The organism is Streptomyces sp. NPDC052682, from assembly GCF_040678435.1.
Lineage (GTDB): Bacteria > Actinomycetota > Actinomycetes > Streptomycetales > Streptomycetaceae > Streptomyces.
The window spans coordinates 111,471-168,861 of the sequence record NZ_JBFATS010000003.1; the positions used below are offsets into that span (position 1 = coordinate 111,471).

47 protein-coding genes (2 of these 47 only partly in view) are annotated in these 57,391 nt (G+C 72.7%); 15 read left to right on the top strand and 32 right to left on the bottom strand.

What is annotated here, in order from left to right; translation table 11 throughout:
* Positions 1–1,276, bottom strand: the beginning of a protein-coding gene (locus AB0K80_RS05380) for a UPF0182 family protein (protein WP_365666049.1). It extends 1,685 nt beyond the left edge of the window; the window shows 1,276 of its 2,961 coding nt (coding positions 1–1,276); the start codon lies at positions 1,274–1,276; the stop codon falls past the left edge of the window.
* Between the two features lie 143 nt (positions 1,277–1,419).
* Between AB0K80_RS05380 and AB0K80_RS05385 the strand changes: the two genes are divergently transcribed.
* Positions 1,420–1,962, top strand: coding sequence for a PPA1309 family protein (locus AB0K80_RS05385; RefSeq protein WP_365666051.1), 543 nt, complete (start codon positions 1,420–1,422; stop codon positions 1,960–1,962).
* Between the two features lie 6 nt (positions 1,963–1,968).
* On the opposite strand, the gene AB0K80_RS05390 is transcribed toward AB0K80_RS05385, so the two are convergent.
* The 4 genes from AB0K80_RS05390 to AB0K80_RS05405 form a co-directional block, all read right to left on the bottom strand.
* Positions 1,969–3,060 carry a PDZ domain-containing protein gene (locus AB0K80_RS05390; protein ID WP_365666053.1) on the bottom strand — a complete coding sequence of 364 codons (1,092 nt, stop codon included), beginning with the start codon at positions 3,058–3,060 and terminating at the stop codon, positions 1,969–1,971.
* A gap of 102 nt (positions 3,061–3,162) precedes the next feature.
* Positions 3,163–3,327: a hypothetical protein gene (locus AB0K80_RS05395; protein ID WP_365666055.1), complete on the bottom strand. Its 165-nt coding sequence runs from the start codon at positions 3,325–3,327 to the stop codon at positions 3,163–3,165.
* A gap of 117 nt (positions 3,328–3,444) precedes the next feature.
* Positions 3,445–3,906: a molybdenum cofactor biosynthesis protein MoaE gene (locus tag AB0K80_RS05400; RefSeq protein ID WP_365666057.1), complete on the bottom strand. Its 462-nt coding sequence runs from the start codon at positions 3,904–3,906 to the stop codon at positions 3,445–3,447.
* Positions 3,907–4,040: 134 nt separating this feature from the next.
* Positions 4,041–5,162: an SDR family oxidoreductase gene (locus tag AB0K80_RS05405; protein ID WP_365666059.1), complete on the bottom strand. Its 1,122-nt coding sequence runs from the start codon at positions 5,160–5,162 to the stop codon at positions 4,041–4,043.
* Between the two features lie 192 nt (positions 5,163–5,354).
* Between AB0K80_RS05405 and AB0K80_RS05410 the strand changes: the two genes are divergently transcribed.
* Positions 5,355–6,815, top strand: coding sequence for a zinc-dependent metalloprotease (locus AB0K80_RS05410; RefSeq protein WP_365666060.1), 1,461 nt, complete (start codon positions 5,355–5,357; stop codon positions 6,813–6,815).
* Entirely contained in the window at positions 6,812–7,339 is a 528-nt protein-coding gene (locus tag AB0K80_RS05415; protein WP_365666062.1) for an NUDIX hydrolase, read from the top strand. The genes AB0K80_RS05410 and AB0K80_RS05415 overlap by 4 nt, the downstream gene beginning before the upstream one ends.
* A 58-nt stretch (positions 7,340–7,397) precedes the next feature.
* Here AB0K80_RS05415 and AB0K80_RS05420 read toward each other — a convergent pair whose 3' ends face one another.
* The 4 genes from AB0K80_RS05420 to AB0K80_RS05435 form a co-directional block, all read right to left on the bottom strand.
* Positions 7,398–8,153 (bottom strand): AIM24 family protein, encoded by a 756-nt coding sequence (locus tag AB0K80_RS05420; protein ID WP_365666064.1) that lies wholly within the window; start codon positions 8,151–8,153, stop codon positions 7,398–7,400.
* A gap of 15 nt (positions 8,154–8,168) precedes the next feature.
* A complete protein-coding gene (locus AB0K80_RS05425; RefSeq protein ID WP_365666066.1) occupies positions 8,169–8,849 on the bottom strand; it encodes an AIM24 family protein in 681 nt (226 codons plus the stop codon).
* Positions 8,850–8,860: 11 nt separating this feature from the next.
* Entirely contained in the window at positions 8,861–10,543 is a 1,683-nt protein-coding gene (locus AB0K80_RS05430) for a TerD family protein (RefSeq protein ID WP_365666068.1), read from the bottom strand.
* A 138-nt stretch (positions 10,544–10,681) separates the two neighbouring features.
* Positions 10,682–11,269, bottom strand: a complete 588-nt coding sequence (locus tag AB0K80_RS05435) for a M48 family metallopeptidase (protein WP_365666070.1) — start codon at positions 11,267–11,269, stop codon at positions 10,682–10,684.
* A 217-nt stretch (positions 11,270–11,486) separates the two neighbouring features.
* Between AB0K80_RS05435 and AB0K80_RS05440 the strand changes: the two genes are divergently transcribed.
* Complete coding sequence (locus AB0K80_RS05440) at positions 11,487–12,713, top strand: TOMM precursor leader peptide-binding protein (protein WP_365666072.1); 1,227 nt, start codon at positions 11,487–11,489, stop codon at positions 12,711–12,713.
* A complete protein-coding gene (locus AB0K80_RS05445) occupies positions 12,706–14,088 on the top strand; it encodes an AarF/UbiB family protein (RefSeq protein WP_365666073.1) in 1,383 nt (460 codons plus the stop codon). Before AB0K80_RS05440 ends, AB0K80_RS05445 begins: the two co-directional genes overlap by 8 nt.
* Positions 14,089–14,262: 174 nt before the next feature.
* On the opposite strand, the gene AB0K80_RS05450 is transcribed toward AB0K80_RS05445, so the two are convergent.
* From AB0K80_RS05450 to AB0K80_RS05465, 4 genes are all read right to left on the bottom strand, one after another.
* On the bottom strand, positions 14,263–14,586 hold the full coding sequence (locus tag AB0K80_RS05450) for a hypothetical protein (protein WP_365666075.1): 324 nt from the start codon (positions 14,584–14,586) through the stop codon (positions 14,263–14,265).
* Complete coding sequence (locus AB0K80_RS05455; protein WP_365666077.1) at positions 14,583–14,951, bottom strand: WhiB family transcriptional regulator; 369 nt, start codon at positions 14,949–14,951, stop codon at positions 14,583–14,585. Before AB0K80_RS05455 ends, AB0K80_RS05450 begins: the two co-directional genes overlap by 4 nt.
* Before the next feature lie 173 nt (positions 14,952–15,124).
* Entirely contained in the window at positions 15,125–15,448 is a 324-nt protein-coding gene (locus AB0K80_RS05460; RefSeq protein WP_365666079.1) for a hypothetical protein, read from the bottom strand.
* A gap of 165 nt (positions 15,449–15,613) precedes the next feature.
* The gene (locus tag AB0K80_RS05465; RefSeq protein ID WP_365666081.1) at positions 15,614–17,866 is read right to left on the bottom strand and encodes an ATP-dependent DNA helicase UvrD2; all 2,253 of its coding nucleotides are present in this window, start codon (positions 17,864–17,866) and stop codon (positions 15,614–15,616) included.
* A 159-nt stretch (positions 17,867–18,025) separates the two neighbouring features.
* Between AB0K80_RS05465 and AB0K80_RS05470 the strand changes: the two genes are divergently transcribed.
* Positions 18,026–18,268: a mycoredoxin gene (locus tag AB0K80_RS05470; protein ID WP_365666082.1), complete on the top strand. Its 243-nt coding sequence runs from the start codon at positions 18,026–18,028 to the stop codon at positions 18,266–18,268.
* A 41-nt stretch (positions 18,269–18,309) separates the two neighbouring features.
* On the opposite strand, the gene AB0K80_RS05475 is transcribed toward AB0K80_RS05470, so the two are convergent.
* The 6 genes from AB0K80_RS05475 to AB0K80_RS05500 all read right to left on the bottom strand — a co-directional run bounded on the left by AB0K80_RS05475 (position 18,310) and on the right by AB0K80_RS05500 (position 29,433).
* Positions 18,310–18,849 (bottom strand): class I SAM-dependent methyltransferase, encoded by a 540-nt coding sequence (locus tag AB0K80_RS05475; protein ID WP_365666084.1) that lies wholly within the window; start codon positions 18,847–18,849, stop codon positions 18,310–18,312.
* A gap of 101 nt (positions 18,850–18,950) precedes the next feature.
* Complete coding sequence (gene nudC, locus AB0K80_RS05480; protein ID WP_365666086.1) at positions 18,951–19,895, bottom strand: NAD(+) diphosphatase; 945 nt, start codon at positions 19,893–19,895, stop codon at positions 18,951–18,953.
* 156 nt (positions 19,896–20,051) lie between these two features.
* The gene (locus AB0K80_RS05485; RefSeq protein ID WP_365666088.1) at positions 20,052–21,470 is read right to left on the bottom strand and encodes a dipeptidase; all 1,419 of its coding nucleotides are present in this window, start codon (positions 21,468–21,470) and stop codon (positions 20,052–20,054) included.
* 4 nt (positions 21,471–21,474) lie between these two features.
* Positions 21,475–25,080 carry a UvrD-helicase domain-containing protein gene (locus AB0K80_RS05490; protein WP_365666090.1) on the bottom strand — a complete coding sequence of 1,202 codons (3,606 nt, stop codon included), beginning with the start codon at positions 25,078–25,080 and terminating at the stop codon, positions 21,475–21,477.
* Positions 25,081–25,180: 100 nt separating this feature from the next.
* A complete protein-coding gene (locus AB0K80_RS05495) occupies positions 25,181–28,789 on the bottom strand; it encodes an ATP-dependent DNA helicase (RefSeq protein WP_365666091.1) in 3,609 nt (1,202 codons plus the stop codon).
* Between the two features lie 257 nt (positions 28,790–29,046).
* Complete coding sequence (locus tag AB0K80_RS05500; protein WP_365666093.1) at positions 29,047–29,433, bottom strand: MGMT family protein; 387 nt, start codon at positions 29,431–29,433, stop codon at positions 29,047–29,049.
* Between the two features lie 185 nt (positions 29,434–29,618).
* Here AB0K80_RS05500 and AB0K80_RS05505 point away from each other — a divergent pair, with 185 nt between their 5' ends.
* The 3 genes from AB0K80_RS05505 (at position 29,619) to AB0K80_RS05515 (ending at position 35,987) form a co-directional block, all read left to right on the top strand.
* Complete coding sequence (locus tag AB0K80_RS05505; RefSeq protein ID WP_365666094.1) at positions 29,619–32,450, top strand: lysylphosphatidylglycerol synthase domain-containing protein; 2,832 nt, start codon at positions 29,619–29,621, stop codon at positions 32,448–32,450.
* Positions 32,451–32,810: 360 nt separating this feature from the next.
* Complete coding sequence (locus AB0K80_RS05510) at positions 32,811–34,355, top strand: alpha/beta hydrolase (protein WP_365666095.1); 1,545 nt, start codon at positions 32,811–32,813, stop codon at positions 34,353–34,355.
* A gap of 141 nt (positions 34,356–34,496) precedes the next feature.
* Positions 34,497–35,987, top strand: a complete 1,491-nt coding sequence (locus AB0K80_RS05515; RefSeq protein WP_365666097.1) for an alpha/beta hydrolase — start codon at positions 34,497–34,499, stop codon at positions 35,985–35,987.
* A gap of 65 nt (positions 35,988–36,052) precedes the next feature.
* On the opposite strand, the gene moeZ is transcribed toward AB0K80_RS05515, so the two are convergent.
* The 12 genes from moeZ to AB0K80_RS05575 form a co-directional block, all read right to left on the bottom strand.
* Positions 36,053–37,231 carry an adenylyltransferase/sulfurtransferase MoeZ gene (gene moeZ / locus AB0K80_RS05520; RefSeq protein WP_365666099.1) on the bottom strand — a complete coding sequence of 393 codons (1,179 nt, stop codon included), beginning with the start codon at positions 37,229–37,231 and terminating at the stop codon, positions 36,053–36,055.
* 63 nt (positions 37,232–37,294) lie between these two features.
* A complete protein-coding gene (locus AB0K80_RS05525; RefSeq protein ID WP_365666100.1) occupies positions 37,295–38,080 on the bottom strand; it encodes a spherulation-specific family 4 protein in 786 nt (261 codons plus the stop codon).
* Positions 38,068–39,027 (bottom strand): NAD-dependent epimerase/dehydratase family protein, encoded by a 960-nt coding sequence (locus tag AB0K80_RS05530; protein WP_365666101.1) that lies wholly within the window; start codon positions 39,025–39,027, stop codon positions 38,068–38,070. The genes AB0K80_RS05525 and AB0K80_RS05530 overlap by 13 nt, the downstream gene beginning before the upstream one ends.
* Positions 39,028–39,172: 145 nt before the next feature.
* The gene (locus AB0K80_RS05535; RefSeq protein ID WP_365666591.1) at positions 39,173–40,447 is read right to left on the bottom strand and encodes a hypothetical protein; all 1,275 of its coding nucleotides are present in this window, start codon (positions 40,445–40,447) and stop codon (positions 39,173–39,175) included.
* Between the two features lie 200 nt (positions 40,448–40,647).
* Positions 40,648–42,339 (bottom strand): DUF3492 domain-containing protein, encoded by a 1,692-nt coding sequence (locus tag AB0K80_RS05540; protein WP_365666103.1) that lies wholly within the window; start codon positions 42,337–42,339, stop codon positions 40,648–40,650.
* A 191-nt stretch (positions 42,340–42,530) separates the two neighbouring features.
* Positions 42,531–44,111 carry an ABC transporter ATP-binding protein gene (locus tag AB0K80_RS05545; protein WP_365666105.1) on the bottom strand — a complete coding sequence of 527 codons (1,581 nt, stop codon included), beginning with the start codon at positions 44,109–44,111 and terminating at the stop codon, positions 42,531–42,533.
* Positions 44,108–45,106 (bottom strand): ABC transporter permease, encoded by a 999-nt coding sequence (locus AB0K80_RS05550; protein WP_365666106.1) that lies wholly within the window; start codon positions 45,104–45,106, stop codon positions 44,108–44,110. Before AB0K80_RS05550 ends, AB0K80_RS05545 begins: the two co-directional genes overlap by 4 nt.
* The gene (locus AB0K80_RS05555; protein ID WP_365666107.1) at positions 45,103–46,176 is read right to left on the bottom strand and encodes an ABC transporter permease; all 1,074 of its coding nucleotides are present in this window, start codon (positions 46,174–46,176) and stop codon (positions 45,103–45,105) included. The genes AB0K80_RS05550 and AB0K80_RS05555 overlap by 4 nt, the downstream gene beginning before the upstream one ends.
* Before the next feature lie 22 nt (positions 46,177–46,198).
* Positions 46,199–47,917, bottom strand: a complete 1,719-nt coding sequence (locus tag AB0K80_RS05560; protein WP_365666108.1) for an ABC transporter substrate-binding protein — start codon at positions 47,915–47,917, stop codon at positions 46,199–46,201.
* A gap of 182 nt (positions 47,918–48,099) precedes the next feature.
* A complete protein-coding gene (locus tag AB0K80_RS05565; protein ID WP_365666109.1) occupies positions 48,100–48,192 on the bottom strand; it encodes an Ms4533A family Cys-rich leader peptide in 93 nt (30 codons plus the stop codon).
* Between the two features lie 69 nt (positions 48,193–48,261).
* Entirely contained in the window at positions 48,262–49,629 is a 1,368-nt protein-coding gene (locus tag AB0K80_RS05570) for a DUF3152 domain-containing protein (RefSeq protein WP_365666110.1), read from the bottom strand.
* Between the two features lie 8 nt (positions 49,630–49,637).
* Positions 49,638–50,693, bottom strand: a complete 1,056-nt coding sequence (locus tag AB0K80_RS05575; RefSeq protein WP_365666111.1) for an alpha/beta hydrolase — start codon at positions 50,691–50,693, stop codon at positions 49,638–49,640.
* A 323-nt stretch (positions 50,694–51,016) separates the two neighbouring features.
* Between AB0K80_RS05575 and AB0K80_RS05580 the strand changes: the two genes are divergently transcribed.
* The 4 genes from AB0K80_RS05580 (at position 51,017) to AB0K80_RS05595 (ending at position 52,947) form a co-directional block, all read left to right on the top strand.
* Complete coding sequence (locus AB0K80_RS05580; protein WP_365666112.1) at positions 51,017–51,241, top strand: hypothetical protein; 225 nt, start codon at positions 51,017–51,019, stop codon at positions 51,239–51,241.
* 207 nt (positions 51,242–51,448) lie between these two features.
* A complete protein-coding gene (locus AB0K80_RS05585; RefSeq protein WP_365666114.1) occupies positions 51,449–52,096 on the top strand; it encodes a TetR/AcrR family transcriptional regulator in 648 nt (215 codons plus the stop codon).
* 148 nt (positions 52,097–52,244) lie between these two features.
* A complete protein-coding gene (locus tag AB0K80_RS05590) occupies positions 52,245–52,472 on the top strand; it encodes a DUF3107 domain-containing protein (RefSeq protein ID WP_365666116.1) in 228 nt (75 codons plus the stop codon).
* 205 nt (positions 52,473–52,677) lie between these two features.
* A complete protein-coding gene (locus AB0K80_RS05595; RefSeq protein WP_365666117.1) occupies positions 52,678–52,947 on the top strand; it encodes a hypothetical protein in 270 nt (89 codons plus the stop codon).
* Between the two features lie 112 nt (positions 52,948–53,059).
* Here AB0K80_RS05595 and AB0K80_RS05600 read toward each other — a convergent pair whose 3' ends face one another.
* Complete coding sequence (locus AB0K80_RS05600) at positions 53,060–53,812, bottom strand: ferritin-like fold-containing protein (protein WP_365666119.1); 753 nt, start codon at positions 53,810–53,812, stop codon at positions 53,060–53,062.
* 498 nt (positions 53,813–54,310) lie between these two features.
* On the opposite strand from AB0K80_RS05600, the gene AB0K80_RS05605 reads away from it, so the two are divergent.
* Positions 54,311–56,911, top strand: a complete 2,601-nt coding sequence (locus AB0K80_RS05605; protein WP_365666121.1) for a DEAD/DEAH box helicase — start codon at positions 54,311–54,313, stop codon at positions 56,909–56,911.
* 181 nt (positions 56,912–57,092) lie between these two features.
* A protein-coding gene (locus AB0K80_RS05610) for an alpha/beta hydrolase (protein ID WP_365666123.1) crosses the window boundary here: on the top strand, positions 57,093–57,391 show its 5' portion. It continues 583 nt past the right edge of the window; only the first 299 of its 882 coding nucleotides appear in the window; its start codon is at positions 57,093–57,095; its stop codon lies off the right edge, out of view.

Below are 57,391 nucleotides of genomic sequence, written 5' to 3' on the forward strand. Positions count from 1 at the left end.
TGTCCTGCTCCTTGCCGCCCCTGGCGTAGCGGTCGACATCCAGGTTGTTCGGGAACGCGTAGTAGTTCCTGATCTGCTGGAGCTGCTGGAACGTCGGCGAGACGATGTTCGGGTCCATGATCCGGATGCTCGCCGTGGCGTCGACGTCGTCGCGCAGCTGCGACTTGTCCTCCGTCGTGCTGGTGCCCGAGTAGTCGGTGACCTTGGCGCCGTCGATGCCATAGGCCTCGCGCGTCGCCTTGAGGTTCTTCTCGACGTACGGCGCTTCCTTGGCCTGCTCGTTCGGCTGGACCTGGAACTTCTGGACGATCGCCGGATACAGCCCGCCGATGAGGATCGCGGAGAGCACCATCAGGCCGAAGCCGATCACGGGCAGCTGCCAGGTGCGCCGCCACAGGGTGGCGAAGAACAGCAGCGCGCAGATGACGGCGATGCAGAACAGGATCGTCTTGGCCGGCAGGTAGGCGTTGGCGTCGACGTACCTCAGGCCGGTCCAGTTGTCGGTCGCCTTGAAGTCGCTGGACTTGACCGCGAGCCCGTAGCGGTCGAGCCAGTACGCGACCGCCTTCAGGGCGACGAAGATCCCTATGAGCACCGACAGATGGCCGGTGGCCGCGGCCGTGGCGCGCGCGCCCGGGCTGGTGATGCGCAGCCCGCCGTACAGGTAGTGGGTGAGCGCGGCGGCGATCACGGACAGGATCGCGGCGGCGAAGCCGAAGCCGAGCAGGAACCGGTACCAGGGCAGGTCGAAGGCGTAGAAGGAGACATCCAGCTTGAACTGGGGGTCCTTCTCCCCGAAGGACACGCCGTTCACCCACATCAGCCAGGTCCGCCACTGGCCGGAGGCGGAGGCGCCGGCGATCAGGCCGACCAGGGAGGTGATCCCGAGCAGCAGCCACTTCTTGTAGGGCGCGATGCCCATCCGGTACCGGTCGAGGTTCTGCTGCTCCATGGACATGGCGCTCAGCGGCGGCCGCAGCCGGTGTGCCAGCCAGATGTTCAGGCCGACGGCGAGCGCCATCAGCAGCCCGAAGACGAAGAACAGCCCGATCTTCGTCCACAGGGTGGTGGTGAACACGGACGAGTAGTTCACCGACCGGTACCAGAGCCAGTCCGTCCAGAAGCCCGCGAACATGGTGAACGCCATGCCGAGGACGGCCAGGACGCCCAGTGTCATGAGCAGGGTCCGGACACGCCGGGACGGGCGGCCCACTCTGATCCGTGGCCCCGTCGGGCCTCCGCCGCGGTCCGGCATCTGGAAAGCCAAGGTGCGCACCTCGAAGTTCGCTGTCGATTCGTCAGGCCCGCTGGGTCACGGACCCTCCGTGGCCCCCGGTGATCGCGGGCCCCCACCTATGCAACTTACTCACCGTTTACCCGGTTCCCGATTCCGGTCAGGAACGAGGCAGGATTGTGACCATGTCCAACACTCCCATGGCGGCGAACCCGCTCACCCGGGCCGTGCTCGAGATCGACGAGTACGTCTCCGGCCTCGGCTGGGACCAGCCCGCCCGTCTCTTCGCCCTCGTCGACACCGCACGGCTGCGGGCCGAGCAGCCCTCGCTCGCGGACCGGCTCGGTCTGGATGACGACTCCGGCACCTCCGGTCTCACCCCGATCGAGCAGGACGAGATTCCAACGGGCAAGCCGCTGGATGAGTTCCTCGCCACGATCGCCTGGCCCGACGCGGTGGCCGGCTGTGCCCTGGCGGTCGAGCGGCTGATGCTGCCGCCGTCCGCCGAGGCGCAGGTTCCGCAGGGCCTGGACGAGGCCGCCCTGTCGAAGTGGGTGGCCGAGCACCCGGACCGCCAGGAGGTCCGTATGACGGTGGCGGTGCTGCGCGACGGCGGCCGCGAGTCGGCTCTGCGGCTGCGCGAGAAGGACTCCCCCACGGAGGTCCTCACCGGCTCCGACCTGGTGCCCGGCCTGGCGGAGGCGCTGGCGGCGACGTTCGAGGAGTAGCCCCGGCTACTTTCCGCACGTCGGCAGGTCGGCGGTGTCGCCGCCGCGGATGTCCTTGAGGGCCTTCAGGGCGTCGTCGACGGTGCCGACCTTCACCAGGGTCAGCCCCTCGGGGGTGTCCTTGGCGGCGGCCGCGCAGTTGTCGGCGGGCGTCAGGAAGTACCGGGCGCCCTTGCTGCGCGCGCCGACGGTCTTCATCTCGATGCCGCCGATCGGCCCGACCTTGCCGTCGTCGTCGATCGTGCCGGTCCCCGCGACGAACGTGCCGCCGGTCAGGCTGCCCGGGGTGAGCTTGTCGTAGATCCCGAGCGCGAACATCAGCCCGGCGCTCGGACCGCCGACATCGGCCAGCTTGATGTCGATGGTGAACGGGAACGTGTGGTCCACCCCGGCGGAGATCCCGACGATGGCGCGCTTGCGCCCGCCGTCGTCGGAGGTCTTCGTGGTGAGGGTGACCTGCTCGGTCCTCGTCGCCGTCCGCTTCTCCTTCTCGGCGGCCGCCTGCTCCTTGGCGGGCACGATCGTGAAGACGACGTCCTGGCCGGGCTGGTGCCTGGTGACCAGCTTCGCGACGTCGGCCGGTTCCTTCACCGCCGTACCGTCCACGGCCTTGATCACGTCACCGGCGTGCAGCCTGCCCTGCGCCGGGGAGTCCTTGACGACCGTGGAGACGATCACCCACGACTTGACCGGGATGCCGAGTTCCTTCAGGGCGGCGACCTTGGCGCTCTCCTGGGACTGGCTGAACTCCTCGGCGTTCTCCTGGGTGGACTGCTCCTCGGTCTTGCCGTCGGGGTAGAGGGTGTCGTGCGGGACGACCTTGTTGTCGTGCGCGAGCCACCCGTAGACGGCCTCGACCAGGTTCATGCGGTAGTCGGCGCTGGTGACCCGGACGGTGGTCATGTTGAGGTGCCCGGTGGTCGGGTACGTCTCGTGCCCGGAGATCTGCAGCACCGGCTCGCCGTCGTGGTCCGCGAGGGTGTTCACCGTCGGCCCCGGGGACATCTCCGAGTACGGCACGGGGATGAACACTCCCGCGCACAAGAGCGCGATCAGCATCAGGGTGGAGGCGAGCATCGTCGCAGTGCGGCGTGGCATGCATCGACAGTACGGGACGCGTCTGTCAGCGCACCGTCAGGGCCGCCCGTCCGGGGCGGCCCGACCGTCTGCCGCGTCTGTGACCTGCTGTTTCCGGCGTCGTCAGCTGCCCGGCCGGGACTTCTCCATGGCCTCGCGGAAGCGGGCGTACCCGATGAGCTCGGGCCCGTCGCTGCGCACCTTGCGGGTCCGGTTGGCCCAACTTCCCCACAGTCCCGCGGCGATCGCGGCCACCAGCGGAATCAGCAACCAGGCGAGCGACGCCATCCCGACCTCCCAACCCCGACTGAGCGTCCGCAACTGACTGATCAGCAGATTAACGATCCGCTGTCACAACGCTCACGCCAGGGGTGCGGTTACGCAACCGGAGAGCGGCCCTGGGGCCTAGCAGGCGCCCACCCACTCCTCGGTGCCGTCGGAGAACTTCTGGTGCTTCCAGATGGGCACCTCGTGCTTGAGGTCGTCGATCAGTTTCCGGCAGGCCTCGAAGGCCTCTCCCCGGTGGGGACACGACACACCGACCACCACGGCCAGGTCCCCGACGCTGAGGTCCCCGACCCGGTGCACGGCCGCCAGCGCCCGCACCGGATACTCCGCGACGACCTGCTGCGCGATCCGCCGCATCTCGGCCTCGGCACTGGGGTGGCACGTATAGCCGAGCTCGTCGACGTCGGCGCCCTCGTCGTGGTTGCGCACGGTCCCGACGAACAGCGCGGTGCCGCCGGCGGCGTCGTCCCCCACCGCGCGGAACACCTCGTCCACGGACAGGGGTGTCTCCCGGATGGCGATCAGCTTGATCGGGTCCTGCGCGGCCTGCTCACCGGGGTGGTCGTTCGTGGGTGCCATGGCCCCATCGTGCCGCACGGCACGGACAACGCGGAACAGCGTGATCGACCGGCACACGCGCGTGCGGGTTCCGTGCCTCCTGCCGGGTCTGCGGCAGGACCTCCGGCAGCGCCTGCGGCCCGGGCCGGCGGTCCTCAGATACGCCGCCTGGCCTTCCGGGCCCGCCGGACCACCGCCGCCGCGCCGAGCAGGGCCACCGTCGCCCCCGCCGCCCCCGCGGCCGTCGCGTCCTTGCGGCCGAGCCGGCGTCCGGCCACCGTGTGGCGCCCGGAGACCTCCTCCAGGAGCTGCGCGAGCACCTCCTCGTTGGTGTACTTCGGCCGCCACCCGGCGTCGTGCAGCCGGCTGCCGCTCACCACCCAGGGGTACATCGTGTACGCCAGGTCCCCGGCGGGAGAGGGCGTCAGGCCGATCCGGTGCAGCCGGGCCGCCGCCCCCAGGGCGACCGCCGAGGGCAGCTCCATGCGGCGGATGCCGCTGAGCTCCTCGACCTCCTCCTGCTCCAGCCACCCGTCGCAGCCGACGGCCAGCTCCCCGTCCACCTTCTCCAGCACCGCGTACTCCAGCGCGCTGCACAGGTCCTCGACGTGGCAGAACTGCCAGGCGGGCCTGGAGCCGGCCACGACCAGCAGCCGAGGGGACTCGAAGTACCGGGTCAGCGCGGTGTCCGTGCCTCCGACCAGCACGGCCGGGCGCACCACGGTCACGTTGAGGCCGGGGTGGGCCCGCGGCGCCCTGCGCGCCAGCCGCTCGATCTCCAGCAGGTCCCCCACGCCCGTCGCCTCGGCGGTGGCCCGCAGCTCCGCGTCCTCGGACAGCGGCAGCTCGTTGTCGGGCAGCGCGCCGTAGACCATCGCCGAGGTGCACAGCACGACCCGGTGCACACCGGCCGCGGCCGCCGCCGTCAGGACGGTCTGCGTACCGCGTACGTTGTAGGCCGTCCGGGCGGCGGCGTCGGTCTCCAGGTCGAGATCGAGCGCCAGGTGGACCACCACGTCGGCCCCGCCCAGCTTGTCCGCGATGGCCGGGTCACGGACGTCCAGGATGTGCCACTGCGCCGCCGTGCACTCGCCGCGCCGCTCGTCGATGGCGATGACCTGCTTGATCTCCTCGGACGCGGCGAGCCGCTCGGTGAGCAGCGCGCCGACCCCGGACGCGGCACCGGTGACCGCGACGACGGGCCCGCGCACGGCAGGGCTCGCGGGACTGGTTGACTGGTTTCGCGCTGCGCGAACCTGCGGATCTGGGGAACTCACCGGGCGTCTCCAGCGGTTGTCTTCAGTACGGGCGCGAGTGACGCGTACGTACCAGGTGGCATCCATCCTGCCGCAGGCCGACGGCCGGCGAAGCACCGAGGCCCGAACCGCCGCAGGTGTCTACGCTGGGTGGTGTTGTCGGGCAGCCAGTCCGCCGGAAAGAACCGGCGGCCCTACCAGCCGAGGAATCCCGTGAGTGACACCCCATTCGGATTCGGCCTTCCGCCGGAGGAGCCGGACGACGGCGACGAGGGCAAGAAGAAGGACCAGCAGGGCGGTGGTGGTCAGGGACCGGCCAACCCGTTCGGTTTCGGGCTGCCCGGAGCCGGAGGCTTTGGCGGCGGCCCCGGCGGCCCCGGTGCGGAGAATCCGTTCGCTGCCATGTTCGGTTCACTGAACCCCACCGACCTGGGCGCCGCGTTCCAGCAGCTGGGCCAGATGCTCTCCTACGAGGGCGGCCCGGTGAACTGGGACATGGCCAAGCAGATCGCCCGCCAGACGGTGGCCCAGGGCACCGCGGACGGTTCGAAGGACGCCAGCGTCGGTCCCGCCGAGCGCAAGGCCGTCGAGGACGCCGTCCGGCTGGCCGACCTGTGGCTCGACGACGCCACGTCGCTGCCCTCGGGTGCGGCCTCGGCGGTGGCCTGGAGCCGCGCGGAGTGGGTCGAGGCGACCCTGCCCGCCTGGCGGGAGCTAGTCGACCCGGTCGCCGAGCGGGTCGGCACCGCGATGGGCGATGTGCTGCCGGAGGAGATGCAGGCCATGGCCGGCCCGCTGATCGGCATGATGCGCTCGATGGGCGGTGCCATGTTCGGCACGCAGATCGGGCAGGCCGTCGGCGTGCTCGCCGGTGAGGTCGTCGGCTCCTCCGACATCGGCCTGCCCCTCGGCCCGGCCGGCAAGGCCGCGCTGCTGCCGCTGAACATCGAGACGTTCGGCAAGGACCTGGGCGTCCCGCAGGAGGAGGTACGGCTGTATCTCGCCCTGCGCGAGGCCGCCCACCAGCGCCTGTTCGCGCACGTGCCCTGGCTGCGCTCGCACCTGTTCGGCGCGGTCGACGGCTACGCCCGCGGCATCAAGGTCGACACGGCCAAGCTGGAGGACGTGGTCGGCCAGTTCGACCCGCAGAATCCGGAGCAACTGCAGGAGGCTCTCCAGCAGGGCATGTTCCAGCCGGAGGACACCCCGGAGCAGAAGGCCGCCCTGGCCCGGCTGGAGACGGCTCTGGCGCTCGTCGAGGGCTGGGTGGACGCGGTGGTGCACGCCGCCGCCAAGCCGCGCCTTTCGTCGGCGGACGCACTGCGTGAGACGCTGCGCCGCCGCCGCGCCTCGGGCGGCCCGGCCGAGCAGACGTTCGCCACGCTGATCGGCCTGGAGCTGCGCCCGCGCCGGCTGCGCGACGCCTCCCGCCTGTGGGCCTCCCTCACGGACGCGCGCGGGGTCGACGGCCGGGACGCGCTGTGGGCCCACCCGGACATGCTGCCGACCGCCACCGACCTGGACGACCCGGACGGCTTCGTGCACCGCGAGCAGATCGACTTCTCCGAGCTGGACAAGATGCTCGGCGAGGCGGCGGACAAGCCCGACCTGCGGAAGAAGAAGGACGTCGGCGAGACGGAGACGGACGACAACAAGGGCGACGACGCGAAGTGAGCCTGTACGACGACGCGGTCCTCGTGCTCAAGGGGTACGAGGACCAGCCGGAGCTTCGCCAGGCCTACCTGGACCATGTGGCCGAGCATCCCGACGGTCTGTGGAAGGCGTGCCAGGCGGGCCACATCACGGCGAGCGCCCTGGTGATCGAGCCGGAGGGCGGCCGGGTCCTGCTGACCCTGCACAGGAAGCTGCGCATGTGGCTCCAGATGGGCGGGCACTGCGAGCCGGGGGACGCCTCCCTGGAGGCCGCGGCCCTGCGGGAGGCGACGGAGGAGTCGGGCGTGGCGGGACTGTCCCTGCTGCCGGGCGGCCCGGTGCGCCTGGACCGGCACCCGATCCCCCCGCCGTGCCACTGGCACCTCGACGTCCAGTACGCGGTCCTCGCGCCGCCGGACGCCGCGCACGCGATCAGCGACGAGTCCCTCGACGTGCGCTGGTTCGCCTACGACGAGGTGGCGCAGGTCGCCGACGCGTCGGTGGTGCAGTTGCTGGAGGCGACCCGGGCGAGGCTCGGGGTCTGAGGCCGCACGGGTAAGGGGCACCCGCCAATGCGGACGCCCCTTACCCGTGTCCCGGCCGTCAGCTCCAGACGTTGCCCTGGTTCTGCCCCCGGGCCCCGTGCTGGCCCATGCCGTACTGGGCGGCCAGGCCCGAGCCGATCTGGGCGTTCTGCGGCGGCAGCATCTCGCTGGGCTGGACCAGGGCGAAGCCGGTGCCCATGAAGCTGAGCTCCCAGCCCTCACCGGTGTTGCCGCGGCGCCGCCACACCCCGGAGGAGTGGGTCTGGGCCTGCATCTGCACCCGCAGGCTCGTCGACCAGGCGACGATCGCGTCGGCGTCGCAGTTGACGTACTTGTCGGGCGTCACCTGGAGCATCAGCGGCATACCGGAGGTCATGAGGGCGACCTTGCCCTGGCCGGTGATGTTGAGCTGGTACTTCCCCGAGCCGGAGATGCCGTACAGGCTGTCGACGGCGATCACCTCGTGGTGCAGGGAAGAGTCCATCGCCAGCACGTAGCTGCTGTCGACGGTGAGGCCGTCGTGGTCCACGTCCACCAGGTGGATGTGCTGCTTGAGGTTGGCGAGGTAGACGGTGCCCTGCCCGTGGCAGCGCATCAGGTCCAGGCCCTCGCCGGTGCGCGCACGCGCGCGTGCCTGGTTGTTGCTCTGGTACTCGGCGTCGAACTCGACCAGGCCCTGGTAGGCGACCATGGTGCCCTTGCGGGCGAGGATGTCGTCGTGGCCCTCCAGGGCGACGCGGAGCATCTGCTTGTTCTGCAGGCTCCAGCGCTCCTGGGTCTGCTGGTCGTTGTAGGCGAAAATCGGGCTCTGCATGGCTCTGGCTCCCCCTCAGCCCCGGATCCGGAGACGGTCGGTGCTGTCCTCGCTGGGCTGGACGACGACGATGCCCTGACCGGAGAAGGCCATCTGGTAGGCCTCGCCGCTGCCCCGGCCGATGAGCGACTGCGCCTTGAAGCTGCGCTTGCCCTTCACCTTGAGGTTCGGGGACCAGGCGACGAGGGCGTCCGGGTCGACGTACGTCTCGTTCTCGCCACCGCCGCAGTCGACGACGATCGGCTTGCCCCGGGAGGTCAGCGCGACCCAGCCCTGCCCGGAGATCTTCGTGTTCCACAGGCCCTGCCCGGCGAACTTCGCCAGCCCCTTGACCCGCTCCACGCCCCACGTCAGGTGGGCGTCGAAGGCGAGCAGGTTGGTGGCGTTGACGGAGATCCCGTCGCCGTTGAGGTTGATGACGACCACGTTCGCGCCGTAGTCGGCGAGGTAGAGCAGGCCGTCGCCGGAGCACTTCATCAGGGGCGCGCCCTCGCCGGTGATCCAGTCGCGCGCGATCTGGCGCACGGCCGGCGGGTTGGGCTCGTACTGGATGAAGCCCTCGTAGGCGACCATCGAACCCACGCGCGCGAGGAGGTCGTTCCCGGTCTGCATGGCGACCTTCAGCATGTGGTTGCCGTGGTTCTCCATGCGGGCGGTCACGGGTGCGGGGGCGTGGCCCGCGAGCTGCTGGTTCATGACGGGCTCCCTCAGACCTCGTACGGCTGGACGACGATGAAGTTGCCGGGGGCTCCCCGGAACTGGAGGTTCACGCTCTCGCCGGTGTCGCCGGGGTAGGCGTTGCGGCGCATGCGCACCTGACTGGAGACGACCACCTGGGCGGCGGCGGACCAGGCGACGACCGCGTTGCAGTCGGCGAACGTGGTGGGCGTGACGGGCAGGACGACGGGCGTGCCGTGCGTCTTCACGACGAGGGTGCCGGTGCCCTGGAACTGCATGGTGAACAGCGCCCCGCCGGGGATGCCGTGGCCCTCGATGCGGCGTACCTCGTACTGCAGGCCCTCGTCGAAGGCGAGGACGTTCTCGGCGGAGACGCAGACGGCGTCGCCCTGGAGCTCGATGGGGTGCAGCATCGTGGAGTTCTCGGCGAGGAACACCTGTCCCTGGCCGGTGCAGCGCATCAGCTGCATCTCCTGGCCGGTGGCGTTGCCGACGATGCGGCCGGCGAACCCGGCGCCCTTGTAGCTGAAGTCGACCTTGCCCTGGTAGAGCACCATGCTGCCCTGCCGGGCGAGGACCGGCTGTCCGCCGATGCCGAGGTCGACGCGGACCATCTTCTTGTTCTGCTGCGTCCAGCGCTGCCCGGTGGGCGTCTCCTTGAACTGCTGGAGCGCGGCGGCGACACCGGGGCCCTGGGGTGTGCCGTGCTGGGCTTGGGGAGCGCCGTAGGGGGCCTGCCCGAACGGGGGCTGCTGGCCGTAGCCCGGCGGCGGTGGCGGCTGCTGACCGTAGCCCGGCGGCGGGGTCGGGGTCTGCGGCTGGGGGTAGCCGGGGGGCGGCGGCGCGGTCTGGCCGGGCACCTGGCCGTACGGCGGCGGCTGCTGGCCCGGGGGGCCGTAGTGCGCGGGCGCCGGAGCCGGGGGTGGAACGGTGCCGCCGGGCGGGGTGTGCAGCGGCGCCACGATGGTCGGGGCGGCGTGCACGCCGGGCGCGGGCGCGGGAGCGGGAGCGGGGGGCGGGGTGGCACCCGGTGGGGGTGCGAAGCCCTGGGCGGCGGGCTGGGGCGCGGGGGCCGGTGCGGGAGCGGGTGCCGGGGTGCCGGGGACGCCGAAGGCGGGCGGGGCGAAACCGGGGGCCGCGCCGGCCTGCTGCTGCGGCTGCTGCGGAGCTGGGGCGGGTGTCTCCTCCGCCACCTCTCCGCCGAAGTGCTTCAGCAACGCCTCGAGGCCGCCGTCGAAGCCCTGCCCGACCGCGGCGAACCGCCACACGTCCTTCAGGTAGAAGTCGCCCAGCATCACGGCCCGCTCGGTGGAGAACTCCGAGCCGCTGAAGGGGTAGCGGGCCACCTCCTCACCGCCCGCGACGATACGGAGGTACCCGGGGCCGATCTGCGACATCTGCCCGGCACCGTCGATCGTCGCCGTGAAGGACAGCTTCTGGATCTGCGGCGGGATCCGGTCCAGCGTGACGCGGAAGGACTCCGTGTCGCCCGCCTGGGCACCCAGGAGCTGGACGGCCTCCTCAGGGGACTTCGGCTGGTTGTAGAAGATGAAGTACCGGTCGTCCGAGAGCCGTTCGTCGGCGTCCAGACCGAAGCAGCTGATGTCGAAGGTCAGTCCCGGGCCGGAGATCTGCACGCCTACGTACAGATCCGTGCCCGCGGTGAGGTCACTGATCCTGGCCTTGTGGCCGCGTTGGAATTCCCTGGCCATGCGTAACGACCGTCCCCCATCCAGAACGTGAGTGCGTCGCGCCAGGCTAACGGCAAACGCCGACACCGGAGGAAGTCGGTACACACCCGGTACAGAACCCGTGCTCGGCCGTATCGGCTGCTCGTGCGGGGAAAGCGGTCACCCACCCCGGCCGCTCGCCCGCTCGGCGGCGGCCACGCCTTCCAGATAGCCCCTGGCCCGCTCGGTGCGCGGATACGCCTCCAGCAGCCGCCAGAAGCGGGGTCCGTGCCCGGGCACCAGCAGATGCGCCAACTCGTGGAGGAGGACGTAGTCGACGACGTACTCGGGCATGCCCTGAAGGCGGTGCGACAGACGGATGGTGCCGTCCGACGGGGTGCACGAACCCCAGCGGGTGTTCTGGTTGGTGACCCAGCGTACGGAGGCCGGCCGGGCCCGGCCGTCGAAGTACTGGGCCGACAAGCGCTCGGCGCGCTGCGCCAGTTCGGTGTCCCCGCCGAGCGCCCGCCTGCTCTCCTGGGCGGCGAGTTTGTCGAGCATGACGCTCACCCAGCGCTGTTCCTCCGCCTTGGACATGCGGGCGGGGATGAGCACGACGGTGCGATCGCCCTCGCGGTACGCGGAGACCGTACGCCGTCGGCGGGCGCTCCTGCGGACCTCGATCGCGCTCGCCCCCGAGCCGCTCGGCGGCTGGCTCGTCGCGCTGCGCTGTGACGTTCCGGCGCGGTGCAGTGGGTCGGCGGGCACGCCCCGACGTTACCCGCTGCACCCGGGGAAGTCCCGGCTCCGGGACGCTTCGGTGTCGATCCCCCCGCCGCACGCCGGATTAATACGAGGAATTCCCCCGCCTGTGGACAACTTACGGCAGGCGGCCCCGGATCCGGGCATGCTGGCACTCGCCGACGGAGCCGCGACCGGGCTCGGCCGGCGAACGGGGACGATCGAGGGCACACGGGGGCCTGTCATGCATCCGATGGTGAAGCCCGCGCTCCGGCGCGGCTGGCGCGACCTGAACACCGTGCAGTTCGGAATGACTCCGGCGCACGCGATGACACTCGGGCCGATGGACACCGCGACGGGCAGCTTCCTTGAGTTGCTCAACGGCACACGCGGGCTGGAGCTGCTGCGCGAGGAGGGACGCCGCATGGAGCTGCCCGACGGCCATGTCGACGGGCTGGTGCGGGGGCTGGCGCGGGCGGGGCTGCTCGACGACGCGCGGGGCGGTGGTCCGGCCGCCGAGGCCCTGCGGCAGCGGAAGGACGTCCTGGACCGGCTGCGCCCGGATCTGGCCTCCCTCTCCTTGACCACGTCCGAGCCGGGGGACGCGATGAGGGTCCTGGCCGCCCGTCGCTCCCTGCGGGTGCAGGTGCGGGGCGCGGGACGGGTGGGCGCCGTGGTGGCCTCGCTGCTGGCGGGCGCCGGGGTCGGCGAGGTCGATGTGCGCGACGGCGGCTGCGTCGAACCGTGGGACGTGGCGCCGGGTGGTCTGCCCACCGAGGCAGTCGGCGACCGCAGGGACGAGGCGGCCCGCCGCGCCGTGCGCCGCGCGGCCCCGGACCGGCCGCCGCGCCGGGGACCGGGCACACCGCCCGAGGACGGTGACCCGGGTTTCTCCCTGGTGGTCCTCGCCCCGCGGGACGACGTCGCCGTGCACGCACCGCCCCCGTCCGGCGCGGAGGCGCTCATGGCCTCCGGCACACCTCATCTGTATGCCGGAGTGGTGGAGGGAACCGGTATGGTCGGCCCTCTCGTCCTGCCGGGCGAGACGGGCTGCGCCGGGTGCCTGGACGAGAGCCGCACCGACCGGGACCCGACCTGGCCACGTCTGATCGCCCAATGGCGCTCCGGGAACCGGCGCCATGTGCGGCCGTGCGACCTGGCGCTGGCCACCACGGTGGCCGGACTGGCGGCAGCCCACGCGCTCGCCTTCCTGGACGGCCAGGTGCCGTCGAGCGCCGGAGCACGCTGGGAGGTCTCCGTCCCGGGTCTCCACTGGCACGCGCGGCCGGTGTGGGCGCACCCGGCATGCCCCTGCGGGGCGGCACAGAAAGGCACGGAGAAAGGTATGGGGGAACACACCTCCGAGGACGGGGAGCTACACGAGACAATGGCGGTGCAACGGCCGTCGGAGCGGTTGTGTCATGAGGCAGACGCGGAGCGGCTGGCTGGGACCTGGAGGGCGCATGTCTGATCTTCCCCGCAAGGCGGTCACCAGGACCGCCAAGCTCGCCGCGCTCCCGCTCGGCTTCGCCGGGCGGGCCACCTGGGGACTCGGCAAGCGGATCGTCGGCGAGTCCGCGGAGATCGTCGGCCGCGAGTTGCAGCAGCGCACGGCGGAGCAGCTGTTCAAGGTGCTCGGTGAGCTCAAGGGTGGGGCCATGAAGTTCGGCCAGGCCCTGTCCGTGTTCGAGTCCGCGCTGCCCGAGGAGGTCGCCGGCCCGTACCGCGCCGCGCTGACCAAGCTGCAGGAGGCAGCCCCGCCGATGCCGACCCGTACCGTGCACGGGGTGCTTGAGGAGCGGCTGGGCGCGGACTGGCACGACCTGTTCCTGGAGTTCGAGGACAAGCCCGCCGCGGCGGCCTCGATCGGCCAGGTGCACCGGGCGGTGTGGCACGACGGCCGTGAGGTGGCGGTCAAGGTGCAGTACCCGGGTGCCGGGGAGGCCCTGGTGTCCGACCTGAACCAGTTGAGCCGCTTCGCCCGCCTGCTGGGGCCGCTGATCCCCGGCATGGACGTCAAGCCGTTGATCGCCGAGCTCAAGGACCGGGTGTCGGAGGAGCTGGACTACGGCCTGGAGGCCCAGGCCCAGCGGGCCCACGCCGAGGAGTTCACCGACGACCCGGACGTGGTGGTGCCGCATGTGGTCCACCAGAGCGAGCAGGTCCTGATCACCGAGTGGATCGACGGCATCCCGCTGTCGGAGATCATCAGCAAGGGCACGCAGGAGCAGCGTGACCGGGCCGGTCAGCTCCTGGCCCGCTTCCTCTTCTCCGGCCCGGCCCGCACCGGACTGCTGCACGCCGACCCGCACCCGGGCAACTTCCGCCTGCTGCCCTCAGGCCCGGGCGGTGAGGACGACTGGCGGCTGGGCGTTCTGGACTTCGGCACGGTCGACCGTCTGCCGGGTGGGCTGCCGTCCGAGATCGGTGAGTCTCTGCGCATGACCCTCGACGGGGAGGCCGAGGCCGTCTACGAGCTCCTGTGCGCGGAGGGGTTCGTCAAGGAGTCCATAGAGCTGGATCCCGACGCGGTCCTCGACTACCTGCTGCCGATCATCGAACCGGCCCAGGTCGAGGCGTTCACCTTCACCCGCGGCTGGATGCGCAGCCAGGCGGCCCGCATCGCCGACCCGCGCTCCCCCGCCTACCAGCTCGGCAAGCAGCTCAACCTGCCGCCGGCGTACCTCCTGATCCATCGGGTGACGCTCAGCACGATCGGCGTCCTGTGTCAGCTCGGGGCCACGGTGCGGCTGCGCGAGGAACTGGAGGAGTGGCTGCCGGGCTTTGTGCCGGAGGAGCACCTGGAAGGGGACCTGGCGGAGGGGGAGTCGGCCGCGGAGGCCTGACGCCCCCGGCCCGGGCAGGCGCGGCACAGGCCGCCCCCCACTCGGGCCCGGACCGGCAGGCACCTGGCCGGGGCGGAACGCACCGCGGGGGCCGGTCCGTTCGGCACGGACCGGCCCCCGCGAGAGGAGAGGCGGCCTCCCTTCCGGGAGGCCGGCCGTCTCACGTACGGAAGGTCACTGCATGACCGCCATGGCCAGCGCCCTGCGGGCGAGCCGCGAGGCGCGCTCCGCCCGGCGCTGCATCCGGCGGGCGGCCACCAGGCGCACGGCCGGGCGTTCCCGCTCGGCCTCCCGCAGGCGCTCGTGCATATGGGCACGAGCCATGGCTTCTGGAATGAGTTGCATCTCTCGGGTCCTGTTCTGACGCGAGTCGTTCGCGCCGTTCGTGGTGAAATCCTGGGTCGCGGAGCCAGCCGGCTCGTGGGTGGACGGCTTCATCGGGGCCTGCTTCTGGGGGTCGTGCGTGAGGGGGCGGTCGATCGTTCCTGTGGTGTTCATGCCGTGACCGGGTTCTTGCGCGGGCGGCCACGCGGCCGCTTCCGGGCGACGACGACACCCTGGACGAACAGCTCGCCACCCCAGACGCCCCAGGGCTCACGCCGCTCCTTGGCGCCGGCGAGGCAGGCCTCGATCAGCGGGCAGGTGCGGCAGAGGGCCTTGGCGTACTCCACGTCCGCGGGCGACTCGGCGAAGAAGACCTCCGGGTCGTTGGAGCGGCAGGGGACGGGTACGCCGAGGTTCTCGATGGCGTCGTCGAGCGCGGTGAGCGCGGTGAGCGGAGTCAAGGCGACATCCTCCGTGGGGCCGGGCTTGGGGATCGTTTCGGAAGGCGGTACGGACGGGGCGTGCGCTTCGAGTTGCACGGTTCGTCTTCCTCGTCTGGTCGTTCCGGCCGGTTGGCCGGGGGGCGGCTGGGTACCGGGTTCTTTTCTTGTCCCGAGGCCCCTTCGGTCTGTGTCCCGCGTGAGGGAAAACAGAAGGGCCGCGGATCCCGGATGGGGTTCCGCGGCCCTGAAGGCGCCGGCCTGATCGGCGATCAGGCTGGATCACTCCAGGGTTCTGGCCCACGGAAGGCCCACATCTGGTGGTGCTGCGTCGTCTGCTTCCGGAATCCGGCACCGGTCGCCGCAAAGGCATAGGCCTGCGCCTGAGCCTCTACTGCCGCTTCCAGTGCCTTGGTCGGTCGCTCATTGCGCTCACGGGACACAAGACCCGCGGGAGCAACGGAGGACGCCGGACGCACGGCACGAATGCCGGACAGACCGGTGCCCAGGTTCGAAACGCCGAGCATGCACAGGGAGACGGCCGAGCGATCGGTCATTTTCACGGTGCTGATGGAGCTGGTGTTGATGCTGATCACTGGACTCGCCTCCTCTCGGCGTCTCGGGGGACTGGGGGTGAGCCAGTCCGACGGATATGCAAGTACAACACGGAATCAGTGCCTTCGAGAAGGCCGCTGTTCGCGTGCCTAGAACCTATGGGGATCTCCGGGGCGGGCGCAAACTATTTTTTCGACGAGTTGGGATCAGTTCTCCTCGGCGTCCCCGTCGACGGGTTGGCCTGCGCAGATGGCCAGCACATCGGCCCCGTAATGCTTGAGCTTGCGCATCCCTACCCCGGGGATGCGGGCGAGCTCGTGCGCGTCGTCGGGGGCCGCCTCGGCGATCGCCATCAACGTCTTGTCGGTGAAGACGCAGAAGGCGGGCTGCCCGCTGCGTCGGGCCTGGTCGGCGCGCCATTCGCGCAATCTCTCGTAGAGGCCCTCGTCCATGTCGGAGGGGCAGTCCTCGCACCGCATCAGCTTCATCTCGCCCGCGTCGGTCAGGGTGCGCCCGCAGACCCGGCAGCGAGCCGGAGTGCGCTGCGTCCGTCGCGGGGCGGTCGCCCCGATTCCGGTGGTGCCGCGCTCGACACCCCCCGAGGCGCCGGCTGGTGTGTGTCCGCCACCCGAGGTCGAGCCGGGGCGGAGTCCGTCCAGGAAACGGCTGGGGCGGCGGTTCGGGCGGCCGCCGGGCGAGCGGGCGAGCGCCCAGGACACATGGAGGCGCTGGCGTGCGCGGGTGACACCTACGTAGAGGAGACGGCGTTCCTCCTCGATCTGCTCGTCGGTCCGCGCGTAGGTGATCGGCATCATGCCCTCGGCGACTCCCACCAGGAAGACGACGTCCCACTCCAGGCCCTTGGCCGAGTGCAGGGAGGCGAGGGTGACGCCCTGGACGGTGGGAGCGTGCTGGGCGTTGGCCCGTTCGTCGAGTTCGGCGACGAGGTCGGCCAGGGTGGCGCCGGGCCGGGCGGCGGCGAAGTCCTGGGCGAGGTTGACCAGGGCGGCCAGCGACTCCCAGCGCTCTCTGACGGCGCCCGAGCCGGCCGGGGGCTGGGGAGTCCAGCCCTCACCCGACAGTACGGCGCGCACCTGGGAGGGCAGGTCGACGGCGTCGTCGAGGGCGGAGTCGTTGCCGCCGAAGCGGGCCGCGCCACGCAGGGCGATGCCCGCCTTGCGGACCTCGGGGCGGTCGAAGAACCGCTCGGCGCCACGCAGCTGGTAGGGGACCCCGGCGTCGGCGAGGGCCTGCTCGTAGGTCTCGGACTGCGCGTTCGTACGGAACAGGACGGCGATCTCACCGGCCGGGACGCCGGCGTCGATCAGCTCGCGGATGCGGCGGGCGGCGCCTTCGGCCTCGGCGGGTTCGTCGGTGTACTCGGTGAAGACGGGTTCGGGACCCGGGGGGCGCTGGGAGACCAGCTCGAGGCGGTGGTCGGCGGCGCGGCCGCGAGCCTGGGCGAGCAGGCCGTTGGCGAGATGGACGATCTGGGGGGTGGAGCGGTAGTCGCGGACCAGTTTGACGACGGTGGCGCCGGGGTGGCGGACGCGGAAGTCGAGCAGGTGGTCCGGGGTGGCTCCGGTGAAGGAGTAGATCGTCTGGCTGGCGTCACCGACGACGCACAGGTTGTCCCGGTCGCCGAGCCAGAGTTCCAGCAGGCGCTGCTGGAGAGGGCTGACGTCCTGGTACTCGTCGACGACGAAGTGCTGGTACTGGGCCCGCACCTGTGCGGCGATGTCGTGGCGGTCCTGGAGGATGGCCACGGTCAGCAGCAGCACGTCCTCGAAGTCGATGACGGCGCGCTCCCGCTTGAGGTCCTCGTAGGCGGAGTACACCTGGGCGATCTCCGCCGGGTCGCGGGGGGCCTCGCGGCCGGCCTTGGCGGCGGCGAGCGCGTAGTCGGCGGGGACGGTCTGGGTGACCTTGGACCACTCGATCTCGGCGGTGACGTCCCGGAGCTCGTTGCGGTCCAGGCGCAGGCGGCAGGCTGCTGCCGCGTCGGCGACGAGCTGGATCTTGCGGTCGACGAGCCGGGGCATGGAGCCGCCGATCGCTTTCGGCCAGAAGTACTGCAGCTGGCGCAGGGCCGCCGAGTGGAAGGTGCGGGCCTGGACGCCGACGGTGCCGAGCTGGCGCAGGCGGCCGCGCATCTCCCCGGCGGCGCGGTTGGTGAAGGTGACGGCCAGCACGCTGGAGGGCTGGAGGATCCCGGCGCGCACCCCGTAGGCGATGCGGTGGGTGATCGCCCGGGTCTTGCCCGTGCCGGCGCCCGCCAGCACGCACACCGGACCGTGCAGGGCGGTGGCCACCTCGCGCTGCTCGGGGTCGAGCCCCTCGAGCACCGCGTCGGCCGAGTCCGGTACCTGCGGGAAGAGCGTGGAGTGCGTTGCTGCTGTCACACGGCCATGCTGCCAGGTTGCCGGAGACGGGTGAGCCGGTTGTCCACAGGGAGGCATCGCCAGTCGTATGAATGCGGCGGCTGATGCGGCGGATGCGGCACGTTGATGCGGCGGGCGTCACGTGCCGGGATACCCCCGGCGGGAATGGTGGTCCTCTGCCGTACGTTCCATGACAGCGAGGACCATTCCCCGAGCCGACGAAGGAGCACGAGAGACATGCCGGGCACCGTGACGATGTACAGCACGACGTGGTGCGGCTACTGCCGCCGGCTGAAGAGCCAGCTGGACCGCGAGGGCATCGCGTACACCGAGATCAACATCGAGCAGGACCCGGAGTCGGCCGCGTTCGTCGAGAAGGCGAACGGCGGAAACCAGACGGTGCCGACCGTGCTCTTCCCGGACGGCACGACGCTCACGAACCCGTCGCTGGCGCAGGTGAAGCAGAAGATCGGCGCCTGAGCGCTCCACGGTTGCGCGTAGAGGCGGCTCCTGAGGGATCCTCAGGGGCCGCTTTTGTGCGGTTTGTCCCATATAACGGTGTAACGCCACAGCAGCCGACGGCGAAACCGGCAGCCGGGCAGCAGACGGCGCGCGGCCTGCCGGACCTCGCCCCAGGACATGGTCGCGTCCTCGATCGGCATGCCGACGGGGCCTCCCTCGCCGCCGTGGAGCAGGGCGCCGAGCCTGCTCGCGGGCACCCCGCATCCGCTGATCACCCAGTCGAGCAGGGTGCGGTTGCGGGCCAGACCGACGATCACCAGGCGGCCGCCGGGCGCCAGGAGGCGTACGAGGCGGTCCACCGCCTCCTCGAACCCCGCGTGGTGGACGACGGCGACCGCGCTGACGAAGTCGTACGCGCCTTCGCTCGGGAGTGTCCGGCCGAGGACTGTGCCGTCGAGGTAGTCCGCCTCGAGGAACGTGACGTTCGCGGGCTGGTCCCGGCGCGCGAGGCGGATCATGTCCGGTGAACGGTCGACGCCGGTGACGGTGTCCGCCAGCGGTGCCAGCTTGCGGGCCAGCAGGCCGTCACCGCATCCCACGTCCAGCGCCGTGCGGCAGCCGGCCGGTACGGCGGCGAGTACCGTCCGGTGGTAGTGGACGTTGTGGTTCCAGTACGGGTCGGTCCGGCCCTCACGTGGTGTCAGGCGACGCTCCTCGTCGGGAGCGGCTTGCCGTACCAGAGTTCGATGAGGCGGGCCGCGATCGAGATGCCGTAGGGCGGGAGGACCTCCCCGGACTCGAAGGCGGCGCGCAGTTCGTCGCGGGAGAACCAGCGCGCTTCGTGGATCTCGTCACCGTCGACGGTGATGTCGGTCGAGGTGGCGCGGGCCATGAAGCCCAGCATGAGGCTGGACGGGAAGGGCCAGGGCTGGCTGGCGATGTACTCGACCCGGCCGACGGTGATGCCGGCCTCCTCGTGGACCTCGCGGCGCACCGACTGTTCGATGGACTCGCCGGGCTCGACGAAACCGGCGAGGGTCGAGAACCGGCCCTCGGGCCAGTGGACCTGCCGGCCCAGCAGGATGCGGTCGTCCTCGTCGGTGACGGCCATGATCACGGCGGGGTCGGTGCGCGGGTAGTGCTCGGCGCCGCAGGCGGGGCAGCGGCGGATGTGGCCGGCCGCGGCGATGACGGTGCGCTCGCCGCAGCGGGAGCAGAAGCGGTGGGTGCGCTGCCAGTTCTCCAGGCCGACCGCGTGCGCCATCAGGCCCACGTCGCGGGGTGACAGCAGCAGACCGGCCTCGCGCAGGCCTGCGGGGCGGGCGGAGTCGTCCATGCGGCCGGGCAGCGCGTCCTTCTGGAGGGCGAAGTAGCTGACGCCGTCCTCGTCGATGCCGAGGAAGTACCGGTGCGCCTCGGTCAGGGGGGCCTCGAAGGAGGGGGTCATGACGAGTTCGGTGCGCCCGTCGGGGGTCTCGTCGATGAGGACCTGGCCGCCGGAGACCACGAAGCACCGAGTGGAGGGGTGGCTCCACGCCGCCGCGAGCCAGGCCTCGTCGAGCCGGTGGTGCGCGGCCCGGTCGATGCCGCTCGGCTCGGTCAGCGCGATCGGGCGGTCGGCGTGGTGGTCGGTCCAGGTGGTCACGGGTGCTTCCAACTCCCCCGGTGGAACGGTCGGTTTCGGCGGGCGGTTCAGCGGGACGTGCGGCGGGAGCCGACCGGGTCCGGCCGGTCTCGGCGGTACGGGGCGGTTCTTCCAGTGTGCCCCGCGCGGGCCGGCGCTCCGGACGGCGTGGGACGGTCAGGGCGCATGGCGCCAGTGCTCGGCGAGGTCGCCCCACAGGTAGGCGCTCGTCTCGACGCCTTTGAGGAGCAGGTCGAGCTCCACCTTCTCGTTCGGGGCGTGCCAGCCGTCGGAGGGGACGGAGATGCCGAGGAAGAGCACTGGTGCGCCGAGGACGTCCTGGAGGTCCGCGGCCGGTCCGGAGCCGCCCTCGCGCGTGAAGCGCACCGGCTGTCCGAAGGCACGCCCCATGGCCCGGACGACCGACTGCAGGGCCGGGTGGTCCAGCGGCGTCAGGCACGGGCGCGTGGCCGCGCCGAAGGTGATCTCACACCGGATCCCGGCGGGCACCTGTGTCTCGGCCCAGGCACGGACGGCCTTCTCCAGGTGGTCGGGATCCTGACCCGCGACGAGCCGGAAGGACAGCTTCACCGTCGCCGACGACGGGATGATGGTCTTGCTGCCGGGGCCCTGGTAGCCGCCCCCGATGCCGTTGACCTCGGCAGTGGGACGGGCCCAGATCCGCTCCAGGGTGGTGTACCCGGCCTCGCCGTGGGTGGCGTACGACCTGGCCGTGCGCAGCCACCGTCCCTCGTCGAAGGGCAGCTCGGCGAAGAGTTCCCGTTCGCGGTCGGTGAGTTCCACGACGCCGTCGTAGAAGCCGGGGATCGCCACGCGCGCGTGCTCGTCGTGCAGGGCGGCGACCAGGCGGGCGGCGGCCGTGGCCGGATTGGGCACCGCACCGCCGAAGGAACCGGAGTGGATGTCCTGGTCGGGACCATGCAGCCGGATCTCGCACTCGGCGAGGCCCCGCATGCCGGTGCACACCGTGGGGGTGTCCTCGGACCACATGCCGGTGTCGGAGACGATCACCGCGTCGGCGGCGAGCCGGTCGGCGTGCTCCTCGACCAGCGCCCTGAAGTGCGGGGAGCCCGACTCCTCCTCGCCCTCGATCAGCAGTTTCAGGTGCACGGCCGGGCTGGTGCGGCCGGTGGCGGCGAGGTGGGCGCGGACGCCGAGGGTGTGGAAGAAGACCTGGCCCTTGTCGTCGGCCGCGCCACGCGCGTACAGGCGGTTCTCCCGGACGACGGGCTCGAAGGGGTCGCTGTCCCAGCCGTCCTCCCGGGCGGCGGGCTGCACGTCGTGGTGGCCGTAGACGAGGACCGTGGGTGCTTCGGGGTCGGCGCAGGGCCACTCGGCGAAGACCGCCGGGGCGCCCGGGGTCTGCCAGACCTCGGCGGTCGGGAAGCCGGTCTCCTTCAGCCGGGCGGCGAGCCAGTCGGCGCTGCGCCGCACGTCGGGGGCGTGTTCGGGCTGGGCCGACACCGACGGGATGCGCAGCCACTCGGCGAGGTCGTCGAGGAAGGCGGCGCGGTGCGACGCTATGTACGTACGGACGGCGCTGACGGCACTGTCAACGGGCTGGCTCATGTCCATGAGCCTATCGGCCCGGGCTGACGTCCCGATCGTGCGGTTCGTCACCGGACGTCTCCCCCAGCAGCAGCCGCTCCAGCGCCGCGCGGTCCGGCAGGCCCTCCGGCCGTACGACCTCACCGGTGCGCACGTACAGGAACGCCGCCGTGACCGACTCCAGGGGCACGCCCTGCTGCTCGGCCCAAGCCAGGCGGTACAAGGCGAGTTGCAGCGGATCGGCCGTACCGCCCCGGCCGGTCTTCCAGTCGACGATCTCGTACGTCGCCTGCTCCCCGTCGCCCTCCTTGTAGACGGCGTCGATGCGGCCCCGTACGACGCGGCCGGCGAGGGCGAGCTGGAAGGGGGCCTCCACGCGGTAGGGCGTGCGGTGTGCGTACGCGGTGCGCTCGAAGGCGTCCTTCAGGGCCTCCAGGTCGTGTTCGTCGGCGATCTCGGCGTCGCGGCCGGGCAGGTCGTCGGGTTCGAGCAGGGGAAGGGTCAGCGCTTCGAAGCGGGACTCGACCCAGGCGTGGAAGCGGGTGCCGCGACGCGCCGCGGGCTGCGGCGGGCGCGGCATGGGGCGGGCCAGTTCCTGCGCGAAGCCGTCGGGGTCGGCGGCCAGGCGGAGCAGCTGCGACGCCGTCAGCGACGCGGGCAGGGGCACCTCCGTGACACTGTCCCGGGCGCGCAGGAGCTCCCCGGTGAGGGCGTCGAGGTCGCGGTCCCAGGAGGCGACGAGGCGGGCCTCTTCGGGGGTGAGGAGTTCGTGTTCCGCGCGTTGTCCCGAGGGGTGGTTCCCCGTGGGGTGGGGGTGCGGGCGGGAGGGCTCCGGTGCCGCCTCCTCGTGCGGGATCTGGTGGGGGATGGCGGGGCGGGGTGCCGGACGCGCGTTCCGGCCGGCCGGGGCGCTCGCGGAGTGGGGGTCGGTCCCGAAGCCGCCGGGGGCGGACGGGTCGGGTTCCCCGTACGGCGGCTCGTCGTACGGATCGTCGTACGGCGGCTCCTCGTACGGCGGCTCCTCGTACGGCGGCTCCTCGTACGGCGGCTCGTCGTCCTCCGGGGGCGCGGGCCAGTCCGGGTCGTCGTAGGTGTCCGGGGCGTGCAGGGCCGCGGGATGGCCGTCCTGGTGGGAGGCGAGGTCCTCCAGGTGGGCCAGGACGGTCGCGGCGGCTGCCCGGCGGCGGGCCAGGGCCGCCTCGTCCAGGGGCAGGGGCCAGGCCTGGTCGGCGGTGGACCGGTGCAGGGCGGGGTTCTCCTCGTCCTCCTCCGGCTCCTGCGCCCAGACCTCGATCTCGCCGTACCCGGCGGCGCAGTGGTCGTGCAGGGCCTGGAGGAAGGCGGAGGGGCCGCGCGGCTTCTTCTGGGTGGGACCCCACCAGTGGCCGGAGCCGAGGAGGAGGGAGCGGGGGCGGGTGAAGGTGACGTAGCCGAGGCGGAGTTCCTCGGTGTGCTGGTGGTCCTTCATGGCCTCCTGGAAGGCCTTCAGGCCCCGGGAGTCCCAGGACTCCACGTCGGGCAGGGTGTCGGCGTCGCCGCGCAGGGCGTGCGGCAGGACCTTGCCCTGGGCGGTCCACTTCTCGCGTCCCTGGGTGCTGGGGAAGGTGCCGGTGACCAGGCCCGGGACGGCCACGACATCCCACTCAAGGCCCTTGGACTTGTGCGCGGTGAGCACCTTGACGGTGTTCTCGCCGCCGGGGAGGGCGTTGTCGAGGCCCTTCTCGTACTGGGCGGCGGTGCGCAGGAAGGCGAGGAAGGCGAGCAGCGTGGCCTCGTTGTCGCCGGCGGCGAAGGAGGCGGCGATGTCCAGGAAGTTGGACAGGGTCTCGCGGCGGCGGGCGGCCAGGGCGTGCGGCGACGCCGACAGTTCGACCTCCAGGCCGGTGACGGCCAGGACGCGGTGCAGCACGTCCATCAGCGGGTCGGACAGCGAGCGGCGCAGCTCGCGCAGTTCGGTGGCCAGCCGCGCGAAGCGCACGCGCGCGTCCGGCGAGAAGGGCAGCCCGTCGTCGTCCCCGTGGCCGTCCAGCGGGGTCTCCAGGAACGTGTCGAGGGCGTCGACGAGCGAGATCACCTCGGACGGGTCGGTGCCCTCGACTGCCTCGGCGAGCCGGCGGTCCGGGTCGTCGTCGCCGTCCACGCGCGCGTGCGCCACGAGCAGCCGGGCGCGCCGCCCCAGCAGGGCGAGGTCGCGCGGGCCGATGCGCCAGCGCGGGCCGGTGAGCAGCCGCACCAGGGAGGCGTTGGCGCCGGGGTCCTGGAGGACCTCGCAGACGGCGACGAGGTCGGCGATCTCGGGCAGGTGCAGCAGTCCGGAGAGGCCGACCACCTCGACGGGGATGTCGCGGGCGACCAGGGCGCCCTGGATCTCGGCGAAGTCGGTCGCCGTACGGCACAGCACGGCGATTTCCCCCGGCGCCTTCCCGGTGCGTACGAGGTGGGCGATGGAGTCGGCGACCCAGTCGATCTCCTCGGCGTGGGTGCGCAGCAGGGCGCAGCGGACGATGCCGTCGTGCTCGGCGCCGGGGGCCGGGCGGAGGGCCTCCACGCCCGCGTGCAGTGCGCGCAGGGGCTCGGCGAGGCCGTTGGCCAGGTCGAGGAGACGGCCGCCGCTGCGGCGGTTCTCGCTGAGCGCGCGACGGGTCGCCGCCCTGCCGTCCGCGTGCGGAAAGTGGCGGGGGAAGTCGTCGAGGTTGGCGACGGAGGCGCCGCGCCAGCCGTAAATGGCCTGGCAGGGGTCGCCGACGGCGGTCACCGGGTGGCCGGTCCCGCCGCCGAACAGGCCCGCGAGGAGGACGCGCTGGGCGACGGAGGTGTCCTGGTACTCGTCGAGGAGGACCACCCGGAACTCCTCGCGCAGGATGCGGCCCACCTCCGGGATCGCGGCGAGCTGGGCGGACAGGGCGATCTGGTCGCCGAAGTCGAGCAGGTCGCGCTCGCGTTTGGCGGCCCGGTAGCGGATCACCAGGTCGGCCAGTTCCCGGCGGGCGGCGGCCGCCTCGGGAACCTTGCGCAGGTCGGCGTTGGTGAGCTTGACGCCTTCCAGGGTGCGCAGCAGCTCGGTGTCCCAGGCGCGCAACTCCTCGGGCCGTACGAGGTGCTCGGCGAGTTCGGCGTCGAGGGCGAGGAGGTCGCCGACCAGGTCCGGGAAGGACCGGGTCAGGGCCGGGTACGGCCCTGGTGCCTCACGCAGCACCCGCGCGGCGAGCTGGTAGCGGGTGGCGTCCGCGAGCAGACGGGAGCTCGGCTCCAGACCGATACGCAGGCCGTGGTCGGTCAGCAGGCGGCCGGCGAAGGCGTGGTACGTGGAGATCACCGGCTCGCCCGGCGGGTTGTCCGGGTCGATCACGTCCGGGTCGGTGACGCCGGCCTTGACCAGCGCCTTGCGGACGCGTTCGGCGAGCTCGCCTGCGGCCTTGTTGGTGAAGGTGAGGCCGAGCACCTGTTCCGGGGCGACGTGGCCGGTGCCCACCAGCCACACCACGCGGGCCGCCATCACCGTCGTCTTGCCGGATCCGGCTCCGGCCACGATCACCTGCGGTGCGGGCGGCGCGGTGATGCAGGCCGTCTGCTCCGGGGTGAAGGGGATGCCGAGGAGCTCCTTGAGCTGCTCGGGATCGGTGATGCGCGCGGACACCTGAGAGAGGCTAGCGGCGGCCACTGACAGGCGGTGCCCGGCCGACTTCAGCGCGGCAAGAAGCGCAGGTCAGCGGCTGTGGTGCCGTGCATCACAGCCGTCACTCGACCACATGGCGGCCTTCGGGCCGGGCGCTGCACGAGGCCTGGAAGGCGCAGTGCGTGCAGTGCTGGCCGGTGGTCGGGGTGAAACGCTCGTCGAGGACCTTGCCGGCGGCCGTGGCGAGCAGGTCACCGACCCACTCGCCCTCCAGCGCTTCCTGCGCCTGCACCCTGGGCAGGCTGTCGCCGCCGTCGCGCTGGGCGGCGCCCTGCCGGAGGTGGACCAGCTCGGCGCCGCCCGGCTCGGGGCGGACGCCGTCGAAGACGTCGTCGACGGCACCCTCCCGGACGGCGAGCTGGTACACGGCGAGCTGGGGGTGGCGTGCCACCTCCTTGGCGCTGGGCGCCTGTTTGCCGGTCTTGAAGTCGACGACGTAGGCACGGCCCTGGCCGTCCGCCTCCACGCGGTCCATCTGACCCCGGATGCGCACCTCGTAGTCGCCCGCCTCCAGCGTCACGTCGAAGTCCTGCTCGCTGGCCACCGGTGTCCGTCCCGCGCGGTCCATGACGTGCCACTTCAGCAGGCGTTCCAGCGCCACGCGCGCGTTCTCCTTCTCCTGCGCGGACTTCCACGGCGCGTCGAAGGCCAGCGCGTTCCACACCGAGTCCAGGCGTTCCATGAGGACGTCCAGGTCGGCCGGGGTGCGTCCGGAGGCGACCTCGTCGGCGAGGACGTGCACCACGTTGCCGAAGCCCTGGGCGGCCGTCGCGGGCGCGTCGGCCTTCACCTCACGGCCCAGGAACCACTGCAGGGCGCAGGTGTTGGCGAGCTGGTCGAGGGCGCTGCCGGAGAGCACGACGGGCTGGTCGCGGTCGCGCAGCGGCACCTTGGACTCGGTGGGCTCGAACATGCCCCACCAGCGGTAGGGATGCGCGGCGGGGACCAGGGGACGGCCGTCCTCGTCGGCGAGCGCGGCGAGCCGGGCCAGGCGGCGGGCGGCGGCCTCGCGCAGCGCGGCGGACACGCGCGGATCGACCGTCGTGGCACGCAGTTCCGCGACCAGGGCGGCCACCGACAGCGGACGGCGGGGGCGGCCGGTGACGTCCCTGGGTTCGACGCCGAGCTCGGTCAGGAAGCGGGAGGGCTGGTCGCCGTCGTCGGCGGGGGCCTTCACCGCCGTGACGACCAGGCGCTCACGCGCGCGCGTGGCGGCCACGTAGAACAGGCGCCGCTCCTCGGCCAGCAGGGCTCCCGGGGTGAGCGGTTCGGCGAGTCCGTCCCGGCCGATGCGGTCGGCCTCCAGCAGGGAGCCGCGGCGGCGCAGGTCCGGCCACAGGCCCTCCTGGACGCCCGCCACGACGACCAGCCGCCACTCCAGGCCCTTGGAGCGGTGCGCGGTCATCAGACGCACGGCGTCGGGGCGTACGGCACGCCGGGTGAGCGTGTCGGCGGCGATGTCCTCCGCTTCGATCTCCTCCAGGAAGTTCAGCGCGCCCCGGCCGCCGGTACGCTCCTCGGCGCGGGCCGCGGTGGCGAACAGCGCGCACACGGCGTCCAGGTCCCGGTCGGCGTTGCGGCCCGCCGCGCCGCCGCGCCGCGCGGTCCGCTCCAGGCGCGCGGGCCAGGGCGTGCCCTCCCACAGGTCCCACAGGGCCTCCTCGGCCGTACCGCCGCCGGCCAGGCGCTCGCGGACCTTGCGCAGCAGCGCGCCGAGCCGCTGAGCGCCACGCGCGTACGTGGGGTCGTGCACGGCCAGCCGCTCCGGCTCGGCCAGCGCCCGGGCGAGCAGCTCGTCCGAGGGCGGCGGCAGCGGGTTGCCCGCGGCCCGCTCCTCCTCGCGCAGGGCGCGGCCGAGGCGACGCAGGTCGGCAGCGTCCATGCCGGCGAGGGGGGAGGTGAGCAGGGTCAACGCGGTGTCGGTGTCGAGCCAGCAGGGGTCCTCCCGGCGGTTTGGTCGCCGGGTGCCCTCGTCGCTGCCTGACCGTCGGGCGTCCTCGCCGCTGTCCGACCCTCGGATGCCCTCGTCGCTGCCTGACCGTCGGACGTCCGATCCCAGGGTGTCCTCGCCGCTGCCCGGCCCCCGGACGTCCTCGCCACTGCCCGGCCCCCGGATGGCCCCGTCGCTGCCTGACCGTCGAGCGTCCTCGCCGCTGTCCGACCCTCGGATGCCCTCGTCGCTGAGCGACCCCGGGGTGCCCACCCCGCCGCCCGGCCCCCGGACGTCCTCGCCGCTGCCCGGCTCTCGGGTGTCCTCGCCACCCGGGCGTCGGGTCGCCTCCGCGGTCGCCACCGCTCGCAGGGCCGTCAGCAGGGGCGCCACCGCCGGTTCGTGCCGCAGCGGCAGGTCGTCGCCGTCGACGTCCAGCGGGACACCGGCGGCGGTCAGCGCCCGGCGCATCGCCGGGAGGGTGCGGGAGCCGGCCCGCACCAGGACGGCCATCTCACTCCACGGCACCCCGTCCTCAAGGTGCGCCCTGCGCAGGATGTCGGCGATGTTGTCCAGTTCGGTGCCGGGCGTCGGGTAGGTGTACACCTCGACACGTCCGCCGTCCCGCACGGGGGCCAGTTCCCGGTGCGCACGGACCTTGTCGGCGGGCAGCCGGGGCAGCGGCATCCGCTGGGTCAGCAGGCGGGTCGCGGCCAGCAGGGCGGCGCCGGAGCGGCGGGAGGTGCGCAGTACCCGCACCGGGGCCGGGCGGCCGTCCGCGCGCGGGAAGGTGTGGGGGAAGTCCAGGATGCCGTTCACGTCCGCGCCCCGGAACGCGTAGATCGACTGGTCGGGGTCGCCGAACGCGACCAGGGTGCGACCGCCGCCCGCGAGGGCGTGCAGCAGCCGTACCTGGGCCGGGTCGGTGTCCTGGTACTCGTCGACGTAGACGGCGTCATAGCGGGCGGCGAGCTCCTCGGCGACACCGGGGCGGTGGGCCAGGAGGACCGCGCGGTGCACGAGCTCGGCGTAGTCGATCACGCCTTGGAGGTCGAGCACGTCGAGGTACTCCGCGAGGAACGCGGCGGCGGCCTGCCAGTCGGGGCGGCCGATACGGCGTGCGAAGGCGTCCAGGGCGTCGGGGCCTAGGCCCAGCTCGCGGCTGCGGGCGAGCACCGCGCGGACCTCGTCGGCGAAACCCCGGGTGGTCAGGCAGGCGCGCAGCTCGTCCGGCCACCGCACGTGCGCGAGGCCGAGCCGTTCGAGCTCCGGCTGGCCCGCCAGCAGCTCCCGGACCGTGACGTCCTGCTCCGGGCCGGACAGCAGCCGCAGCGGCTCCACGAACAGGTCACTGTCCTGGTGGCCGCGGACCAGGGCGTAGCAGAACGAGTGGAACGTGGTCGCCTGCGGGGCACGCGCCGCCCCGGTGCGCAGCGCCAGCCGGTCCCGCAGTTCCACGGCGGCCTTGCGGCTGAAGGTCAGTACGAGGATCCGCTCGGGATCGCCGCCCCGGGCGACCCGCGCGGCCACCGACTCGACGAGGGTGGTGGTCTTTCCGGTGCCCGGACCTGCCAGAACCAGCAGCGGACCGGTGCGGTGGTCAACCACGGAGCGCTGTGCGGCGTCCAGAGTAGGGGGATCGATCCGGGGCGGTGGGGTACGTACCAGTCGGTAAGCGCCACGGTTCCCCCGTCGCACCCGGGGGTGCGACAGGCCGCTGACGGAGGAAGAGGAGCTCACGTGGTTCGCCGGTCCTGGTGGGTGTGCTGGTCGCCGCGCCGCCGCGCGTGGAGAGCGGTGGCCGCGGGGTGAGGGGGACTGGTGCAGCCGACGCTACGCCGCGCAGAGGAGTGGAAGCAGGGCTTCCGCCTTTTCTCTCCGGGCACCGCCGACTCCCGAGTCCCTTGCTTCACGAACGTACGTCATGTCACGGACGTGCCCGCATTCGCTCGAACGGATCACCGGTCACACCGTGGTCCGTCCGATGGCGGAAGCTGTCAGGTGTGACCCCCCGCGCGCTCTGCGCCGTCCCACCGCGCCCGCCTCAGGTCGATGCGCGGCAGGTGGCCCTCGGCGGCCCTGCCGGCCTCCCTCAGCGGCGTGCCCTCCGCGCGGTAGTGGCCGAGGGCTCTCAGTTCGTGCCCCCGGAGCAGCACACCGTCCGCGCGGACGACGCGCCACCAGGGCACCCCTCCCCCGTAGAGGGACATCACCCGGCCGACCTGGCGGGGGCCGCCCGCCCCCAGCCACTCGGCCACGTCCCCGTACGTCATGACACGGCCAGGCGGGATCAGCTCGGTGACCTCCAATACCCGCTCGGCGTACTCGGGCAGGGCGTCGGCGTACTCGGCGCGGGCGTCGTCGGGAAGGCTCTGCTCGCTCATCCGTCCCATCCTGCCCCACGCCACCGACAAGGTGACGCGGCCGTCACCGTGCGTGGCCCTCGCCCCGAAGCAGCGCTTCGGGCAGACTGTCCGCCCCGCATGTGCACCCTGATGCCCCCGTGTGTCGGTGCGGCATGCCACCATCGTGCGGGCGGTGACCGGTGATACGAGACCAAGAAGAGACGATGAAGCAGCAGGGTGCGCACCCCGAGAAACCGGAGGGCACCTCTGCCGCCTCGTCGCGCCCGGACACCGCGGATCGCGGCACCGCAGGCGGCAGCGGCAAGGACCGCGGCACCGAGGACGCCGGCCGGGAGGCGGCCGGGAAGAGGGCCGCTGTGAACGCCGAAGACGCCCACGCCGTGGATGATCCCGCCACCGTCGACGATTCCGGCGCGGTGGACGATCCCGGCACGGTCTACGTCGAAGAGGTCGAGGGCGACGAACCGCTGCTCCCCGCGCGCGTGCACCGTCCCTCGGATCTGATGCGGCTCCTGGTGGGCGTGCTCGCCGTCGTCGTGCTGCTCGGCATCGCCGCGTTCGCGCACGGCACCACCTCGGGCCTGGAACAGGACATCAACAAGGGCACCGGCCAGGCGCCCGACCTGCTCATCAAGATCGCCGGGCTGGCCTCCAGCATCGCGATCCTGCTGGTGCCGGTGGCCTTCGCCATCGAGCGGCTGATCAAACGGGACGGGCTGCGCATCGCCGACGGTGTACTCGCGGCGGTCCTGGCGCACGGTGTGACCCTCGCCACCGATCTGTGGGTCGCCCGCGCCGCGCCCGACTCGATCCAGGAGGCGCTCACCCAGCCCTCGCCCGGCGACATCCACGCCCTCACGGACCCCGTGCACGGCTATCTGGCACCGGTGATCGCGTACATGACCGCCGTCGGCATGTCACGCCGGCCCCGGTGGCGCGCGGTGCTGTGGGTGGTGCTGCTGCTCGACGCCTTCTCCATGCTCGTCACCGGGTACACGACACCGTTCTCGATCATCCTGACGGTGCTGATCGGCTGGACCGTGGCGTACGGCACGCTCTACGCGGTGGGCTCCCCCAACGTCCGTCCCACCGGGCAGACCCTGATGGCGGGCCTGCGGACGGTCGGCTTCCGCCCGGTGAGCGCCTCGCGCGAGGAGACGCACGACACCTCGGAGACAGGCGACCGGGGCCGGCGGTACTTCGTCACCCTGGAGGACGGTCCGCCGCTGGACGTGACGGTGGTCGACCGGGAGCAGCAGGCGCAGGGGTTCTTCTACCGTGCCTGGCGCAACCTGACGCTGCGCGGCTTCGCCACCCGCAGCAGTCTCCAGTCCCTGCGCCAGGCGCTGGAACAGGAGGCGCTGCTGGCGTACGCGGCCATCGCGGCCGGCGCCAACGCGCCCAAGCTGATCGCCACCTCGGAGCTCGGCCCGGACGCCGTGATGCTCGTCTACGAGCACACCGGCGGACGCACCCTCGACTCGCTGCCGGACGAGGAGATCACCGACGACCTGCTGCGCGACACCTGGCACCAGGTCAGAGCCCTGCAGTCCCGGCGTATCGCGCACCGCCGGCTGGTGGGCGACGCGATCCTGGTGGATCGTTCCGGCACGGTGATCCTCACCGACCTGCGCGTCGGTGAGATCGCGGCCGGCGATCTGCTGTTGCGCATGGACATCTCCCAGCTGCTGGTCACCCTCGGCCTGCGCGTGGGCGCCGAGCGGGCGGTGGCCTCCGCGGTGAGCGTGCTCGGACCCGACGCGGTGGCGGACTGCCTGCCGATGCTCCAGCCCATCGCCCTCAGCCGCTCCACGCGCGCGACCCTGCGCCGACTCGCCCGGGAACGTGCCGAGCGCGAGCGGGAAGCGGTACTGGAGGCCTCCCGGCACGCCAAGCAGACCCGCCTGGAGGAGGCCTCGGACCAGCACACCGCGGTCAGCCTCGAGAAGGCCGACAAGAAGGCCGTACGGGCGGAGCAGCGGGCCGAGAAGCGGGCCATCGACGAGGCGCTGGAGGAGGCGCGCGAGGAGGACCTGCTCACCCAGATCCGCCACGAGGTGCTGCGGATCAGGCCGCAGGCCCCGGTCGAGCCGGCCCGCCTGGAGCGGGTCCGGCCGCGTACCCTGATCAGCTTCATCGCCGGCGCGATCGGCGCGTACTTCCTGCTGACGCAGCTCACCCACATCGAGTTCGGGCCGCTCATCGCCAACGCCCAGTGGGGCTGGGTCGCCGCGGCCGTGCTGTTCTCGGCGGGCAGTTACTTCGCGGCGGCGATGGCCCTGCTGGGGTTCGTGCCGGAGCGGGTGCCGTTCCTGCGGACCGTGGGGGCCCAGGTGGCGGGGTCGTTCGTGAAGATCGTCGCCCCGGCGGCGGTCGGCGGGGTCGCGCTGAACACGCGTTTCCTGCAGCGCGCGGGAGTGCGGCCGGGGCTCGCGGTGGCCAGTGTCGGCGCCTCGCAGCTGTTCGGGCTGGGCTGCCACATCCTGATGCTGCTGTCCTTCGGCTATCTGACGGGCACCGAGAAGACGCCGTCACTGTCCCCGTCCCGGACGGTCATCGCGGGTCTGCTCACGGTCGCGGTGCTCGTGCTCGTGGTGACCTCGGTGCCGTTCCTGCGGAAATTCGTCGTCACGCGCGTGCGGTCGCTTTTCGCGGGTGTCGTGCCGCGCATGCTCGACGTGCTCCAGCGGCCGCAGAAGCTGGTGACCGGCATCGGCGGCATGCTTCTGCTGACCGCGTGCTTCGTGATGTGCCTCGACGCCTCCATCCGGGCGTTCGGCGACGAGTCGACCTCGATCAGCATCGCCAGCGTCGCCGTCGTCTTCCTCGCGGGCAACGCGCTGGGGTCGGCGGCGCCCACCCCGGGCGGTGTGGGCGCGGTGGAGGCGACCCTGACCGTCGGTCTGATCGCCGTCGGGCTCCCCAAGGAGGTCGCCGCGCCCGCGGTGCTGCTGTTCCGGCTGCTGACCCTGTGGCTGCCCGTACTGCCGGGCTGGCTCGCCTTCAACCACCTGACGAGGAAAGAAGCGCTCTGAGGGCTGCTGTGGCCGGGGCTCTGCCCTGCGCCCAACCGGTCTGTGGATGCTGCGGTGGGTGGCGGAGGTGCCGCAGCGACCGGTGTCGCGGGGGTGCCGTAGCGGCAGGGGTGCCGGGGCTGCCGTGACGACAGGTCCGCGGGTGCCGTACCGGCAAGGCTTCGGACCTGCCCTGACGACACAGGCCGCGGCGTGCCGTACCGGCAAGGCTGCGGTGCCCGCCGTACGGCAGGCTGCGAGCTGCGCTGCCGGCAATGCTCGCCGCTGCTCCGAGGCAGCTGCGCCGGCCCCACCGCGCCGTACTCGCTCGGACGGCTCGTGTCCCGCGCGGCGCGCCCCGGACGGTCGCAGGATGGAGGTATGGCCAGCCCCTTCCGGCCGCGCGCCGCTGCCCTGACCGTCACCGCCGCGCTGCTGTCCGCCCTGCTCGCGGGCTGCGGCGACGACGCCAAGGAAGAGGACCTGACGGAGCAGAGACTCAGCTGGGAGGACTGCCCGGCCCCGTCCGACGAACAGGGCGGCGGCAATGCCCCCTCCCCGATGCCGGACGACGGCGAGTGGCAGTGCGCCACGATGAAGGTGCCCCGCGACTGGAACAAACCCAAGGGCGACACGATCAAACTCGCGCTGATCCGGGTGAAGGCCAGCGGCGACCCGGGGCGGCGCATCGGTTCGCTCGTCTTCAACTTCGGCGGGCCAGGCGGCTCCGGCGTCACGGCGCTGCCCTCCTTCGGCGAGGACTACACGACGCTGCGCACCCGCTACGACCTGGTCAGCTTCGACCCGCGCGGGGTCGGCCGCAGCGCCCCCGTGGTCTGCGAGGACGACGAACAGCTCGACGAGTACTTCCAGCAGGACGCGACCCCCGACACCGCCGGCGAACGCACCTCGTACCTCGACGAGACCAAGGACTTCAACGAGGCCTGCGAGGAGCACTCGGGGCGGATGCTGCCGCACGTACGCACCACCGACGCGGCCCGCGACATGGACCTGATGCGCCACCTGCTCGGCGACGCCAAGCTGCACTACTTCGGCATCTCCTACGGCACCGAACTCGGCGGCGTCTACGCCCACCTGTTCCCCAGGAACGTGGGGCGCGCCGTCTTCGACGCGGTCGTCGACCCGACCCAGACACCCGAGCAGGGCTCCCTGGGGCAGGCCCGGGGCTTCCAGCGCGCGCTCGACAACTTCGCCGAGAACTGCGTGTCCCAGGCCGAGGACTGCCCCCTGGGCGACAGCGCGCAGGACGTGAAGAACCGTATCGCCAGGCTGCTGAGGGACTTGGACGCCAAGCCGATCCCGGGCGTCTTCCCACGGGAGCTGACCCAGACGGCGGCGACCAACGGCATCGCGCAGGCGCTGTACTCGAAGGACTTCTGGCAGTACCTCACCGAGGGCCTTCAGCAGGCCTACGACGGGGACGGCAGGGTCCTGATGCTGCTGTCCGACTCGCTGAACGGGCGCAACGAGAACGGCGAGTACAGCAACCTCGCGGCGGCCAACGTCGCCATCAACTGCGCCGACGACAGGCCGCGCTACGACGCCCGGTTCGTGGAACGGAAACTGCCCGAGTTCCGGGCCGCCTCCCCCCTGTTCGGCGACTTCCTCGCATGGAGCATGCTCAGCTGCACCGACTGGCCCGTGCGGGGCGCCGCCGACCACCCGGACGTCAGCGCGCCCGGCGCGGCACCGATCCTGGTGATCGGCAACACCGGCGACCCCGCCACCCCGTACGAGGGCGCGCGGAAGATGGTGCAGGCCCTGGGCAAGGGCGTGGGGGTCGAGCTGACGTACCGGGGGCAGGGGCACGGTGCGTACGACAGCAAGAACAAGTGTGTGCAGGACGCGGTGAACGGCTATCTGCTGGAGGGGCGGACGCCGGCGCCCGGAACCGTGTGCTCCTGACCGGACGACCCGCGTCCGGTACCGCGAAATCACAGGTCACAGCGTTATCCACAGGCTTGAGCGGCTGCGGTGCGCGCCGCCTACCATGGCGGGACAGCCATCCGCCGCACGGTGCGGACGGCCTGCAAGGGGGGAAGGCACATGGCGCGATGCGTACGGTGGACGGCGCTGGCGGTCGCCGCCGCACTGCTGGGGGCGGGGTGCAGCGGCGGAGCGTCCGACGACGGCAAGGGCGGCGGGCCGCCGGCCGCGCAGCGGCTGGACTGGGGACGCTGCAAGGCCACCACGGACGGCCCCGCACCGAGCAGCGACTGGCAGTGCGCGACGCTCAAGGTGCCACTGGACTGGTCGAAGCCGGACGGCGAGAAGATCGGGCTCGCGCTGATCCGAACCAAGGCCCGGGGCGGCAAGCGCATCGGTTCGCTGCTGTTCAACTTCGGCGGTCCCGGCGGCTCGGGGGTGTCGATGATGCCCTCGTACGCCACCACGGTCTCCTCGCTGCGCGAGCGGTACGACCTGGTGAGCTGGGATCCGCGCGGGGTGGGCGCCAGCGAGGGTATCCGCTGCCGCGACGACAAGGCGATCCAGGCCGCCGAGGCGATCGACCAGACCCCCGACACCCCGGCCGAGGAGAAGGCCTACCTGCGAGACGCCGACGAGTTCGGCAAGGGCTGCCAGAAGGCCGCCGGGGAGCTGATGAAGCACGTCTCCACCACCGACACCGCCCGCGACATGGACCTGATGCGCCAGGTCCTGGGCGATGACGAGCTGCACTACTTCGGCATCTCGTACGGCACCGAACTCGGCGGTGTCTACGCCCACCTGTTCCCGAAGAAGGTGGGCCGGATGGTCCTCGACGCGGTCGTCGACCCCACCGCCGACACGATCGGCCACGCCGAGAACCAGGCCCGGGGCTTCCAGCGCGCCCTCGACGACTACCTGCGCTCCACCGGGCAGGACCCCGCACAGGGCACCCGGAAGATCGCGGACCTGCTGCGCAGGATCGACGCCCGGCCGCTGCCCACCTCCTCCCCCGGACGCAAGCTGACCCAGACCCTGGCGCTCACGGGCATCGTCCTGCCGCTGTACAGCAAGGACGGCTGGCCGACCCTGTCCAGCGCGCTCCGGGCGGCGGAGCGGGGAGACGGCTCGGAGCTGCTGGCCCTCGCCGACGGCTACAACGAACGCGACGCGTCGGGCCACTACGGCACGACCACCCACTCCCAGCGGGTCATATCGTGCCTGGACGACAGGCGGCGGCCGACGGTCGAGCAGACCCGGCGGCTGCTGCCGCGGTTCGAGCGGATCTCCCCCGTCTTCGGGGCGTTCCTCGGCTGGGACACGGCCGGCTGGTGCCACGACTGGCCGGTGGCGGGACAGTACGACACACCGGAGGTGAGCGCGCCCGGCGCGGCACCGATCCTGGTGGTCGGCAACACGGGCGACCCGGCGACCCCCTACGAGGGCGCGCGGAGGATGGCGGACGAGCTGGGCAAGGGCGTCGGAGTGGTCCTCACCTGGAAGGGCGAGGGCCACGGGGCGTACGGAAGCGGCAGCGACTGTGTCGACTCGACGGTGGACGCCTACCTGCTCACCGGCACGGTGCCCAGGGACGGCAAGGTCTGCTCATGACGAGGACGGGGGCTCCGGACACCCGCGGTGCCCGGAGCCCCCGCCGACAGGACGACGAGACCGGCTCAGTACACCGGCTTGTCCGGTTCGATCTGGTTGACCCAGCCGATGACGCCGCCGCCGACGTGGACGGCGTCGGAGAAGCCCGCGGACTTCAGGACCGCGAGGACTTCCGCACTGCGGACACCCGTCTTGCAGTGCAAGACGATCTTCTTGTCCTGGGGGAGGCCCTCCAGGGCGGTGCCCATGAGGAACTCGTTCTTCGGGATCAGGCGGGCGCCCGGGATGGAGACGATCTCGTACTCGTTGGGCTCCCGGACGTCGATGATCTCGATGTTCTCGCCGTCGTCGATCCACTCCTTGAGCTGCTTGGGAGTGATCGTGGAGTCGGCGGCGGCCGCCTGGGCCTCCTCGGAGACGACGCCGCAGAAGGCCTCGTAGTCGATGAGCTCGGTGACGGTCGGGTTCTCGCCGCAGACCGCGCAGTCGGGGTCCTTGCGGACCTTGACCTGGCGGTACTGCATCTCCAGGGCGTCGTAGATCATCAGGCGGCCGACCAGGGGCTCACCGGTGCCGGTGAGGACCTTGATGGCCTCGGTGACCTGGATGGAGCCGATCGACGCGCACAGCACGCCGAGCACGCCGCCCTCGGCGCAGGAGGGGACCATGCCGGGGGGCGGGGGCTCCGGGTAGAGGCAGCGGTAGCAGGGGCCGTGCTCGGACCAGAAGACCGAGGCCTGGCCGTCGAAGCGGTAGATCGAGCCCCACACGTACGGCTTGTTCAGCAGCACGCAGGCGTCGTTGACCAGGTAGCGGGTCGCGAAGTTGTCCGTGCCGTCGACGATCAGGTCGTACTGGCTGAAGATGTCCATCACGTTGTCGGCCTCGAGCCGCTCTTCGTGGAGGACCACGTTCACGTACGGGTTGATGCCGAGGACGGAGTCGCGCGCGGACTCGGCCTTGGAGCGGCCGATGTCGGACTGGCTGTGGATGATCTGGCGCTGCAGGTTCGACTCGTCGACCTCGTCGAACTCCACGATGCCGAGCGTGCCCACGCCCGCGGCGGCCAGGTACATCAGCGCCGGCGAGCCCAGGCCGCCGGCGCCCACGCACAGCACCTTGGCGTTCTTCAGCCGCTTCTGCCCGTCCATCCCCACGTCGGGGATGATCAGGTGGCGGGAGTACCTGCGGACCTCGTCTACGGTGAGCTCGGGGGCCGGCTCGACCAGGGGTGGCAGCGACACGGGGACTCCGTTGGTCGGTCGATCACTACAGTTGTTCTCCCCGTAACACTGCCACGGCCTTTTTCATTCCGAGACACCCGTTCCGACACGCGAGACGATCTCGTCCCAGTAGCCGGGCATGCTCGCCCAGGGGTCGACGCGGCCGCCGTGGTCCGTGCGGTCCGTGAGGTAGATCGTCGCCGCGCCCTGCCAGCGGGCGATGCGCAACGCCGCCTCCAGGTGGGGACGGGGCACCCCGTGGACGAAGTGGCAGAAGCGCTCCGGGGGATGCTCCGCGGTCCACTCCGGCGCCTGCGACCAGCGGTAGGCGCTCCACGGGCCGGAGAAGGTGACCAGCTGGTCGGCGATCTCGGCGTAGCTGCGGTCCGGGTGGGTGCCGTGGCCCAGGACGATGTGGGTCTGGTCACTCAGCGTGCGGAGCGCGGCGGTGGTGCGGCGGATCTCGGGGAGCGCTGCCCGACCCGTCGGACAGCCGTCCAGGAGGAAGCCGTCGACCCGGTACCACTCCAGGTACCGGTGCGCGTCGGAGATCAGCTCGGCGAAGGTGCGCGCGCCGGAGGGGACGGCGAGGTGGCCCAGCACCCGGATGCCCGCGTTGCGCAGCCGGCCCGCCGCCTCCAGGCAGTGCGGGTCGGGGCGGGTGCCGGGCCCGTCGGCCACATCGAGGACGACCCAGTGCAGGGGCGTGCCGGGGCGGGTGAGCGCGGTCCACTCGGCAGGCGCCAGCAGGGGGTGGGCGTAGCCGGGGATGCCGAGGGCGGTACGGGGGCGGGTGCCGGGCGTGCCACCGGCACCACCCGGTGGCCACGTCGCACACCGGTGGCTGGGCCTTCTGGTCAGATACGGCATGCCGCCTCCATCCAGATGTCGGCGAGAGACTCCTCCAGGTTGATGCGGGGGCGCCAGCCGAGCCGGTCGCGTGCGGTGCGCACGTCGGCCTGCTGCCAGCTGCCGCAGCCGTCCGGGTACGGGTACGCGACGGGGGACGTGTGGTCCGGGTCGGGGCGCGGGTGGCCGATGGCCGGGCGCAGGGCGCCGGGCGGCGCGTCGAGTTCGTGCAGGGCACCGCCGTATCCGGCCACCCGGGCGAGGATCGCGGCGGCGTCGCGCAGCCGTACGGCGCGGCCGGAGCCGATGTTGATCACGCCCTGGGCGGCGGACAGGGAGGCCGCGTGGACGGCGCGGGCCACGTCGCGGACGTCGACGAAGTCGCGCTGGGCGCCGAGGCCGCCGAGTTTCAGCTCACCGTCCCCGGACTGCATGGCGCGGCGCAGCGCCTCGGCGAGACGGCCCAGCGGAGAGCCGGCGGGCGTGCCGGGGCCGACGGGCGAGAAGACCCGCAGGACGACGGCGTCCAGGCCGGAGCCGAGGACGAGTTCGGTGGCGGCGAGTTTGCTGACGCCGTACGGCCCGCCGGGGCGGGGTACGGCGTCCTCCGCCGTGGAGGAGCCGGGCTGGCTGGGGCCGTACTCCGAGCTGCACCCGATCTGCACCAGGCGGGCGCCGCAGCCGCTGCGGCGCAGGGCCTCGCAGACGGTGGCCACGGCCACGGTGTTGTGGCGGGTGAGCTCGCGGGCGCCGCCCCTGGTCGCACCGGCGCAGTTGATGACGACGCCGGGGTGGACGGCGTCGAGGAACCGGGTGAGGGCGCCGGGGCTGCCGGTCGCGAGGTCGAAGCGGACGTCGGCGTCGTCGCCGCGGCCGAGGGCGGTGAGCTGGACGGCGGGGTCGGCGAGGAGGCGGTCGGCGACGAAGCGGCCGAGGTAGCCGTTGGCTCCGATCAGCAGGACTCTCATCGGACGGCTCCCTGGGCCGTGGTGTCCGGGCGGGTGCTCATGCGGGGTTTCTCCTTGGGGTGTGCGGGTGTGCGGATGTTCAGGTGTTCGCGTGGGGGGGTGGGTCTTGCGGTCCGCGCGGGGCCCTGCCGGTGGGGCGTCGGGGTCACTCCGTGCGGTCCGCCCGGGCGTGGGCCGAGGCCCTGGTGAGCCGGCGGGTCGCGTGGATCAGGAGGGTCAGGGCCGCCGCTCCGCAGGCGAGGACGGGCAGACCGGTGGCGTCCCAGGCGGTCACGAGAGTCTCGGTGGGCAGGGCCAGCACGGCGCACCCGGGCAGGCGGGCAGCGAACACCGCCGCCAGTGCTGCCGCCTGGGCCGTGGCCGCGGTGGCCAGGACCACGGCCGGTGCGTGGGTGAAACCGTGGGCGGTCAGCAGCCGGGCGAGGAACAGCAGGGCGCCCAGGGTGAGGGTCTCGGCGTAGGCGGGTGGCTCGCCGAGGACCGCCGCGCAGAGGGTGAGCAAGCCCGTCAGGACGGCCAGGAACAGGGTGAAGGTGCCGAGCAGGAGCGGTCGTACGGCGGCTGCGAACTCCTCCAGGCCGCGGCTGGCCGCGAGTCTGCGGCGGGCGCGTGCGGCGAAGAAGTGGGCCGCCCAGGCCGCGGGCGCGCAGGCCAGGGCGAGGGTGAGGACCGGGGCGGTGGTGAGGGGCCAGGGGCCGTCGGCCGTGCCGGTGGGCAGGGCGTCGGGGCCGCCGGCGACGGCGGCGCGGAGCAGGCCGTCACCGGCCACCGCGTAGCCGGCGAGCCAGGACGTCCACAGGGCGGACATACCGCCCGGGGTGTGGGCGGGACGGCTCAGGGGGCCCCTGCGCACGGCCGCGCGCAGGGCCAGGGCCAGGACCAGGGCGCCGACGGCCGCCGCGATGAGCCGGGGCCGGCCCTCGGTCAGGCGCAGTGCGGCCACGGTGGCCGCACACAGCGCACCGGGCAGCAGGGTGAGCAGGACCCAGTCGGCGCGCGGGCGGGGGGCCGCGGTGGGGGCCGGACGCGGGGACGTGTCCGCGTCGCGCGGCACGCGCGCGTACATCTCCTCCGCGAGGGAGAAGACATCCCGGTGGCGGAAGCGGGCGGCGGTCCGGTCGGTGACGCCGTGGGCCTCCAGACCTGCCGCGATCTCCAGCGGGTCCACCGCGCGTTCGCACAGCTCGCGGTGTCGGTGCATCAGCGCCTTCACGGGGTCGGCACCGCGCCGAGGGGTGGGGGACGTACGACCGGGGGCCGACCCCGAGGCAGTCCTGTCGCCGTCCGTGGCGGCAGCCGTCGCGCCAGCCGTGGCACCGCCCGCCGCGCCGCCCGTGGCACCGCCCGTCGCGCCGCCCGTGGCACCGTCAGCGGCGCCGTCAGTCCCAGGGGCCGTAATGCCATCCCTGGCTGCAGCCATCGCTCCGTCCACGACGGCAGCCGCCGTGCCGTCCGGGGCAGCAGCCACCGCACCCTCCGTAACGCCGTCCGCGGCCGCGCCGCCCATCCCGCCGGCCGTCGCGCGGGCGTCCCGCTCCCCCGTCAGCCACGCCTCGGACCGCGCGTCCCACGCTCCGGGGCTGCCCGGCGCCCCGTGCCGGTCCAGTTCGCCCAAGTCGCTCATCGCGCTCCCTCCCTCGCCGGCACGGCGGTCGTGGCCGTCACCGGCGTGTCCCCGGCCCGGCGGGGACCGCCCCGCGGGGTCGGGTCGGCCCAGTGCCCGGGGACGTGGGCCTCGGCCGGCATGCCGAACGGCAGGGGCTCCCCGGCCGCGTCGAGAAGGACGCGGCGGACCGGGCTCCGCGCGACGATCTCCAGGTAGATGCCGTGAAATGCCGCGATGTTCCGCTCGACGGTGAACAGTTCGAGCGCGCGGGCGCGGGCGGCGGCGCCCAGGCGCGCACGGCGCTCGGGGTCGCGCAGCAGTGCCAGGCACGCCTCGGCGAGCGCCCGGGGGTTGCGCGGAGGGACGACGAGGCCGGTGCCGCCGATGACCTCGACGACCGCGCCGACGTCGGTCGAGACCGTCGCCCGGCCGCACAGCATCGCCTCGACGAGGCTGACCGGGAAGCCCTCGACGACGCTGGACAGGACGGTCACGGCGCCCGAGGCGTACGCGTCGGCGGTGCTCGGCAGGTCCGGGCCGCCGACCTCCTCGAAGGAGACGGGGTTCTCGCCGACGGCGTGCGGGCCGTCGGCCTCGTCGGGGAAGAGCTGCGTGGCCAGCGCCCGGCAGTGGGCGAGGTAGGCCGCCCCTTCGGCGCCGGACGGTGCGCCGATGACCCGCAGGCGCGTTCCGGGCTCGGCCGTGCGGATCTCCGCGAAGGCGTGCAGCAGCGACACCAGGTCCTTCGCGGGCTCGATCCTGCCGACCCAGACCATCGTGTCCGGGGCCGCGGACGTCGGGGACTCGCCGACCTCGGCGAAGGGGGCGGCGTCCATGCCGGGGTAGACGGTCCGGATCTTCTCGCGGTCGGCGCCGCAGCGCTCCTGCCAGCGGCGGGCGTGGGTGTTGCCGGGCGTGAGGAACGCGGCCCGGGCGTAGATCTCGGCGGCGAGCCTGCCGTGGTAGGCGGCGAGCAGGGCCCGCACGGCCGGGGAGGCGTCCGGGCGGGTCAGGTAGTGGCTGCGCAGCCGCACGCCGTACTCGGTGACCAGCAGCGGCACCCCGCAGAAGTGGTGGGCGAGCAGGCCCGGCAGGGCGGCCGTGCCGCCGGAGGCGGCGTGGCACAGGTCGACCGCGCCCAGGCCGTCGTCCTCGTACCAGTCGAGGGAGAGGGGGCGCAGGGCGCGTTCCAGGTACGTGGCGACGGTGAGCAGCTCGGGGACGCGCGCTTCGCGCGCCGCGCGCTGGGCGCCGGGCGCGCGGCAGGCGCGCTCCAGCGCGCGGACGGCGGTCTCGGAGCGCAGGGCTCGCGCCAGTCCGCCCTCGTCGCGGGCGAGTTCGGCGAGACCGTACAGAGCGTTGCCGAAACGGTCCGCCTCGGCGGACGACGACTCCTCCGGGACACCCGCCGGGCCCCCCGAGCACAGGACGGCGGCCAGCGCGCCGTAGTGCTCCAGGAAGCGGCGGCGCGCCCGGCGCCCGTAGACCACGTCGTCGCCCTCGGGCATCCACAACGGTGCCGTGCGGACCCGACTGACCTGCGGGGGCAGCGGAACCCAGCCCTCGTCCTCCTGGCGTTCGCTGCGGCTGAGCGCGTACACGTCGAACTCGTGCTGTCCGAGCCCGCGCACGAGCCGATCGCACCAGAGCAGACCCTCACCGCCCACGTACGGATAGCCACCCTCCGTAAGCAGTCCTATGCGCACGAGTGCACTCCCGATCTCCCGTATGGGGAGCCGCCGTTGCGTCGGCGGCTCGCGGCGGGAACGAACGTATGCGGACAAGGCGGTGGCGCGACGGACGGTTGTCCATCGCGCCACCAAAAGGGGTGAACGGTCGTAACTTTCCCGTGCGGGTCGCGTTCTGTCGCGCTAGAAGTTCATTCGGACACGGATCGTCACGCTGCGGCCAACTCCCGTCGTGCCGCCCTGCGTCGGGCCGCGACCTGTGGGTCCAGGGCCGGTACGGCGGCCAGCAGCTGCCGGGTGTACGGGTCGCGCGGGGAGCCGTACACCTGGTCGGCGGGGCCCGACTCGACGATCCGGCCCCGGCGCATCACCGCGACCCGGTCGCTGACCTGGCGGACGACGGCCAGGTCGTGCGCGACGAAGACCAGCGCGAGGCCGAATTCCCGCTGCAACTCGGCGAGCAGGGCGACCACTTGCGCCTGGGTGGTGACGTCGAGGGCGGAGACGGGCTCGTCGCAGACGATGACCCGCGGGCCGGCCGCGAGGGCCCGGGCTATGCCGACGCGCTGGCGCTGGCCTCCGCTGAACTCGTGCGGGTAGCGGTCGTAGTGCGCCGCTTCGAGCCCCACGCGCTCCAGCAGGTGCCGTACGCGCTCCCGGACGCGCTGCTCGTCCAGGCCGCCCCGGGCCCGCAGCGGGTCGGCGATCGACTCGCCCACGCTGCGGCGGGGGTTGAGGGAGGAGACGGGGTCCTGGAAGACCATCTGCACGTCCGGGCGGACGCCACCGCCGGGCCTGATCTCGCCCGCGGTCGGTTCCAGCAGCCCGACGAGCATGCGCCCCAGGGTGGTCTTGCCGCTGCCGCTCTCCCCCACGATGCCGAGGGTCTCCCCGCGGCGCAGGGTCAGCGACACGTCGTCCACGGCCCGGAACACCCCCTTCCCGCGCCCGAACTCGCGCCGCAGGCCGACGGCCTCCAGGACGACCTCGTCCGAGACCTCCGAGGGCGCCCGGGGGGCGTCCACGCGCGGGACGGCGGCCAGCAGGTCCCGGGTGTACGCCGCCCGGGGGGAGCCCAGTACGCCGGTGACGGGCCCGTGCTCGACCGCCCGTCCGTGCCGCATCACCAGCACCTCGTCCACGCTCTCGGCGGCCACGCCCACATCGTGCGTGACGAGGAGCAGGCCCATGCCGGTCTCCTCGCGCAGCGCGTGCAGCAGGTCCAGGATCTGGGCCTGGACGGTCACGTCGAGCGCGGTCGTCGGTTCGTCGGCGATCAGCAGTTCCGGCCGGCAGGCCAGCGCCATGGCGATGAGGGCGCGCTGGCGCATGCCGCCGCTGAACTCGTGCGGCCGGGAGCGGGAGCGGCGGGCGGCGTCGGGGATGCCGACCCGGTCCAGCACCTCGACGGCACGGGCGCGTGCCGCCCGTCGTGACACCCGCGCGTGCACGCGGTACACCTCGGCGATCTGGTCGCCGATCGCGTAGTAGGGGTCGAGGGAGGACAGCGGGTCCTGGAAGACCATCGCCGCCTTCGCGCCGCGCAGCCGCCGCAGCGCGTCGTCCGAGGCCGTCCGGACGTCGACACCGGCCACCCGCACGTCGCCGCTGACCCGTGCGCCGGTGCCGCGGTGCAGGCCCAGCAGGGCCGAGGCGACCGTGGACTTGCCGGAGCCGGACTCGCCGACCAGGGCCAGGGCACCGCCCCGCTCCAGGCGGAAGGAGAGCCCGTCGACGGCCCGCAGCGCGCCGAACTCCACCGACAGATCGGTCACTTCCACAAGGCTCACGACAGCACCACCCGTCGGTCGGCCACCGCGTACAGCACGTCCGCGACTGCGTTGGCGAGGACCACGAAGAAGCCGATGACCAGGACCATGCCGACCACGACCGGCAGGTCGACCACGTGCACCGCGTGGACCAGTTCCTGTCCGATGCCGGGCAGGCCGAAGAGCGTCTCGGTGAGGACCGCGCCGCCGACCGCCGACCCGACGTTGTTCGCGTTCAGCGCGATGACCGGCGCGAACGCCCCGCGCAGCGCGTGCCGCCCGATCACCGACCGCTCGGACACGCCGTACGCGCGGAAGGTGCGGATGTGGTCCTCGGCGAGCGTCTCCAGCATCGCCGCCCGGGTCAGCCGGGCGAACGCGGCGGCCTCGATGAGGGCCAGCGACAGCCAGGGCAGCAGCAGGTTCCACGCCCATTGCTCCGGGTCGTCCGTGAGGGCGACGTACTGCGGGAACGGCAGCAGTTCCAGTTCGCCGCAGACGACGATCATCAGCACCAGGCCGATGACGAACACCGGGGTGGCCGTGCCCGCCAGGGTGAGGCCGGTCAGCGCCCGCTCGGAGAACCGGCCGCGCCGCCAGGCGGAGAGCACCCCGGTGCCGACGCCGAGCAGCAGCCACAGCACCATCGCCCCGGCCACCAGCGACAGACTGACCGGCAGCTTGGCGAGGATCAGCCCGGTGACCTCCTCGTCGCTCTGGTACGACAGGCCCAGGCAGGGCGCGGAGCAGTGCCGCACGGAGGTCCCGGTCGAGTAGTCCTGGCCCGCGACCAGGCCCTGGAGGAAGTGTCCGTAGCGGACGTACAGCGGGTCGTCGAGCCTGAGCTGCTGGGCGACCTGGTGCACCTGTTCCGGTGAGCAGCGCGGGCCGCAGGTGATCTGGGCGACGTTGCCCGGGGTGACGTAGAAGACGACGTAGACGATCACCGAGAGGGCGAACAGGGTCAGCAGGGCGCCGAGGGCGCGGCGCAGCACGAAGCCGGTGAAGCCGCTCATGGCGCACCTGCCCCGGTCGCCTCGGAGGTCTGCCCGGATCCCGTTCGCGACTCGCCCCCGCGCCCCGTGTCCCCGGCAACCGCCCGGGACTCGCCCCTGCGCCCCGTGCCCACCCGCAGCCGGGAGGCGGCGCGCGGGTCGAGCGCGGTGCGCACGCCGTCGCCGAGGACGGTCAGCGCGAGCACGGTGACGAACAGGGCGCCGGCGGGCAGCAGCAGGTACTGCGGCGCCGCCTGGTACCAGACGTCGGCGGAGGTGAGCATCTGCCCCCACGAGGGCGTCGGGGGTTTCACGCCGACGCCGAGGAAGGACAGGGCGGCCTCGACGGTGATGTTGGTGGGGACGAGCAGCGCGGCGTACGTGATGACCGGCGCGGCCAGCCCGGGCAGCAGCTCCCGGCGGGCGATCCGCCAGGTGCTCCAGCCGCTGAGCCGGGCGGCCAGGACGTAGTCGAGCTCCTTGAGGGTGAGGGTCTGCGCGCGCACGATCCTGGCGATGTTGCCCCAGCCGATCAGCCCGACGACCAGGGCGACCAGGACGGGCCGGGGGAAGCTGGCGGGCACGATCGCGAGCAGCGCCAGTGCCATGATCATGAGCGGCAGGGCGACCACGATGTCGGTGAACCGGCTCAGCAGCTGGTCCACCCAGCGCCCGCCGAGCGCGGCCGTCACGCCGACCGTGACGCCGACGGCGACCTGCACGACGGTTGCGGCCAGGGCGACGCCCAGGGACACGCGCGCGCCGTACACCAGCCGCGCGAACAGGTCGCGCCCGGTCTGCGGTTCGACGCCGAGCCAGTGGTCGCCGCTGACGCCGCCGAGCGGCCCGGTGGGCACGCCGCCGCGTGCAGAGTCCACCAGGGCGGGGTGGTAGGTGGTCGGGTCCTGGCCCTCCAGCGCGGTGAGCAGTGGCGCGGCGAGCGCCACCAGGACGAGCAGCGCGACGACGACCGCCGCGACGAGGGCGGCGCGCTGCGCCCGCAGCCGCCGCCAGAACGGACGGGCCCCCGAGACCGCCGGGACGGAGGCGTCCGTCCCGGCGGCCCGGGAGACCGGCAGGGTCTCACTCATGTCGACGTGTCCGGTCCGTGGACTACTTGACCGCGACCTGGGAGATGTCCAGCACCCCGGTCCAGTCGCTGATCACGACGTTCTTGACGTCCTTGCCGTAGAGCCGCTTGTAGACGGGGTGGAACAGCGGCACGACCAGCGCCTTCTCGGCGATCTTCTTGTCGAGCGCGCCCCAGCGCTTGGCGGCCTGACCGAGGTCGGTCAGCTTGTTGATCGCGTCGATCTCGGCGTTGACCGACGTGTCGTTCAGCAGGCCGGTGTTGAAGTTCGCGCCGTCCCGGACGATCTGCCGGCCGTCGAAGATCGGGGCCAGGAAGGGACCGCCGGAGGGCCAGTCGGCGCCCCAGTGGGCGAGGAAGAAGCCCGGCTCGGTCTTCACGTTGTGGATCTTGTCGGAGTAGTCGTTCTCCTCCAGGCCCTGCAGCCTGACCGTGATCCCGGCCTTCTTCAGCGCGTCCTGGACGGCGGTGGCGATCTCCGGGCTGGTCTCGAAGTCCTTGGCGTTGGAGTGCGTCAGGGTGACGGTCAGCCCGTTCTTGTGACCGGCCGCGGCGAGCAGTTCCCTGGCCTTGGCCGGGTTGCCGGTCCGGCCCGCCGGGAACAGGTCGTACGGCGTGTACCCGAAGGACTTCTGCCGCGGCAGGAAGGTGGTCGCGGGCTCCGCGAGCGCGGAACCGCCCGCCGCGTTGACCACGGACGACCGGTCGAGGGCGTACGCGATGGCCTGCCGCACCCTGACGTCGTCGAACGGCTTGACCTTCGGGTTGAACGCCAGGTAGTTGGTGTAGCCGAAGTGACCGGTGCCGACGCGGGAGGCGAGTTCCTTGTCGCCGGTCACCTTGGCGAGCTCGGCGGGGCCGAGGTTGGTGTCCGTGGTGACGGCGGCGGCGTCCGCTCCCTGGGACGCGGACAGCCGCTGGTTGATCACGGACGAGTCGAGCCCCGACCGTACGTCGATCTTGTCCGGGTAGGCCTTGCGCTCGGCGTCGGTGGCGGCGGACCAGTAGGGGTTGCGCTCCAGCACGAGCCGCTCGCCGTCGTTCTCGTTCCTCACCACCTTGTACGGCCCGGAGGAGACCGGGTGCTGCTCGTACCTGGTGCCGGTGTCCTTGCTCTTCGGCACGGGTGCGAACTGCGTCTGGGTGGCCAGGTAGGGGAACTCGCCCTCGGGCTTGTTCAGATGGAACACGATGGTCCGCTCGTCCGGCGTCTCGATCGCGTCCAGGCCCTTCTTGTCCTTGTAGGGCCCCTGGTAGTCGGCGGCGCCCACCAGCCAGTCCCGCAGGTAGGGCGCGCCGCCGGACAGTTCGGGCGCGAAGGACCGCTCGATGCCGTACTTGATGTCGGCCGAGGTGATCGGCGTGCCGTCCTCGTACTTCAGCCCCTTCTTCAGGGTGTACGTCCACACGGTCGCGTTCTTGCCGGGCCGCCCGGTGTCGGTGGCCAGGTCGGGGACGACCTTGGCGCCGGCGGCGCCGTTCTCGCGGTTGCGGGTGGTGAGCGTACGGAAGACCAGGGACGGCACGTTGCCGCCGCCGGAGGTGTACAGCCGGGCGGGGTCGAAGTCCTGCTGCGGGTTGGAGTTCAGGACGGTGAGGGTGCCGCCCTTGTGCGGTGCGGAGTCGCCACCGGCGCCCTTGGCATCGTTGTCCTTCGGGCCGCAGGCGGCGGCGCCCGCTGCCAGGACCAGGACGAGCGAGACGGACGCCGCGCGGGCGCGGGGTGCGGACGGTTGACGCATCGAAATGACGACCTCTCAAGGTGGCGTCTCAGAAAGCGAGACAGGCAGACGAAGGGTGAGACGAACGGGAACAGACGTCAGCCCCGGCGCCGGGTCGTCGAAGAAGCCGTGACGGGGTCACGGAAGGACCGTGACGGGTCACGGCGAGAAGGAGAGCTCGCGACGCGCGCCTGAGGCGGGCGTCAGCAACAGTGAATGTCGGCCACGCACAGCGGGGTCACGCCGATGAGCGCCAGCTCGAAGGCGGCGCGGGTGAAGGCGTGACGGGCGGACATGCCCAGAAATATGAACGAACTTCCTGCGCATGTCAACGCGAGATACCGCACGTCACCCGCGCCCCTGCGTCAACTCCCCGGGTAGGGCCAGGGGTTGGGCCGGCAGTGGACGCCGTCGTGGTCGAGGAACTTGGTCTGCTGCTGCATGACCGGAGCGAGGTCGCCGTCCTTGTCGCAGGTGACGTGGCCGTAGCCCAGGCGGTGGCCGACCTCGTGGTTGATCAGCATCTGCCGGTAGGCGTACATCTTGTCGCCGTACGTCTTGGACCCCTGCGCCCACCGGTAGGCGTTGATCATCACGCGCTCGGTCGCCGCCGAGTCGCAGGAGACGTTGTCCACGGTGGTGTCCAGCCCCGACTTGGCGCACCACTCGGCGGTGGTGCCCGGGCTGGCCAGGGTGATCACGAAGTCGGGCTTCCCGGAGTAGATGCGCTCGAAGGTCCGGGCACCGTTGTGGGCCCAGCTGCGGTCGTCGTTGAGGGTCTTCTGCACGGCCTCGGCGAACAGTTCGCCGTCGAGCCCGAGCCCCTGCTCCACGTCCACCCGGTAGGTGAACTTCTGCCCGCCGCCGGGCGCCTTGTCGATGCCCGGGACCGCGTCGAACTTCCCCGGCCCCTTCAACGTGGCGCTCAGCGGGTACCTGCGGTCCATCTTCTGCTCGTACGTCAGCTGCGCGGTCGCGCTCGGCGCCACCGAGGGTGCCGCCCGGCCGTCCTCCCGCACGACGGAGTCGCCGGCCTGGTCGGCGGCGGACTGCGGCGGCACGGCGCCGCCGTCGCGGTCGTCGGCGACCTGTCCGGCGACGATCACGGCCAGTACGGTGGTGACGGCGGCGGCCGCGATGCCGGTGAAGGTCCGCCCCTTGGCCCCCTTGGTGGGCGCGGGCGTCCCGGTGGGAGAACCGCCGTCACCGCCGTCGGAGACGCGGGCGTGGGCGTGGGGTTCCGCGGCTGTGCGGGCCGTGGCGGTGCGGGGGCAGCGGGGTGCGAAGACGTCCTCGTCCTGGGCGAAGGCGTCGAGGTACTCCTGGCGCGGCCCGTCCACCGGTGCCCGCCGCTGCCGCGGTATGGGCAGCGCGGCCCCGCCCCGTCCTCTCAACTCCCCCCAGCCGCCGCCAGGTTCCCGCTGCTCGGGGTGGCCTCCCCGGACTCGGGGGGTGCCGTGGGCGGGGGTCCCGTCGGGCATCCCCGGGACGCCCTGGGCGGGAGTGCCGTCCGGCAGCCGCGGCACGCCGCGTGCCGGGGTTCCGTCGGGTCGGGGCGGCAGACCGTACCCCTGCGCGGGGCCCTGGGGCGCCGGTGCCGGACGGCGCCCGGGCAGGGCGCCGGACGTCCGGGCTCCGGGAGCCGCATCCGGCCCCGGCCCCCCGTCCCGTACTGCTGTTGTCTGCGCGGCGTCGCCCTTGGGGGCGGGGCCGCGGCGGCTGTGGCGTCCCACGTCGGGCTTCAGCCCCCCACGTTCTCGGCGGTCACGCCGCCGTCCACGCCCTGGCCGGCACGAGCGCCGCCGGGCTCACGAGCTGCTTTCCCGGCGGCCCGCTCCCCCGCCTCGCCCCGGTCCCGGAGGAGGTCGCGGAAGGCCATGGCCACCGTCTCGGGGTACTCCATCATCGCCACGTGCCCGGCGTCCGGCAGCGTGAGCAGACGCGCGTCACGGAAGGCCCGGGCCGCCCTCTGGGCCATGCGGAAGCCGACGAGCTGGTCCCGGCCGCCGTACACGAGCAGGGTCGGCGCGAGCACCCGCTCGGCCTGGCGCCACAGCCCGTGCTGCCCGCCCAGCGTGTAGGCGTTGACCAGCCCCCGCGCGGAACGGGCCATCGCGTCCCAGAAGTACGGCAGCCGCAGCCGCCGCTCCATCTCCTCCACGGCGTGGCGGAACCCCTCGGGCGTCACGCGCGTGGGGTCTCCGTAGCACAGCGCCATCACCCCGCGGACCCGCTGCTCCGCCGTCCACTCCCGGGTGAGCCGGGTGAACAGCGGGGCTACCCCGGGCACCGCCAGGAGCCCGGTGGGCACGGCGCTGCGCTGGACGCGGATCTCGGGCAGGGCGGGAGACACGAGCGTGAGCGTACGGACCAGATCGGGCCGCACCGCGGCGACGCGCGTGGCGACCGCCCCGCCCAGTGAGTTCCCGAACAGGTGCACGGGGCCGCGTCCGGCGGCGTCGAGATACCGGATGACCGCACGCGCGTGCCCGGAGATCGAGTAGTCGCCGTCGTCCGGTGGCGGGGAGTCCCCGAAGCCGGGCAGGTCGACAGCCTCACTGGCGACGACGTCGTCCAGCAGGGGCATCAGGGCGGACCAGTTCTGCGAGGACCCGCCGAGGCCGTGGACGTACAGGGCGGGCGGCAGCCCGTCGCGGGCGGGCGGGCGCGACCGCACCGTGAGCGTGACGCCCGGCAGGTGCACCGACCTGAGCCGCTCCCCCTCCGCGACCCGGACGGCCGCCACTTTGGGAAGCACGTTGGCGGGGGGCACCGACGGCAGCTCGGTCGAAGACATGCGGCAATGTTACGAGACGATCACGTAGTGGTTCACGTGTTCGCCGTCACAGGTACCTGTCCCTTGCCGGCCACGAAGACGTGTGCCCGGCAGGCAGGTTGCCGGCACACCACCGACGGCGCCCCCACCGCAAGGAGTGGGTGTCGCCGCGCGCCAGGGGGGAACACAAGCGACCCGCATCGGCCGCGCGGGACGCGCATCGCGTCACGTCCCGTACGCGGATCGCATAGCGTCCGGTTCGGGTGCCTCCTAAGCTCGTACAGAGGGCACCCGCATGTGGCCCCTGCATGCTTCAGGGACGATCGTTGGAAGGGAGCCCACCCATGGCCGTAGACCCCACCGACCCCGAGACGTTCGAGGACGAGGAGGCGCGGGAGGACCGGGAGTTCGGTGTCGAGGCCCCGGAGGTCGACGCGGCGGAGCAGCTCGCGGACATCAAGCCGGACCGCGACGACCCGCTGACCCGGCTGGACCCGGGCCGCGCCAGCGAGGCCGATCTGGCGGAGCAGGCCCGGATCGTCGACCTCGACGAGGACGACTACCGGTGACGTGTGGCGACGCCGGGCGGCGCGGGGCGCCGCTGAGCAGGAAAGAGGCCGCGTCGTGCCCGCTTTGATCCCGTTGGGAGCCGTCTGTGCCGCTGCGTCCCCTGTCCGGTCCGTGAAATTTCGCGCTCGCACCGCGCGCAGCACGGTTACCGAAAAGTACGATGGCGACGCGGCCCAGACCGCATGTGGACGACTATGGGAGGCGGCGTGACAGCCATCGAGCAGACAGAGGCGGTTCGCCCGCGGGGCACGCGCCTGCCGCGCCGTGCCCGACGGAACCAGCTGCTGGGCGCCGCCCAGGAGGTCTTCGTGGCCCAGGGCTACCACGCGGCCGCGATGGACGACATCGCCGAGCGCGCCGGCGTCAGCAAGCCGGTGCTCTACCAGCACTTCCCGGGGAAGCTCGACCTCTACCTGGCCCTGCTGGACCAGCACTGCGAGTCGCTCATCCAGGCCGTACGGAACGCGCTGGCGTCGACGACCGACAACAAGCAGCGCGTCCGGGCGACCATGGACGCCTACTTCGCGTACGTCGAGGACGACGGCGGCGCCTTCCGGCTGGTGTTCGAGTCGGACCTGACGAACGAGCCCGCCGTGCGCGAGCGCGTCGACAAGGTCACCAACGAGTGCGCCGAGGCGATCTGCGACGTCATCGCCGAGGACACCGGCCTGTCGCGCGCGGAGTCGATGCTGCTCGCCTCGGGCCTGGGCGGCCTCGCCCAGGTGGTGGCGCGGTCCTGGCTGCACAGCGACCGCAGCGTGCCGCGCGACCAGGCCGTGCAGCTGCTGGCCTCGCTGGCGTGGCGGGGCATCGCGGGTTTCCCGCTGCACGGCAGTGAGCAGCAGCACCACTGACCCAAGCGGTGTGCCCGGGCTTTGTTCCCGCAGGCTGTTCGCTGTTGGCGTGCTCGCCCGGAGCGTGTCCGTCCCCTCACCGGGCTAATGTGTGCGGGGTACGGCGCGGAAGGTCGCGCACTTCACTGACCGTCGGAGGGACATAGCCGTGGAGGTCAAGATCGGCGTGCAGCACGCGCCCCGCGAGATCGTTCTGGAGAGCGGTCAGAGCTCCGAGGAGGTCGAGCGCGTGGTGGCCGAGGCACTCGCCGGCAAGTCGCAGCTGCTGAGCCTCGTGGACGACCACGGCCGCAAGGTCCTGGTCCCGGCCGACCGCCTCGCCTACGTGGAGATCGGCGAGCCGGCCCCGCGCAAGGTGGGGTTCGGCGCGCTGTAGGCACGCGCACATGACGCAGGGCCCGGCGGTCGCGCACCGCCGGGCCCTGCGTCATGAGGCCGATCTTTGGCCAGGTGTTCACCCACCGTTTTCCTTCACGGATGGCGCACAGGTCGCCCACAGGGGTGGATTGGATTCCGCAGGTCAGGGGTAAGACCGGCTACGACCGTTGTGGGCCGGCCGGCCATGTGGGAGGGACCCCGACATGCTCTTGGAAGCGCTCAGCTCCGCCATCCTCGGTCTCGCCCTGGCGTGGGCGGCGGTACACCGCCTGCCCCACCGCCTCCCGGCCCGCACCCTGGTGCTGTCCACGGGCGTCGCGGGATCCCTCTTCGGAGCCTTCGTCACGCACAGCGCCCTGGACGCCGGGAACCTGCCGCTGGTCCTGCTCGGTGCGGCGATCGTCTCGGTGGCGTCGCTGTCGCTGCTGCTGCGGCCGTCGGGCAGACTCCGCCGACGATCAGCGACGGCGTGACGGCGGCACCTCACCGGTACGAGACGACCGGGCCCACGGGGCCCCGGGGCCGGCGCGACCAGCCGCAGATCCACCGCAGCGGGCCGCGCAACCTCCGGCCCTCCCCGCAGCGCTACGCGGCCAGGCCCAGCGCGGCCATTCGCTTGGTGTGCGCCTCGGTGATCCGGGAGAACATCCTGCCGACCTCCGCGAGGTCGAAGCCGTCCGCGACGCCGCCCACGAGCATCGTCGACAGCGCGTCCCGGTCGGCGACCACCCGCTGCGACTGCGACAGGGCCTCCCCCATCAGCCGCCGCGCCCACAGCGCGAGCCGCCCGCCCACCCGCGGGTCGGCGTCGATCGCGGCGCGCACCCGCTCGACGGCGAAGCCGGCGTGCCCGGTGTCGTCCAGCACCGCCAGCACCAGGCTCCGGGTGTCGGAGTCCAGCCGCACCGCCACCTCCCGGTAGAAGTCGCTGGCGATGGAGTCACCGACGTACGCCTTGACGAGCCCTTCCAGCCAGTCCGAGGGGGCCGTCTGCTTGTGGAAGCCGTCGAGCGCGGCGACGAACGGCTCCATGGCCAGGGTCGGTTCCTCACCCATCTCCCTGAGCCGGTCGCGCAGCCTCTCGAAGTGGTGGAACTCGGCGGAGGCCATCTTCGCCAGCTCCGCCTTGTCCTCCAGCGTCGGCGCCAGCTTGGCGTCCTCCGCGAGGCGCTCGAACGCCGCCAGCTCCCCGTACGCGAGCGCGCCGAGCAGGTCCACGACCGCGGCGCGGTACTGCGGGTCGGCGGAGGCCGTCGCCCAGTCCAGGGCGGCGACTGCGGTGTGCTCGGCGGCGCCGGGGGTGCCCGCCGCGTTCTCAGGCTTGTCAGAGCTCGTCATGAAGCGCACAATAGTCCGCTCCCCACCCGGTGGAAGGCACTGGTCAACCAGTGTGACGACGACTACGTGACCAAATCGGCCATCGCATGTGCGCGAATCCGGGGTATGGTGGTAATGCGCCTGCTGAGTACGCCGATCAATGCAGAGGACGTACTCGACGGGCCGCACGTATGAGGATGCCCGGTCGGTGGCCCGATCGGCTCCGACCCGACAGCCCTCCCCGTCCGTACGGCACCACGCGTGCGGCACCCGGAGGGGGACACCCTCAGCGGTACGAGCGCTAGAGCGTCGGCAGTGGTCCCGTGCCACACGGCCCGCCCGCCCGGGCGGCCGACGTCCCCGGCACGGTCACACGACACGACCCCCGCGCTCGCCTCGCGCCGCGCACACAGAAGAGGCAGCACCCTGACTACGACGTTTCGAGACCTCGGAATCCTCCCCGAGACAGCCGAGGCCCTGGAGGCCGTCGGCATCACGACTCCCTTCCCCATCCAGGAGATGACGCTGCCCGTGGCCCTCTCGGGCACGGACGTCATCGGCCAGGCCAAGACCGGCACCGGCAAGACGCTGGGCTTCGGCCTCCCGCTCCTCGAGCGCGTGACCGTCCCCGCCGACGTGGAGGCCGGACGCGCCAGGCCCGAGGACCTCACCGACGCCCCGCAGGCGCTCGTCGTCGTCCCCACGCGCGAGCTGTGCACGCAGGTGACGAACGACCTGCTGACCGCCGGCAAGGTGCGCAACGTGCGCGTCCTCGCCATCTACGGCGGCCGGGCCTACGAGCCGCAGGTCGAGGCCCTGAAGAAGGGCGTCGACGTGGTCGTCGGCACCCCGGGCCGGCTCCTCGACCTCGCGGGCCAGAAGAAGCTCGACCTGAGCCACGTCAGGTGCCTGGTCCTCGACGAGGCCGACGAGATGCTCGACCTGGGCTTCCTGCCCGACGTCGAGAAGATCATCAACATGCTGCCGGCCAAGCGCCAGACCATGCTCTTCTCGGCCACCATGCCGGGCGCGGTCATCGGCCTCGCGCGCCGCTACATGTCCCAGCCCACCCACATCCGCGCCACCGCGCCGGACGACGAGGGCGCCACGGTCGCGAACATCAAGCAGTTCGTCTACCGCGCGCACTCCCTCGACAAGCCGGAGATGGTCGCCCGCATGCTCCAGGCCGAGGGCCGGGGCCTGGCGATGATCTTCTGCCGCACGAAGCGTACGGCGGCGGACATCGCCGAGCAGTTGCAGCGGCGTGGCTTCGCCGCGGGCGCGGTCCACGGCGACCTCGGCCAGGGCGCCCGCGAGCAGGCGCTGCGCGCCTTCCGCAACGGCAAGGTGGACGTGCTCGTCTGCACCGACGTCGCCGCGCGCGGCATCGACGTCGAGGGCGTCACGCACGTCATCAACTACCAGTCGCCGGAGGACGAGAAGACGTACCTGCACCGCGTGGGCCGTACGGGCCGGGCGGGCGCGAAGGGTACGGCGATCACCCTGGTCGACTGGGACGACGTGCCGCGCTGGCAGCTGATCAACAAGGCGCTGGAGCTGGACTTCAGCGACCCGCCGGAGACGTACTCCACCTCCCCGCACCTCTTCACCGACCTCGGTATCCCCGAGGGCACCAAGGGCGTCCTGCCGCGCTCGGAGCGCACGCGCGCCGGGCTGGACGCGGAGGAACTGGAGGACCTCGGCGAGCCGGGCGGCCGGGGGCCGCGCGGGCGCGGTGGCCGCGGTGGTCGCGGCGGCCGTGACGAGGCGCCGTCCGCCGACCGTGAGCGCCCGGCGCGTACGCCGCGCCGCCGCCGCCGTACGCGGGGCGGGGCGCCGCTGGACGGTACGCCCGAGTCCTCGACCGCGCCGCAGAGCACGGCTCCCCAGGCCGCCGAGACGGAGGCCGGCACGGCTCCGCGCACGCCGCGCCGCCGTCGCCGTATGCGCGGCGGGGTACCGGCCGACGCGACGCCGAGCACGGCGGCAGCCGAGGCAGTCGTGTCCGAGGCCGTCGTGTCCGAGGCCGCGCAGAGCGCTGTGGAGACGGCGGAGGCAGGCCCGCGCCCGGCGCCGGACGCCGCCCGGGCGGAGCAGGACAAGCCGCGCCGCCGCCGTGTCCGCCGGACGGCCGAGCCGTCCGTCGAGGAGACGACCCCCGCGCAGACCGCGCAGGCTCCGGCTGTCGCGGAAGCCCCGCCGGTCACGGAGGCCGCCGAGACCGCGGTCGAGACGGCGGAGGCCACCGAGGCCACGCCGCGCCGGTCCAGGACCCGGAAGGCCACCGCCGCGGCGGAAACCGCCGTCGACACGGCCGAGGCGGCGGAGACCAAGCCGCGCCGGACCCGCAAGACCGCCGCATCGGCGTCCGCCGCCGCCCCCGAGGCGCCGGAAGCCGCCGAGGCGGCGGAGACCAAGCCGCGCCGCACCCGCAAGACCGCGGCCGCCAAGGCCGAGGAAGCCGTCGACACCGCCGAAGCCGTCGAGGCCGTCGAGGCCGTCGAGGCCGTCGAGGCCGTCGAGGCCAAGCCGAAGCGCACCCGCAAGGCCACCGCCAAGGCCGAGCCGGGCACCGACACCACCGAAGCGGCGGAGACCAAGCCGCGCCGCACCCGCAAGACCGCGGCCGCCAAGGCCCAGGAAGCCGTCGACACCGCCGAGGCCACCGAGGCCACGCCCCGTCGCCGCACCCGCAAGGCCACCGAGCCCGCGGACATCCCGGCACAGGCCACCCCAGACCCCGAGACCGTCGAGGCCAAGCCGAAGCGCACCCGCAAGGCCACCGCCAAGGCCGAGCCGGGCACCGACACGGCCGAGACGGCGGAGACCAAGCCGCGCCGCACCCGCAAGACCGCGGCCGCCAAGGCCCAGGAAGCCGTCGACACCGCCGAGGCCACCGAGGCCACGCCCCGTCGCCGCACCCGCAAGGCCACCGAGCCCGCGGACATCCCGGCACAGGCCACCCCGGACCCCGAGACCGCCGAAACCAAGCCGCGCCGCACCCGCAAGGCCACCGCCAAGGCCGAGCCGGGCACCGACACGGCCGAAGCGGCGGAGACCAAGCCCAGGGCCCGCCGGGCCCGCAAGGCCACGGTCGCCGCGGAGTCCACGGACGGCTGACGCCCTGCGGTTCCCGTCGCGGAAGAACCGGTCCTCCGGACCCGCAGCGGGAGAACGACACACGCCGACGGCCCGGTCCCACCTCTTGTGGGCCCGGGCCGTCGGCGTCCCGGCACACCCCACTGCGCATCTCACCTGGCGAGAACCCCCGGGCCCTCCCCCACCCGATACCCTCACCCACGTGACGACCCACCCCGCCCCCGCCCCACCCCCCGGCGCCCGCGCGTACGGCCTCTCAACGGCCCGCGGCGTCTTCGCCGTCGTCGACTGCCCCGCGGCGCCCGGCGCGGAGCCCCGCGGCGTGGCTCTCCTGCTGCCGGGATTCACCGGCAGCAAGGAGGACTTCACTCTGCTGCACGAGCCGCTCGCGACGCGCGGGTACCGCACGGTCGCGGTGGACGGCCGGGGACAGCACGAGTCGGACGGCCCCGAGGACGACGAGACCGCCTACGCCCAGAAGGAGTTGGCGCGGGACGTGCT

Bases quoted from the DNA above. Each gene is read 5' to 3' on its own strand.
- AB0K80_RS05385 (WP_365666051.1), top strand. From the start codon at position 1,420: ATGTCCAACACTCCCATGGCGGCGAACCCGCTCACCCGGGCCGTGCTC.
- AB0K80_RS05390 (WP_365666053.1), bottom strand. From the start codon at position 3,060: ATGCCACGCCGCACTGCGACGATGCTCGCCTCCACCCTGATGCTGATC.
- AB0K80_RS05395 (WP_365666055.1), bottom strand. From the start codon at position 3,327: ATGGCGTCGCTCGCCTGGTTGCTGATTCCGCTGGTGGCCGCGATCGCC.
- AB0K80_RS05400 (WP_365666057.1), bottom strand. From the start codon at position 3,906: ATGGCACCCACGAACGACCACCCCGGTGAGCAGGCCGCGCAGGACCCG.
- AB0K80_RS05420 (WP_365666064.1), bottom strand. From the start codon at position 8,153: ATGCAGAGCCCGATTTTCGCCTACAACGACCAGCAGACCCAGGAGCGC.
- AB0K80_RS05425 (WP_365666066.1), bottom strand. From the start codon at position 8,849: ATGAACCAGCAGCTCGCGGGCCACGCCCCCGCACCCGTGACCGCCCGC.
- AB0K80_RS05430 (WP_365666068.1), bottom strand. From the start codon at position 10,543: ATGGCCAGGGAATTCCAACGCGGCCACAAGGCCAGGATCAGTGACCTC.
- AB0K80_RS05440 (WP_365666072.1), top strand. From the start codon at position 11,487: ATGCATCCGATGGTGAAGCCCGCGCTCCGGCGCGGCTGGCGCGACCTG.
- AB0K80_RS05445 (WP_365666073.1), top strand. From the start codon at position 12,706: ATGTCTGATCTTCCCCGCAAGGCGGTCACCAGGACCGCCAAGCTCGCC.
- AB0K80_RS05450 (WP_365666075.1), bottom strand. From the start codon at position 14,586: ATGAACACCACAGGAACGATCGACCGCCCCCTCACGCACGACCCCCAG.
- AB0K80_RS05465 (WP_365666081.1), bottom strand. From the start codon at position 17,866: ATGCCTCCCTGTGGACAACCGGCTCACCCGTCTCCGGCAACCTGGCAG.
- AB0K80_RS05470 (WP_365666082.1), top strand. From the start codon at position 18,026: ATGCCGGGCACCGTGACGATGTACAGCACGACGTGGTGCGGCTACTGC.
- AB0K80_RS05485 (WP_365666088.1), bottom strand. From the start codon at position 21,470: ATGGACATGAGCCAGCCCGTTGACAGTGCCGTCAGCGCCGTCCGTACG.
- AB0K80_RS05500 (WP_365666093.1), bottom strand. From the start codon at position 29,433: ATGAGCGAGCAGAGCCTTCCCGACGACGCCCGCGCCGAGTACGCCGAC.
- AB0K80_RS05505 (WP_365666094.1), top strand. From the start codon at position 29,619: ATGAAGCAGCAGGGTGCGCACCCCGAGAAACCGGAGGGCACCTCTGCC.
- AB0K80_RS05510 (WP_365666095.1), top strand. From the start codon at position 32,811: ATGGCCAGCCCCTTCCGGCCGCGCGCCGCTGCCCTGACCGTCACCGCC.
- AB0K80_RS05515 (WP_365666097.1), top strand. From the start codon at position 34,497: ATGGCGCGATGCGTACGGTGGACGGCGCTGGCGGTCGCCGCCGCACTG.
- AB0K80_RS05525 (WP_365666100.1), bottom strand. From the start codon at position 38,080: ATGCCGTATCTGACCAGAAGGCCCAGCCACCGGTGTGCGACGTGGCCA.
- AB0K80_RS05530 (WP_365666101.1), bottom strand. From the start codon at position 39,027: ATGAGAGTCCTGCTGATCGGAGCCAACGGCTACCTCGGCCGCTTCGTC.
- AB0K80_RS05535 (WP_365666591.1), bottom strand. From the start codon at position 40,447: ATGGCTGCAGCCAGGGATGGCATTACGGCCCCTGGGACTGACGGCGCC.
- AB0K80_RS05550 (WP_365666106.1), bottom strand. From the start codon at position 45,106: ATGAGCGGCTTCACCGGCTTCGTGCTGCGCCGCGCCCTCGGCGCCCTG.
- AB0K80_RS05555 (WP_365666107.1), bottom strand. From the start codon at position 46,176: ATGAGTGAGACCCTGCCGGTCTCCCGGGCCGCCGGGACGGACGCCTCC.
- AB0K80_RS05560 (WP_365666108.1), bottom strand. From the start codon at position 47,917: ATGCGTCAACCGTCCGCACCCCGCGCCCGCGCGGCGTCCGTCTCGCTC.
- AB0K80_RS05565 (WP_365666109.1), bottom strand. From the start codon at position 48,192: ATGTCCGCCCGTCACGCCTTCACCCGCGCCGCCTTCGAGCTGGCGCTC.
- AB0K80_RS05575 (WP_365666111.1), bottom strand. From the start codon at position 50,693: ATGTCTTCGACCGAGCTGCCGTCGGTGCCCCCCGCCAACGTGCTTCCC.
- AB0K80_RS05580 (WP_365666112.1), top strand. From the start codon at position 51,017: ATGGCCGTAGACCCCACCGACCCCGAGACGTTCGAGGACGAGGAGGCG.
- AB0K80_RS05595 (WP_365666117.1), top strand. From the start codon at position 52,678: ATGCTCTTGGAAGCGCTCAGCTCCGCCATCCTCGGTCTCGCCCTGGCG.
- AB0K80_RS05600 (WP_365666119.1), bottom strand. From the start codon at position 53,812: ATGACGAGCTCTGACAAGCCTGAGAACGCGGCGGGCACCCCCGGCGCC.
- AB0K80_RS05605 (WP_365666121.1), top strand. From the start codon at position 54,311: ATGACGCTGCCCGTGGCCCTCTCGGGCACGGACGTCATCGGCCAGGCC.